Genomic DNA, 57,671 nt, shown 5'->3' with positions numbered 1-57,671 from the left:
CTCAAGGGCCTGATGGCCGCCGTTCCGCATTTCGACATGAAACCCGGCGAGCGGCTGAAAGCGCTGCGCGAGGTAACGGTCAATCTCGAGTCCCTCGTCGGCAAGAAGAAGCCGCTGCAGGCTGAGGCGCCGGGCACCCTGCTGTCCGTCGCCAATCTCTCGAAGACCTACAAGACGCGCAAGCGCAGTTTCTTCGGCAAGCACGAAGCCACCGTCCTGCGCGCCGTCGACGACGTCAGCTTCGACATCCGCCGCGGCGAATGTCTCGGCCTGGTGGGCGAATCCGGCTGCGGCAAGACGACGCTCAGCAAGATCCTGATGCGCGCGATCACGCCGGACAGCGGCGCGGTGGTGTTCAACGACGGCAAGGAGGTCGTCGACGTCCTCTCTGTCAAAGGCTCAGAACTGCAGGACATGCGGACCAAGATCCAGATGGTGTTCCAGGATCCGGTCTCCTCGCTCTCGCCGCGCATGACGGTGCGCAACATCCTGAGTGAACCGCTCGAAATCCATGACCGCGGCGACAGCGACGAGCGCAAGCGCAAGGTCGAAGGGCTGATGGCGGCCATCGGCCTCGACAAGCGTTATCTCAGCCGTTACCCGCACAGTTTTTCGGGCGGCCAGCGCCAGCGCATCGGTATTGCGCGGGCGCTCGCGCTCGGCCCGAAGCTCGTCATCCTCGACGAGCCGGTCTCGGCGCTCGACGTCTCGGTGCAGGCGCAGATCCTCAATCTGTTGAAGGACCTGCAGAAGGAGCTGGGGCTTACCTATCTGTTCATTTCGCACAATCTCGCGGTCGTCGACTATATGGCCGACCGCATCGCGGTGATGTGCAAGGGCCGTATTGTCGAAATCGCGCCGCGCGAGATCATCCTGCGCGATCCGGTGCACCCCTATACGAAATCGCTGCTCGCCGCCGTGCCCTTCCCCGATCTCGACCGGCCGCTCGATTTCAAGGCGCTCAGAGAAAACGGCGCCGCTGACAAGCAGAACTGGGGCGCGACCTTCACCGCCGAGCATGACGACGCTTCCGAACTTGCCTATGCCGACCTCGGCGACGGTCATCTGGTGCGCGCCCGCAAAGGCGCCGATGCCAAGGAGTTGCGCTGATGGTGACGCGTCGTACGTTTCTCGGCGGCCTCGTGGGTGCGGCGATCGCGCCCGCGGTGCTTCGCGCCGGACAGGCCGGCGAGCCGGAATTCCTCAAGGAGCGGCTGACATCAGGCAGCCTGCCGCCGATGGCCGAGCGCATTCCGCTGCGCCCGCGCATCGTCAATCTGAAGGAGATGGGGCTCGAACCGGGTGCCTATGGCGGCACGGTGCGCACCATCATCGGCAGCCAGCGCGACATCCGCTTCATGACGATCTACGGCTATGCCCGCCTGGTCGGCTACAACAAGCACCTGCAGTTCCAGCCGGACATCCTGGCCCGTTTCCAGTCCGAGGACGACACGGTCTTCACCTTCACGCTGCGCGAGGGCCATAAATGGTCCGACGGCCAGCCGTTCACCGCCGACGATTTCCGCTACTGGTGGGAAGACGTCATCCTGAACGACAAGCTGACGCCCGGCGGCGGCGCGCTGGAGCTTCGTCCGCACGGCAGCCTGCCGCGCTTCGAAATGCTCGATCCGCTGACCGTGCGCTACACCTGGGAAAAACCCAACCCGATGTTCCTGCCGACGCTGGCAGGCCCGCAGCCGCTCGTCATCTTCGGCCCCGGTCATTATCTCAAGCAGTTCCACAAGAAATTCCAGCCGGACCAGGCGAAGATGGACGAGCTGATGAAGACCTATCGCGTCAAAAAATGGCAGGATCTGCACATCAAGATGGCGCGTTCCTATCGTCCGGAAAATCCGAACCTGCCGACGCTCGATCCCTGGCGCAATACGACGCCACTGCCGTCCGAGCAGTTCGTCTTCGAGCGCAACCCGTTCTTCCACCGGGTCGACGAGACCGGCAGGCAGCTTCCCTATCTCGACCGTTTCATCCTCAACGTCTCCTCCTCGTCGATCATCGCCGCCAAGGCTGGTGCAGGCGAAGCCGACCTGCAGGTGACCGGCATCGATTTCAACGACTACACCTTCCTGAAGGAGGCAGAGAAGCGGTTCCCGGTGAAGGTCAATCTCTGGAAGCTCGCGCGCGGCTCGCGCATCACGCTGCTGCCGAACCTCAACTGCGCCGACGAGGCGTGGCGCGGCCTCTTCCGCGACGTGCGCCTGCGCCGCGCTTTGTCGCTGGCGATCGACCGGCACGAGGTCAACATGGTGGCCTTCTACGGCCTCGGCACGCCAAGCGCCGATACCGTCCTGCCCGACAGCCCGCTCTTCAAGCAGGAATATGCCGACGCCTTCGTGAAGTTCGATCCCGACGAGGCCAACCGCCTGCTCGACGAGCTCGGCTTGACCAAACGCGGCGACGACGGCATCCGGCTGCTGCCGGACGGGCGTCGCGCCGAGATCACCGTCGAGACTGCCGGCGAGAGCAATCTCGACACCGACGTGCTGGAACTGGTGCACGACCACTGGGCCAATATCGGCCTGGCGCTCTATACCCGTACCTCGCAGCGCGACGTCTTCCGCAACCGCGCCATGAGCGGTTCGATCATGATGTCGATCTGGTACGGCCTCGACAATGGCGTGCCGACGGCGGACATGTCGCCTGCAGGCCTTGCCCCGACACTCGACGATCAGCTGCAATGGCCGCTCTGGGGCATGCATTACCTTTCCGCCGGCCAGGAGGGGGTCGCACCTGACCTGCCGGAGGCAGCCGAACTGGTTGACCTGCTTGGCCAATGGGGCTCGACGGCGAAATTCGAGGAGCGTCAGGTGATCTGGCACAAGATGCTGTCGCTCTATACGCAGCAGGTTTTCTCGATCGGTCTCATCAACAGCACGCTGCAGCCCGTTCTTTGCGCCGCCAAACTGCAGAACCTGCCGGAGAAAGCGCTCTACGGCTTCGATCCCACCTCCTATCTCGGCGTCTATATGCCGGATGCATTCTGGTACAAGGAGGCCTGAGGCGTGCTCAGATACATTCTCTGGCGCATCGCCGCCATGGTGCCGACACTCTTCGTCATTTCGGCGCTGGTTTTCACCATCATCGAGCTGCCGCCCGGCGACTTCTTCGAGAGCCAGATCGCCGAGCTGCGTGCCTCCGGCGAGACCGCCAACCTCCAGGAAATCGAGGAGATGCGGCAGCAATACGGCTTCGACAAACCGGAGATCGTGCGCTATTTCTACTGGGTCGGCGGCATGTTGCACGGCGATTTCGGTTATTCCTTCGAATACCAGCTGCCGGTCTCCGACGTCGTCGGCGATCGTTTGTGGCTGACGATGCTCGTCTCCTTCACGACGATCCTGCTCACCTGGCTGATCGCCTTTCCGATCGGCATCTATTCGGCCACGCACCAGTACAGCTGGGGTGATTACGGGCTGACGTTCCTCGGCCTGCTCGGCATCGCCGTTCCGAACTTCATGCTGGCACTGATCCTGATGTATTTCGCCAATATCTGGTTCGGCATCTCGATCGGCCATCTGATGGACCAGCAATATATCTCGGCGCCGATGAGCTGGGAGAAGGCGCGGTCGATCCTCTCTCATCTATGGATCCCCGTGATCATCGTCGGCACGGCCGGCACGGCCGGCATGATCCGGCGGCTGCGCGCCAACCTGCTCGACGAGATGCAGAAGCAGTATGTCGTCACCGCCCGCGCCAAGGGCCTGCCGCCGCTGAAGGCGCTGATCAAATATCCGCTGCGCATGGCGCTCAACTTCTTCGTCGCCGATATCGGCTCGATCCTGCCGTCGATCATCTCGGGCGCCGAGATCGTCGCGATCGTGCTGTCGCTGGAGACGACGGGGCCGATGCTCATCAAGGCGCTGCAGAGCCAGGACATGTATCTCGCCGGCTCCTTCCTGATGTTCCTGGCCTTCCTCAACGTCATCGGCGTGCTGATCTCCGACATCGCACTCGGCTTTCTTGATCCCCGCATCCGTCTGCAAGGCAGGAGCACCAAATAATGTCGCCCCTTCCCGCACCCGGCGCGCCGCTTCCCCATTACGTCTCGACTGCTCCTTTCGATCCGCTTGCGACCGAATCGATGACGTCGGCGCAATCGCGCATCCATCTCGCCTCGCAGAAGCAGCTGATGTGGTGGAAGTTCAAGCAGCACAAGCTGGCCTTGATCTCCGGCATCTTTCTCGCCGCCGTCTACCTGATGATCGTGATCGTCGAGTTCCTGGCGCCCTACGGGCTGCACACGCGCAATGTCGATTTCATCCACGCGCCGCCGCAGCGCGTCCACTTCTTCGACAAGGGCAGCTTCGTCGGTCCCTTCGTCTACGGCCGCAGCATGACGCTCGATATCGACACGCTGCACCGCGTCTATACCGACAAGACGAACGACGTGCAGCCGATCCGTTTCTTCTGCCGCGGCGATGCCTATAAATTCTGGGGCGTTGCCGCCTCGAACTATCATCTCGTCTGCCCGGCAATCGGCGGTCAGATGTTCCTGCTCGGCACCGACCGGCTCGGCCGTGACGTCCTTTCGCGCATTCTTTACGGCGCGCGGATATCGCTGACGATCGGTCTGATCGGGATTTCGATCAGCTTCGTGCTCGGCATCGTCATCGGCGGCCTCGCCGGCTATCGCGGCGGCGTCTTCGATCTCATCGTCCAGCGGCTGATCGAAGTGCTGCAATCGCTGCCGAGCCTGCCGCTATGGATGGCGCTGGCTGCCATCATGCCGGTGACGTGGAGCCCGATCGTCATCTATTTCGGCATCACCGTCATCCTCGGCATCATCGACTGGACGGGGCTCGCGCGTGCCGTGCGGTCCAAACTCCTGGCGCTGCGCGAGGAGGATTATGTCCAGGCAGCGCAGCTGATGGGGGCCAGCACGCCGCGCATCATCGGCCGGCATCTGGTGCCGGGCTTCATGTCGCATCTCATTGCGTCGGCGACGATTTCAATTCCCGGCATGATCCTTGGAGAGACCGCGCTCTCCTTCCTCGGCCTCGGCCTTCGTCCGCCGATCACCAGCTGGGGCATTCTGCTGACCGAGGCAAAAAGCGTCAGCGTCATCGCCTTCTATCCATGGCTGCTCTATCCGATCATTCCTGTTGTTCTTGTCATTTTGGCGTTCAACTTTCTGGGAGACGGCTTGCGTGATGCGGCAGATCCCTACAAATAGCAGGAAACGCGGCGGCGCATCACGGCACCGCCCCCACCTCTTGGCCTCCGGACGGTGGGGTTACTAAGTATGTTGCTGACCCCAGAAGGGATGCCCATGTCCAGACGTCTCGAAGATGCGCGCATCCTCATGTACAGCCACGATACTTTCGGTCTCGGCCATCTGCGCCGTTGTCGCGCCATCGCCCATGCGCTGGTCGAGGATTATCGCGGCCTCAATATTCTGATCATTTCGGGTGCCACGATTGCCGGCGCCTTCGACTACCGTGCCCGTGTCGACTTCGTGAAGATCCCGAGCGTCATCAAGCTCCGCAACGGCGAATACACCTCGCTCGCCAGCCATATCGACCTGCACGAGACGCTGAAGATGCGCGAATCGAGCATTCGCCACACGGCCGAGACCTTCCAGCCCGATATCTTCATCGTCGACAAGGAACCGATGGGACTGAAAGGCGAGGTCGAGGATACGCTCGCCTATCTCAAGGCCCGCGGCACCGTCCTGGTGCTCGGCCTGCGCGAGATCATGGATGCGCCGCATCTGCTCGAGGCCGAGTGGAAGAGGAACAGCATCATGCAGAAGATCGACCAGTATTACGACAGCGTCTGGGTTTACGGTCCGCCGGATTTCTACGATCCGCTGATCGGCCTCGACGTGCCGGCCAGCCTGCGCCGGAAGATGGATTTCGTCGGCTTCCTGCAGCGCAGCGTCTCCAGGGGCAAGACCTCGATCAACGCCCGAAAGGACAATTACATCCTCGTCACCACAGGCGGCGGCGGCGACGGCTCCGATCTCGTCCATGACGTCATGAACGCCTACGAGGCCGATCCGACGCTGACGCAGAAGGCGCTCGTCGTGCTCGGCCCCTATATGCCGGCCGCCGAGCGCGCCAAGCTGGTGCAGAAGGGGGAAGCCATCCCCTATATCGAGGTGATCGAATTCGACAACCACATGGAAGAGCTGATCGACGGCGCGACCGGCGTCGTCGCCATGGGCGGTTATAACACCTATTGCGAGATCCTCTCCTTCGACAAGCCGGCCCTCATCGTGCCGCGTGTCAAGCCACGCGAGGAGCAACTGCTACGCGCCCAACGCGCGAGCGAACTCGGCCTCGTCGACATGCTGCTGCCGGAACAATCGGTCGATCCGACCATCATGGCCGAAGCGCTGAAGCGCCTGCCCTCCCGTCAGCCACCGTCGAAGAGCGGCGGCAATATGCGTCTCGAAGGACTGGACCATATCTCGCAGACCGTCGGTCGCTGGATCGACGGCCGCGGCAGCCACCTTTCCCTCGTCGGCGCGGAATAGGGCACAGCCTTGCCGCCACGCCGCAAGATCCTCGTCGTGCTGAAAGGCTATCCCCGCCTTTCGGAAACCTTCATCGCCCAGGAACTGCTCGGCCTCGAAAAGGCCGGCTTCGACCTCACGCTGATTTCGATGCGCCGGCCGACCGACAAGAAGCGCCATCCCGTGCATGACGAGATCCGGGCGCGCGTCGTCTATCTGCCGGAATATCTGCACGAAGAGCCGATCCGAGTGCTGAAGGGCCTCATCGCCGGCCTCTCCAAACCCGGCTTCAAGGCGCTGATGAAACGCTTCCTCGCCGACCTCAAGCGCGACGTCTCCCGCAACCGCTTCCGCCGCCTCGGACAGGCGCTAGTGCTGGGGCGCGAATGGCCGGACGAGGGCGAATGGCTGCATGCCCATTTCATCCACACGCCGGCTTCGGTGACGGAATATGCGAGCATCCTCACGGGCACGCCCTGGACCTGTTCGGCGCACGCCAAGGACATATGGACGTCTCCCGACTGGGAGCTGAACGAGAAACTCGGCAGCGCCCGCTGGACCGTCACCTGCACCAGGACAGGCTACGACCATATGCGCACGCTGACGTCACGCAAGGAGGCCGTGCACTTGAGTTACCACGGTCTCGATCTCGCCCGCTTCGGCCATTTTGCCGGCGAGCGTTCGGACCGGACCGGCAGCGACCCCGACGATCCGGCCTTCATCCTCAGCGTCGGCCGCGCCGTCGAGAAGAAGGGCTACGACGTGCTGCTGCGCGCGCTTGCGCTGTTGCCCGCCGACCTTCAATGGCGCATGGACCATATCGGCGGCGGCGAGGAGCTTGCGAAACTGAAGGCGATGGCCAACGAACTCGGCATCTCCGGCCGCATCGTCTGGAAGGGCGCCATGGCCCAGGAAGACGTGCTCGATCATTACCGCCGCGCCGACCTCTTCGCGCTCGCCTGCCGGATCGCTGCCAACGGCGACCGCGACGGCTTGCCGAACGTCCTGGTCGAGGCCTCCAGCCAGCGGCTCGTCTGCCTCTCGACCGAAGTATCCGGCGTACCGGAACTCCTGAAGAACGGTGAAAACGGCCTCGTCGTGCCGCCGGACGACCCGACGAAGCTCGCCGAGGCGCTGGAGGCGGCGATCCGCGACCCGGCGCTGCGCAAGCGGCTCGGCGATGCCGCCGAACACCAGGTGCGCCAATATTTCGACTATCACTCCAGCATCAGACAGCTCACCGGCCTGTTCGAGGCCGAATGGCAGAAGGCGTCATGACGGCACCGCGCATTTTCTTCTACGTCCAGCACTTGCTCGGCATCGGCCACATAGCCCGCGCCAGCCGCATCGCCAACGCGCTGGTCAGGGACGGTTTTGACGTCACTGTCGTGACCGGCGGCCTGCCGGTGCCGGGCTTTCCCGGCGAAGGCGTGAAGACCGTGGCCTTGCCGGCGGTCGTTGCCAGCAATGCCGGTTTCTCCGGTCTCGCCGATGCCGATGGCCGGCCGGCCGGCGAGGACTTCCTCCATGCCCGCCGCCAGCTGCTGCTCGATGCCTTTCATGCCGCAAGGCCCGATGTCGTCATCATCGAAGCCTTCCCGTTCGGCCGGCGACAGATGCGCTTCGAACTGCTGCCGCTGCTCGAGGCGATCGACAAGGCCGAGCCGCGGCCGAAACTTCTAAGTTCGGTGCGCGACATCCTGCAGCAAAACCGCAAGGCCGGCCGCGACGCGGAGACCGCCACACTGGTCAAGGATCATTTCGATGCCGTGCTCGTCCATGGCGATCCCGGTTTCGTCAGGCTTGAGGACACCTTCCCGCTGACAGCCGAGATCGCCGACAGGCTGCGTTATACCGGCCTCGTCGCAGCCCCGCCGGCGCCCGAACCGACCGAGACATTCGACATCATCGCATCGGCGGGCGGCGGCGCGGTCGGCGCCGCGCTGATCGGCGCGGCAAAAGAGGCGGCAGCGCTGCTACCGGACGATCTTCGCTGGCTGCTGGTCGCTGGCCCGAACCTGCCGGAGGCCGATTTCGCCGCGCTGTCTGAGGACGCGGCCCCGAATGTGACGCTGGTGCGCTTCCGCAAGGATTTTCCCTCGCTGCTGCGCGGCGCCAAGGTGTCGATCTCGCAGGCAGGTTACAACACGGTCGGCGACCTGCTGCGCACCGAATGCCGGGCGATCCTCATCCCTTTCGTCGCCGGTGGTGAGACCGAGCAGACGGTGCGCGCCGAACGGCTGCAGGCGCTCGGCCTCGCCGATATTCTGCCGGAAACCGGACTGACGGCGGGCCATGTGAAAGAGGCGGTGGAAAAGGCGCTCGCCGCACAGCCACGGGGGCCGGTCTCGCTCGACCTCGATGGGGCGGAGAAAACCGCCCTCATCATTCGCTCCATGATTGCCGAATCCCTCGCCTAATCCAAAATTCCTGTGGTATAAGCAATGTTCAGGCGAGAATCGGCACTTTTGAAGCCGGTCCTTTCGCCTTGTTTTCATTGCGATATCGGCGGTCCGGCTGCATGATCCTGTTCTTAAGATCCCTCCCCGTCCCGGCGCCCGGATCGCGCCCCCGGAATTTCCCAGCAAGCTGACGGTTAGCCATGGAAAAAAGCCTCGCCCGCTACATCTGGAAGAACACGCGGCTGCAGCAGCTGTGGATTCTGGCTGTCGTCGCCGCCTCGATGGTCCCCTACTTCTTGTCCTTCGACCTGCCGAAGCAGATCGTCAACGGACCGATCCAGGGTGACGGCTTCGAAGGTCCGGGCGCAACGCAGACTTTTATGCACATTGCCTACGACCTGCCGCTGATCGGCCATGTCGAATTCTTTCAAGGGTTGCAGCTCAACCGCTTCCAGATGCTGATGGCCCTCAGCCTGGTGTTTCTGGCGCTGGTGGTGCTGAACGGCCTCTTCAAGTTCTACATCAACACCTATAAAGGCCGGCTCGGCGAGCGCATGCTGCGCCGTATCCGCTTCGAGCTGATCGACCGGGTGCTGCGTTTTCCGCCCATTCACTTCAAGCGGGTGAAATCGGCCGAAATCGCCACCATGATCAAGGACGAGGTGGAGCCGATGGGCGGCTTCACCGGCGATGCCTTCGTCTCCCCTGCCCTTCTCGGCGGCCAGGCGATCACGGCTCTCGCCTTCATCATTGTGCAAAATTTCTGGCTCGGCATGATCGCCGCCGGCATCGTCGGCGTCCAGGCCATCGTCATTCCCCGCATGCGCAAGCGCCTGCTGGATCTCGGTCGCCAGCGGCAGCTAACGGCGCGCGAGCTCTCCGGTCGCGTCGGCGAAATCGTCGACGGCATCGGCACGATCCACGGCAACGACACATCAAACCTCGAACGCGCCGACATCGCCTCGCGACTCGGCCGGATCTTCTCGATCCGCTACGACCTTTACCAGTGGAAGTTCCTGGTGAAGTTCATCAACAATTTCCTCGCTCAGGTCACGCCTTTCCTGTTTTACGCGATCGGCGGCTACCTGGCGCTGCAGGGCCGGCTCGACATCGGCCAGCTCGTCGCCGTCATATCAGCCTACAAGGACCTGCCCGGTCCGCTGAAGGAACTGATCGACTGGGACCAGATGCGCCAGGACGTGCAGGTGAAGTACCAGCAGGTCTATGAGCAGTTCAATGTCGAGCCACTGATCGACAGCCGCATCCAGGAACTCGCGACCGCCCCGGTCGGCGCGCTGACGGGCGCGTTCGTCGTCACCAACCTGTCGCTCTCCGACGACAGCGGCGCCCGCCTTGTCGACCACGTCTCCGTCGAGATCAAGCCGAACGAGACGGTGGCGATCGTCGGGCCGAACGGCAGCGGCGCCGAAGCCTTCGCCGAAGCGCTCGGCCGCATGGTCTGGCCGGACTCCGGCCGCATCACCATCGACGGCCGCGATCTGCTGGACATGCCGGAATCGATCACCGGCCGGCGGATCTCCTATGCCTCGTCCGACACCTTCTTCTTTCACGGCACGCTCGCCAGCAATCTGCTCTACGGCCTGAAACATGCGCCGATGACCGATCCGGTTTACGACGAGCGGGAAGCGCTGGAGTATAAATGGCATTCCGCCGAGGCGGAGAAGGCCGGCAATCCGACGCTCGACCTCAATAGCGACTGGGTGGACTACAAGGCCGCCGGCGCCAGTGGGCCCGAGGACATTCTGAAAGCGATCCGCCCGGTGCTCGACGCCGTCCTGATCTCGCAGGACATCCTCGATCTGGCGCTGCGCTCGACCGTCAACACAGACGTGCACGTGGCGCTCGGCGACCACGTCGTGGCGCTACGCGCCTCGCTCAGGGACCGGCTGCGCGACGAGGGGCTCGACACGATCGTCGTGCCTTTCGATTTCGACGCCTATAACGCCCAGGCGACGGTTGGCGAGAACCTGCTCTTCGGCACGATGAAGCGGCCTTTGATGACCAACCGCAGGCTTGCTGCGCATCCCTATTTCCAGCAGCTATTCCGTGAGACCGGCCTCAGCACCGATCTCTACGACATGGGCCTCGAGATCGCCGAGAACGCGGTGGAACTCTTCCACGACCTGCCGCCGGACCATCCTTTCTTCCAGCAGCTGACCTTCATGACGGCGGACGACATTCCGACCTACCAGGCGCTGCTGCAGAAGCTGCAAAGCCGCCGCTTCGAGGACGCCACGCCTGAGGAGCGTTCGGCCATCATCCGGCTGAGTTTTGCCTATATCGAGCCGCGCCACCGCTTCGGCTTGCTGACGAACGAGCTCATGGACAAGATCGTCAGCGCCCGCAAGCAGTTCCACGAACATATTCCGGCCGATCTCGCCGAGCTGATCGAGCGCTACGACGCCGAGCGTTTCACGCCGTCGGCAAGCCTGATGGACAACGTGCTTTTCGGCCGTATCGCCTATCAGCAGGCCGACGCCTCCGACCGCCTCCGCGGCATCATGGGCGAACTCTTCGATGCGCTCGACCTTTATGACGACGTGCTGTCGATCGGCCTCGAATTCGACGTCGGCTCCGGCGGCAAACGGCTGACCATGGTGCAGCGGCAGAAGCTGAACCTGGCCCGCGCGCTATTGAAGCGCTCGGATTATTTCATCTTCAACCGGCCGCTGTCGGCGCTCGACCAGCGCGTTCAGGATCAGATCACCCGCAACATCATCGAGAACCTGCACGAGGAAGGCCATCGGCCGGCGATCATCTGGGTGCTCTCCAATGCCCGGCTGGCAGAGATGTTCGACCGGATCCTGCTCTTCGACCGCGGCGGATTGGCGGAAGCCGGAAACTATCCGGAACTTTCCGAGAAAAACGGGATGTTCAAGGAACTGTTATCGTAATATTCTATAGGGGCGGCGATGGTGGGTGTTCCCGATGGGAACGCCTCGGAGTTTGAAGATGCCTGGTCCTGTGGACCTGCGTCAGGGGATTGAAACGCTCATGCTGTTGAGAGACGAAGTCGAAATGTTGCGAAGGGTGCCGATCTTTTCAAGGATTGCGCCAGCAAAGCTCAAGCTTTTGGCGTTTACCTCCGACCGAATGACCTACAAGGCCGGACAGGACCTCTTCCATCAGGGCGATGTCGGTGATGCCGCCTATGTCATCCTTACGGGTACGGCCGATATCGTCGTCGCCTCACCGGCCGGCGAGATCAAGGTCGCAGATGTCGAACCCAATTCCATCGTCGGCGAAATCGCCATTCTCTGCGATGTCTCGCGCACGGCGACGGTGCGCGCCACCTCGCCGCTCGAGGTGCTGCGCATCAGCAAGGAACACTTCCTGAAGCTGCTCAGCGATTTTCCGGAGATGGCCGTGGAAATCATGCGAGTGCTGGCCGACCGTCTGAACCACACCACCGCGGAACTGACCGCGGCCCGGGCGGCCAAGCAGCCGCAAATGGCGCAATAGGATTCAGCTATAGGATTTGGGTGACCAAACGATCCTCACTTGCCCTCGTGCGTGAGCAAGGCAAGCAACTCGGCACGTTCTCGCACCATCTCTTCCTTAATGACTTCGTGCGGGATCCAGATGGCGTTGGGAGCATCGGCTTCCCGGATCGCTTCCCCAACCCGTTCGAGAAACCATCTCTCGTATGCCGCCGCCTCGTGGGTGCGCCGCAAAGCCTGGGCACTACCCGGTCTCACGTCTCTCCCAGGCATGGCTTCCTCGCAAAGTCCTATTCGCGTTGCTCCAGCGCCCTGCTGAAGGCGAGGGCCGCAAGTGTGCAGATGGCGCCGGACAGCAGGTAGTAGCCGACGAAGGTCAGGCCGAAGCGGCTGGAAAGGCTGAGTGCCACCAGCGGCGCAAAACCCGCGCCGATCAACCAGGCCAGATCCGAGGTGAAGGCCGCACCGGTATAACGGTAGCCGCGGCCGAAGCGGGACGAGATCGAGCCGGTCGCCTGGCCGAAGGAAAGACCAAGCACCCCGAAGCCGATGATGACGAAAGCGTCATGGCCGCTGTTGCCGGATGCGATCAGACTCGGCCCGATAAAGCTGAAGATAGCGATGATGACGGCGCAGATGGCAAGCTGGGCGCGCCGGCCGATACGGTCGGCGATCAGGCCCGAGGCGATGATCGTGAGGATGCCGACCGCGGCGCCGATCACCTGCACCACCATGAAGGCGCCGATCGGCTGGTTGCCGTAAAGGCTCATCCAGCCGAGCGGAAAGATGGTGACGAGGTGGAACATGGCAAAACTCGCGAGCGGCACGAAGGCGCCGATCAGGATGTCGCGGCCGTGGACGCGTAGCACGTCGAGGATGGGGGCTGCTTCCAGCTCATGCTGCTCAAGCAGCGTGCCGAACTCCTTCGTCATGACGAGCCGCAACCGCGCAAACAGCGCCACGACGTTGATCGCGAAGGCGACGAAGAATGGATAACGCCAACCCCAGGAGAGGAAATCCTCGCTGGAAAGATTGGCGACGAAATAACCGAAGAGGGTGCTGGCCAGCGCAAAGCCGATCGGCGCGCCGAGCTGCGGGATCATCGCATACCAGCCGCGGTGCCTGGCCGGCGCGTTGAGCGCGAGCAGCGAGGCAAGGCCGTCCCAGGCGCCGCCGAGCGCGAAGCCCTGGCCGAGACGAAAAAGCGCCAGCAATGCGATCGACCAGGCGCCGATCTCCTCGTAACCCGGCAGGAAGGCGATCGAGGCGGTGGAGCCGCCGAGCAGGAAGAGCGCGATCGTCAGCTTGGTGCCGCGGCCGTACAGCCGGTCGATCGTCATGAAGACCACGGAGCCGACCGGGCGGGCCAGGAAGGCCAGCGAGAAGATGGCGAAGGAATAGAGCGTGCCCGTCAGCCTGTCCGGCGCGAAGGGGAAGATCAGCTGTGGAAAGACCAGGACCGAAGCGAGGCCATAAACGAAGAAATCGAAGAATTCCGACATGCGGCCGATCACCACGCCGATGGCGATACTACCAGGCGAAACCGGTTTGTCGTCGTGAATGCGCCGCGCGTCGCGTTCCAGCGACGACGACGACGGTCCGTAATGCGATGTTGTAGCCATAAAACGCCTCCCTCGTTGAAGCGCTTTCGGCAAGGCGCCTCAGCCTGATCTTGATCAAACCTGCAGGCTTATCAAGTCCGTAAGACGCAAATAGTTCATCATCACGGCTCAAAATGAGGCTTGGGCAGAAAAAATAGCGTGATCCGACCGGCGATTTTTCCCGGGGACGCTGGCTTGGCCGGCTCTTGCGGATATATTGCAACAAAACATGCGCTGGCGAAAGAATCCTTCTTGATTTCATCAGGATTTCAAAGCTGTAGTGCACCATGATTTATGCCGCAATGCGGCATGCTTGCTGCACTGCGACCAAACACCTCATGTCGCTATCAGGTTCAGTGCGTTAGTCGCGGAACGAACGAAACAACAAGAGCTTAGAGACGTGCTAAAACTCGTGAAGTTTTCCCGCCTTCTATCCGTCTTGCCGCTGCTTTTCCTGGCAGGATGCAACATGGTGGTCATGGCGCCCTCCGGCGACATCGCCGTGCAACAGCGCGACCTCATCGTCATCTCGACGGTGCTGATGCTTTTGATCATCATACCGGTGATCTTCCTGACGCTGTTCTTCGCCTGGCGCTACCGCCGCTCCAATACGGCCGCCACTTACGCGCCGGAATGGCACCATTCGACCCGCCTCGAAATCGTGATCTGGGCAGCGCCGCTGGCGATCATCATCGCGCTTGGCGCCGTCACCTGGATTTCCACGCATAAGCTCGATCCCTACCGCCCGCTCGACCGCCTCGATGCGGAGCGCGCCATTCCGGCCGATACCAAGCCGCTGATCGTCGAGGTCGTGGCGCTCGACTGGAAGTGGCTGTTCTTCTACCCCGAACTCGGTATTGCCACGGTCAACGAACTCGCTGCCCCTGTGGACGTGCCGATCAATTTCAAGATCACCTCCTCTTCGGTGATGAACTCCTTCTACATCCCGGCCCTTGCCGGCCAGATCTATGCCATGCCGGGCATGGAGACGAAGCTGCACGCCGTCATCAACAGGCAAGGCGAATATGAGGGCTTCTCCGCCAACTACAGCGGAAGCGGCTTCTCGCATATGCGCTTCAAGTTCCACGGCCTCGACCAAGCGGGCTTTGACGCCTGGGTGGCGCAGGTCAAGCAGCAGGGCACGATGCTCAACCGCGACGCCTATCTGAAGCTCGAGAAGCCGAGCGAGAAGGAACCGGTGCGTTATTATGCCGGCGCCGATGCCGACCTTTACAATGCCATCCTCAACATGTGCGCCACGCCGGGCAAGATGTGCATGAACGAGATGATGCACATCGACATGATGGGCGGCGGCGGCAAGGAAAGTGCCGAGAACCGCGAGAAGCTGCAATACGACAACCGTCATGCCGACGAAGGCATCGTGGCGCCCGCCGCCACCGTGCCGGCGACCGGGGCTCCGGCACGCAGCGAACCTGCCGAGCGGACCGACGGCAACAGCATGCAGCACGACATGCCCGGCATGCCTAGCACGCCTGGAATGGACATGCAGCATGAGGGTCATTCGATGCCCGGCATGAGCAATGGCGCCGATCCGGCGCCGGCGCAGCTCAACAACAACAATTAACCTGGCGCTTTGCGTCGCAAGACATAATGAACGGGTTGTTCCATGTTTTCCAATCCTGACCTCCTGAAGTTCGTCTTCGGCCGGTTGACCCTCGATGCCATTCCCTATCACGAGCCGATCCTGGTCGTGACCTTCATCGGCGTCGTCATCGGCGCCATCGCGGTGCTCGGCATCATCACCTATTTCAAGTTCTGGGGTCCGCTCTGGCGGGACTGGATCTGCAGCGTCGATCACAAAAAAATCGGCATCATGTATGTGATCCTCGCCGTCATCATGCTGCTGCGCGGCTTCTCCGACGCGATCCTGATGCGCATCCAGCAGGCGATCGCCTTCAACGGTTCGGAGGGCTACCTGCCGCCGCACCATTACGACCAGGTCTTCACCGCCCACGGCGTCATCATGATCTTCTTCGTGGCGATGCCCTTCGTCACCGGTTTGATGAACTTCGTGGTGCCGCTGCAGATCGGCGCGCGCGACGTCTCCTTCCCCTTCCTGAACAACTTCTCTTTCTGGATGACCACCGCCGGCGCGATCATCATCATGCTGTCGCTGTTCATCGGCGAATTCGCCCAGACCGGCTGGCTGGCCTATCCGCCGCTGTCGGGTGCTGCTTATAGTCCGGGCGTCGGCGTCGATTATTATATCTGGGGCCTGCAAGTGGCCGGCGTGGGGACGACACTTTCGGGCATCAACCTGATCGCCACCATCGTCAAGATGCGTGCTCCAGGCATGACCTTCATGAAGATGCCAGTCTTCACCTGGACGGCGCTTTGCACCAACGTGCTGATCGTCGCCTCCTTCCCGATCCTGACGGCAACGCTGGCGCTTCTGTCGCTCGACCGCTACGCCGGCACGAACTTCTTTACCAACGACCTCGGCGGCAATCCGATGATGTACGTCAACCTCATCTGGATCTGGGGTCATCCGGAGGTCTACATCCTCGTGCTGCCGGCCTTCGGCATCTTCTCGGAAGTCGTCGCCACCTTCTCCGGCAAACGCCTGTTCGGCTATGCCTCCATGGTCTACGCGACCTGCGTGATCATGATTCTCTCCTACATCGTCTGGCTGCACCATTTCTTCACGATGGGCTCGGGCGCCAGCGTCAACTCCTTCTTCGGCATCACCACGATGATCATCTCCATCCCGACCGGGGCGAAGATGTTCAACTGGCTCTTCACCATGTATCGCGGCCGCATCCGCTATGAGGTGCCGATGCTCTGGACGGTCGGCTTCATGGTGACCTTCGTCATCGGCGGCATGACCGGCGTCATGCTGGCCGTGCCGCCGGCCGACTTCGTGCTGCACAATTCGCTGTTCCTCATCGCCCACTTCCACAACGTCATCATCGGCGGCGTACTCTTCGGCATGTTCGCCGGTGTGAACTACTGGTTCCCGAAGGCCTTCGGCTTCAAGCTCGATCCCTTCTGGGGCAAGATGAGCTTCTGGTTCTGGCAGATCGGCTTCTGGTTCGCCTTCATGCCGCTCTACGTGCTGGGCCTGATGGGCGTCACCCGCCGCATGAATCAGTTCGAGGATCCGTCGCTGCAGATCTGGTTCATCATCGCCGCCTTCGGCGTCGGCCTGATCGCGCTTGGCATTGTCGCCTTCCTGATCCAGATCGCCGTCAGCTTCATGAAACGCGAGGAATTGCGCGACGACAGCGGCGATCCCTGGGACGGCCGCACGCTGGAATGGTCGACCTCCTCGCCGCCACCGGACTACAACTTCGCCTTCACGCCCGTGGTGCACGACCATGACGGCTGGTACGACATGAAGAACCGCGGTTATGCGCGTCCGCTGGAAGGTTTCCGGCCGATCCATATGCCGAAGAACACCGGCACCGGCGCGATCCTGTCGGCCATCAGCGTCGCCCTCGCCTTCGGCCTGATCTGGTATATGTGGTGGCTGGTGGTCGTCTCCTTCGTCGCAATGCTCGTCGTCGCGATCGGCCATACCTTCAACTACAGACGCGACTTCCACATCACCGCCGAAGAGGTGACCGAAACGGAAGGCAAGCGCACTGCGCTGCTTGCCGAACAGGTGTAATTGCCCATGAGCGATCAAAATATCGACACGGCCGAAAAGCCTGAATTCTACCTGACGGAAGACCATCATCCCGAGAACAGCACCAATCTCGGCTTCTGGCTCTACCTGATGAGCGACTGCCTGATCTTCGCCGTGCTGTTTGCGACGCACGGCGTTCTCGGCCGCAATTATGCCGCCGGCCCGTCGCCCGCCGATCTCTTCGATCTGCCGATCGTTGCCCTCAACACCTCGATGCTGCTGTTTTCTTCGATCACCTACGGCTTCGCCATGCTGCAGATGGAGCGGAACGCCAAGGCGGAAACGCTGTTCTGGCTTGGGGTGACCGGCCTGTTCGGCGCAGCTTTCATCGGGCTCGAGCTCTACGAGTTCATTCACCTGATCCACGAAGGCGCCGGGCCGACGCGCAGCGCCTTCCTCTCCTCCTTCTTCACTCTGGTCGGCACGCACGGGCTGCACGTCACCTTCGGCATCATCTGGCTGATCACGCTGATGGTGCAGGTGTCGATGCACGGGCTGGTCGAGGCCAACCGCCGCCGCCTGATGTGCCTGTCGATGTTCTGGCACTTCCTCGACGTCGTCTGGATCGGCGTCTTTTCCTTCGTCTATCTGTTGGGAGTTCTCGGATGAGTTCGCAAGCACCTGCCCATGAGGATGCCCACGAGGCTCATCACGGCCACAGCCACGGCCATCAGGCCGGCCATGGCACATTCCGCAGCTACATGACGGGCTTCGTGCTCTCCATCATCCTGACCGCCATTCCCTTCTGGCTGGTCATGTCAGGCGTGTTCGAGAGCCCGGCGGTGACGGCGGTGCTGGTGATGGGCCTCGGAGCGATCCAGATCGTCGTCCATATGGTCTTCTTCCTGCACATGAATACCAGGAGCGAGGGCGGCTGGACGATCATGGCGCTGATTTTCACCCTCATCATCGTCGCCATCGCGCTCTCCGGTTCGCTCTGGGTCATGCATCATCTCAACACCAACATGATGCCGATGAGCCCCGAGATGATGAAGAACATGCCGTGACTATGACGAAGGGGCGGCGGCAGCGTCACCCGCAGGCTTCCTCGGAAAAATCCGATGGACGGCGTCATCGGGCAAAACGCGCAATCTTCGCCGTCTGCCTGATACTGCTTGCCGCGGCACTCGCGGCACTTGGCACCTGGCAGGTCGAGCGGCTGGCCTGGAAACGCGACCTCATCGCCCGCGTCGACCAGCGTGTGCATGCACCACCCGTGCCCGCCCCGGCACGCGCCGACTGGAACAAGGTCAATGCCACCGATGACGAATATCGGCGGGTGACCGCGGCCGGGATGCTGGCGAATGACAAGGAGACGTTGGTCTATGCCTCGACCGAGCTCGGACCGGGCTATTGGGTGATGACGCCGCTGATGCTGACCGATGGCACATCAATCCTCGTCAATCGCGGCTTCGTGCCGACCGACAGGCGCGACCCGGCCTCACGCCGCGAGGGCGAACCATCAGGCCCGGTCGAGATTACCGGGCTGATGCGGATGACGGAGCCGAGGGGATCGCTACTGCAATCCAATGACGTGGCCGCCGACCGCTGGTATTCGCGCGATGTCGCGGCGATCGCGCAAAAGCGCGGTGTCAGCGCGGTCGCGCCCTATTTCATCGACGCCGATGCCACGGCCAACCCGGGAGGCCTGCCTGTCGGCGGCCTGACGGTCATCGCTTTCCCCAACAACCATCTCGTCTACGCGATCACCTGGTACGGGCTGGCGGCGATGGTGCTGGGATTGCTGGTCTTCATTCTTCGTGGCGAGAGGGCCGCTATATAATGCAGCAGTAATCACCCTTAGGAGGCGATCCGACTGATCGCCTCGGCGAGCTGCGCTTGCGAAAAGGGCTTGCCGAGGCGTGGCAGATTGGCGATGCCGGCGCCTTCGGGGATTTCGGCGTAACCGGTTGCGAGGATGATCGGTATCTCGGGCCATTCCTTGCGGATCGCCTCCGCGAGCTGCGCGCCGGTCATGCGCGGCATGGCATGATCGCAAATCACCAGGTCCACCCGCTGCTCGCGCAGGATGTCGAGCGCTTCGGGACCCGCCATCGCCTCGAACACGGTATGGCCGAGATCCTCCAGCATAAGAGTCGTATTCATCAGCACCAGACCATCGTCATCGACGGCGACGATGCGCAACTGACGCGGCGCGTTTTCCTCGCGTTGCGGCAGGTCCGCAGCTGTCGCGGTCACCTGCTCGGCAATGACAATCGGGAACCACAATTCGGCCGTCGTGCCTTCGCCGAGGCTGCTCTTCAGGATGAGGCGGCCGCCGGACTGGGTCGCAAGGCCCTGCACCATGGAAAGCCCGAGGCCGGTGCCTTTGCCGACCCCTTTGGTGGTGAAGAACGGCGTGATTGCCTGCTCCACCGTCTTGGCATCCATGCCCTCGCCTTCGTCGATCACCGCAATGCGGACATAGCGGGCGGGCGGCAGCGGACTCTTGCCCGAGGGCACCGATTCTTCGGACGCGCGAAGCACGATCCGGCCGCCCGACGGCATCGCATCGCGGGCGTTGACGACGAGGTTCAGGATAGCCATCTCCAGCTGGTTCGGATCGGTCAGGATCGTCGGCAGCCTGACAGGGAAAGAGGTCTCGATCACGGTCAGCGGGCCGAGCGAACGGCTCAGCATATCCATCATGCCGCGGACCAGGCCGGAGACGTCGATCGGCTCCATGTGCAGTTCCTGCCGGCGGGAAAAGGCAAGCATACGCTGCGTCAACGCAGCACCCCGCTGGGCACCCTGCATGGCATTATCGACGAGCGAAGTCAGCGAGAGATCCTGCGGCATGCGTTTCTTCAGGATTTCGAGACTGCCGAGGACAGCCATCAGCAAATTGTTGAAATCATGGGCGATACCACCGGTCAATTGACCGATCGCCTCCATCTTCTGCGACTGGAAGAGCTCTTCGCGCGCCTGTTCCAGTGCCCGCTGGGTCTCCATCTTCTCGGTGATATCGCGGGTGATCTTCGCGAAACCGAGCACATCACCTTCCTCGTCGTGGATGGCGTCGATGACGATGCTTGCCCAGAAACGGGTGCCGTCCTTGCGGACGCGCCAGCCCTCCCTCTCGAACCGGCCCTCGGCGCGCGCGATGCCGAGCGCCGTCTCCGGCAGACCGGCTTCGCGGTCTTCGGGAGTATAGAAGGTCGAGAAATGCCGACCGATGATTTCTTGCGGCCGATAACCCTTGATCCGCTCGGCGCCGAAATTCCAACTGCTGACGTTGCCGTCGGGATCGAGCATGTAGATCGCATAATCCGAGACGCCCTGAACGAGCCGGCGGAACTGTTCCTCGCTTTGGCGGATCGTCTGTTCAGCTGCTCTGCGTTCGGTCAGGTCGCGCGTGATCTTAGCATACCCGATGAGCTCGCCGGAGGGACGACGGATAGGATCGATGATCACATGCGCCCAGAAGCGGCTTCCATCCTTGCGCTGGCGCCAGCCTTCTCCCTCGAACCGGCCGTGCTCCTCAGCCGTGGCGAGCGCACGCGCCGGCACTCCTGCGGCGCGGTCCTCTGGCAGATAGAAACGGGAAAAATGCTTGCCGAGAATTTCGGAAGGCGTGTAACCCTTGAAGCGCTGCGCGCCAGTATTCCAGCTTGTGATGATGCCTTCGGGGCTCAGCATATAGATAGCATAGTCGGTGATGGCATCGACCAGAAGGCGAAAGCGTCCCTCTTCGTCAAGAGACGTGTCATGTCGATTCAGCACTTCCATATGCGCCCCTTAACCACCAGCGCTTTATAACGCGGCAGGGGGCGGATGGTTCCGAAGCAGCCCGAATTTCAAACCGCCTTGACCTGCGGGTAGAACCGCTCCCCGACACGCTCGGCGGCGGCATAAGCCTGCGAGACGATCTCCGGCACGAGATCGATATCGGGCAGGCTGCCGAGACCGAGCGGGCCGACGGCAAAGAGCCCGGCGACCGTCGAACCATCCTCGAGGAAGGGCTCGCCGCGCGCATTGACCGCGAGCCCCAGCGAGAGCTCGTCCGGCATGGCGAGACCGGCGGAAAGCAGGCTCTGCATCAGCGGCGCTGAAAGATCCGGCGCCTGGCAGCGGCAATCGATGATGCGCTCGGCATGGATGACCTCTTCGGCAGTGGAACCGGCCGGTGTGAAGAACAGGCCGCTCAGCCCCCGGCGGCCGGCCAGGCCGCGGCGTAGCACCGTGCGGCCTTCGGCGAGCTCGCGTTTCAGACGCAGGTGCATGGCCTCCGGCAGGCGGTTGCGATGGCTGTCGTAGATTGCCCTGAGATGGCGGTTGAACTGATGTTTGTGGCGGGCCGGCAGCGCACGCCAAAGCGAGCGGGCATGTTTTCTGAGGCCGTTCATCACCGATTGCCAGCTTCGTCCCGCTTCCTCCGCCTCGCGACAGGCTTCACGGATGAAGCGCACGATCTCCGGCAGGCTCTGCGGCAGCGCTTCGGCCGGGAACACCGGATCGGCGGAATTCGGCGTATGGCTCTGCGGCAGGAAGCCGCGCCGGGAAATGATCGTGACCTGGCCGGCATAACCGGAATCGCGCAGCTGCAGCAACTGATCGACGACACGGATGCCGCTGCCAAGCAGCACCGCATGCGGCCGCGCGACGAGGCGCTGGGCCCTGACCGGCGAAGCGTCCTCACCGCCGGCATCCGGCGCCGTCAGGCCGTAGCCGGTGGCGAGGATGACGGTATCAAATAGCGGATTGGCGGGATTGGCGCTTTCGAGCAGGAAGCGGTTGCCATGGCTCCTGCGGATCGCCACAACAGGATCGTTGCAGACCTGCACGGTGATGTCCCTGCGCGCGGCGAGTGCCTCCGAAAAGCGCTGGTAGACATAATCGCTGAAGATTTCCTTCGGCACGAAGATCTGCCGGAACCCGGGAATAGCGGCCGGCACGGCGGCGCGGAAGACGGCATTGCTGCAGAGCCAGTCGTTGAAATCGTCATTGTCGCCGACCGAGACAGAAAGATCGCGCACACGGGTGTTGAGGATCGTCGAGGAGCGGGCCGAGGCCAGCGCCTGCCCGCCGCTGACCGACGAATTCGGATCGAACAGCTGGAGATGGAAGGGCGCGCGCACTGTCTTCATCAATGCGATGGCCGTCATCATCCCGGAAAAGCCGCGCCCGACGATCGCAATGCGCGGCACGGCTGATATCTGCGCCGCCGCATTGGCTCTGGCGGAAAAAAGTCCCTGAACCGTCATCGCAACTCCTTTGCGGCTTCATCCGCACCCTGGGTCGATCGAGGTTTCAACGCATAAAACAGTGGTTCACGCGTTGATGAGGTTCATGCGGCCATTCACAACACCTGCCGCGGCATCGGGCTCCGAACCAGCGGCCCCGCAACGAAACTAGGGGAGCAAGCACGCTCGTCCATAGTCTATCAAACTGGTAGTGTATGAAAGCGCTAAATGGCGCAGGTGGCAAGAGGTTTGTTGCCACTTATCTGCAAGATATTGAAATAAAACATAATTTAGACGTATTCCGTGGAAGCTCGGTCGACCTGTGCTCCCCGAGCCGGGAATTGAACTTAAACATGTCAGCTCGGCAGCGGCCTCAACTGCCCTCGCCCGGATATTGTTTTGCCTTCAGCAGGCCCGCCATATGCGCCGTGTTACGGGCCAGCATGTCGACGGCATTGGTCACGACCTTCGGCACCTTGTCGAGATCGACGAAATTGGTGGACCCCATTGCCTCGCCAACCCAATAGGCGACTGCATTGGCCGGAATGGTGAAACCGACGTCGTTCAGCGCTTGGAAGAGCTCGGCCGACACATGATGGGCGCCGTCCTCATTGCCGACGACGGCAACCGTCGCGACCTTGCCATAGGAGACCATGCGGCCCTCATCATCGGTCTCCTCGAGGAAGGCGTCCATGCGCTCCAGCGCCCGCTTGCAGACACTGGATGGCTGACCGAGCCAGATCGGCGTCGCCATCAGCAGGATATCGGCGGAGAGCACCTTGGCGCGAATATCAGGCCAGTCATCGCCGGCGCCTTCGTCGGAGGTGACGCCCGGCTTGACGTTGAAATCGGCGAGGCGAAGCACTTCGGTGACGACACCGTGAGCGGACATCACCTTGTCGATCAGACCGATCATCCGGTCGGTCGAGGACGCGTCCTTGGCGTCGCTGGTCTTCAGCGTGGCGTTGAGGGCGAGGGCTTTGAGCGGCATGGCTCTCTCCGATAGCGGTCGGCGGTTGGCGTTCGCCTGCTGCAACCCGTTCGCGCGCAGATTGTTCCCGCCCGGATGCGAGGCGACCTCACGTAAAAATAACCAACTGGTGAATTCTTTACTTGAACCCCCAAATGGAATCGGCAAAAGTGAAGATGCTATCAATCCCTTCATGGATTTGCCGTCTTTTCGGGCCAGCGTCCGACCACACATCTATTGGAAAAAATACCGTGAGCAGCGATGCGTTAACACGCGCGACGAAGCCTTCGGCTTCGATGGCGCTTGCAACTGCGGCAGGCTGGGGCCGAGGCCTCTTCACATTGGTGCGTATCACCATGATGGCCTTCCGCCACCCCTGGCAATCCGGCTTTGCGATCGGCGCCACGCTTGTCGCCTCGACCTTCCAGCTGATGATCCCGCGCCTTCTCGGCCACGCCGTCGACCACACGCAGATGGCGATGACCGGCGGTGCCGCGGGCCAGGCGGCACAGGACGCGCTTTTGACCACGGCGCTGCTGCTGCTTGGCGCCAGCGTGCTGCGCGGCCTCTTCACCATGGTCCAGAACTATTACAGCGAAGCCGTCGGCCATCACATCGGCTACGAATTGCGGCTGGCCTGCTACGAGAAGATCCAGCGACTTTCTTTCAGCTTTCATGACACCGTGCATTCCGGCGACCTGATCACCGTCGGCCTGCTCGATCTCGAAGGCGTGCGGATGTACTTTTCCACGGCACTCGTCCGGATGATCCTGCTGTCTATCCTGATCGGCATCGGCGCCTATATGCTGCTGTCGACCGATATCCTGCTCGGCCTGCTGGCGCTGAGCTTCGTACCCTTCGTCGGCTGGCGCTCGTCGGTGACGCAACTCAAGCTGCGCGCCACCTGGCTCGACCTGCAGGAACGGCTTTCGGTGCTGACCCGCATCATGGAGGAAAATCTCGGCGGCATCCGCGTCGTGCGCGCCTTTGCCGCCCACCAACACGAGATTTCGAAGTTCGAGGCCGCGTCGAAGAGCGCGCTCGCGCTCGCGCATCAGCGCGTCGGCATTCGCGTCACCAACACCAGCGCCATGACCCTCTCCTTCTTCGCGGCGATGGGCCTGGTGCTCTGGTTCGGCGGCGGCAAGGTGATGTCGGGCGAAATCACCGTCGGCACGCTGGCCTCGTTCCTGACCTTCATGACCATCCTGCAGATGCCGGTGCGCCAGCTCGGCCTGATGGTCAATGCCTTCGCCCGCGCCTCCACCTGCGGCTCGCGCCTCTTTGCCCTGCTCGACCTCGACGTCGCGATCAAGGATGCGCCGGATGCGAAGGAGCTGAACCTCACCGACGGCGTGCTGCGCTTCGAAAACGTCAGCTTCGCCTATCCGGGTTCCGAAAAGCGCACCGTTCTCGACGATGTCTCCTTCGAAGCCAGGCGTGGCCAGACGATCGGCATCGTCGGGCCTCCCGGCAGCGGCAAGTCGACCATCGCCCATCTTATTCCCCGCTTCTACGACGTCAGCGGCGGCAAGATCACCATCGATGGCCAGGACATCCGCAAGGCGACGCTGCAATCGCTGCGCCGGGCGGTTGCCGTCGTGCAGCAGGATTCCTTCCTGTTCACCACGACGATCGAAAACAACATCGCCTATGGCGACCCGTGGGCGAAGGAAGGCCGGATCGAACGCGCCAGCGAAAGCGCCCAGCTGCACAACTACGTGCTCGGCCTTCCGACAGGTTACGGCACCGTCGTCGGCGAGCGCGGCGTTTCGCTGTCGGGCGGCCAGCGGCAGCGTCTTTCGATCGCCCGCACGCTGATGCTGAAACCGGCGGTGATGGTATTCGACGATTCGACGGCGGCAATCGATGCTGCCACCGAGCAGCGCATTCGCGGCGCCATGCGCCGCTACGCCGCCGACCGCGTGACTCTCATCGTCGCTCACCGCCTGAGTTCGCTGATGCATGCCGACCAGATCCTGTTCGTCGAAGACGGCCGGATCGTCGAGCGCGGCACGCATGAGGCGCTGCTGTCGCTCGGCGGGCGCTACAAAGCACTTTACGAGCTACAGGTGCGGCCGGGCGACGAGGTCTTGAGCGCCTAGCGACGTACTCCCTCTTCTCCCCACCGGGGAGAAGTGCCGAGCAAAGCAAGGCGATGAGGGGGCGAGGAGCGATAGCGACGAGTGCCCTGAGCGGAAGCGATGGGCAAATAAGGGTGTGCCGTGCGGCCCCCTCATCCGCCCTTCGGGCACCTTCTCCCCGCTGGGGAGAAGAGAGGATAAGTACTGAATGTGCAGGCCACCGGAAGTGATGGCCGCGGGAGGAATGACATGGCCGAGGAACTGGAAACCGAGCGCCCCGACGTTCGCGAGGATGGACGCCGCCCGCCGCGGGCGGTGGTTGGTTCGCATCGCGTCGAGGAGGAGATGTTCGGCAAGGCCTTCGACGGCAACATCGTCAAGCGCATCTGGGTTTTCGTTCACCCCTATCGCCGCCAGGTCCTCTGGTCCGTCGTCGCAGTTTTGACCTTCACAATGATGCAGCTCACCATCCCGCTGATCATCCGCTATGCCATCGACCATGGCATGTCGCCGGGCGGCAATCATTCGGCGCTGGGCTGGTCGATCGTCGCCTTCACGATTGCCATCCTCATCAACTATGCGGCAAGCTACGCGCAGGAGACGCTGGTCGGCGGCGTGGCGGAAGATGTGCTCTTCGATATCCGCAAGGCGATGTTTTCGCATCTCCAACGCGTTTCGCTCTCCTTCATGGACAAGACCGAAGTCGGCCGGCTGATGTCCCGCCTGCAGGGCGACGTCAACTCGATGCAGGAATTCCTCGAAACCTCGGTGCTGTCAGTCGGCGACATCGTGCTGCTCTTCGGCATCATTTTCGTGATGCTCTATCTCGATTTCAAATTGGGACTATTGACGCTCTCGGTGCTGCCGGTGCTGTTCATCGTCAGGCTGTTCTGGCTGCCGCTGGCGCGCAAATCCTTCATGGCCGCGCACGAGACCAATTCGATTGCCGCTGGCGCCCTCGCCGAAGCGATCCACGGTGTGCGTGCGGTCCAAAGCATGGACAGGCAGGGCGTCAACTTCACGCTTTACGACGACAAGGCGCACGCCAACTTGCAGACGCATCTGACGGCGGCGCGCTATGCGCAGGTGATGGTGCCGATCGTCGATAGCCTGACCGGCGTGGCGATGGCGCTCGTCATCGTCGTCGGCGGCGCCCGCGTTCTCAATCAGGCGCTCGATGTCGGCGTGCTCGTCGCCTTCCTGTTCTACATTCAGCGCTTCTTCGACCCGATCCGTTCGCTGACCCTGCAATATTCGGTGATGCAGCGTGCCATGGCTTCCGGCCAGCGGCTGACCGAAGTGCTCGACGTGCCTGTCGACATCAAGGATGCGCCTGGTGCCACGGCGCTATCGCGCGACATGGACGGCTCGGTGGAATTCAAGGACGTCGTCTTCGGCTACAATCCGAAGCATCCGGTGCTGAAGCATGTCAGCTTCAAGGTCAATCCCGGCGAGACGGTGGCATTGGTCGGCCCGACAGGGTCCGGCAAGTCGAGCTGCATGTCGCTGATCCATCGCTTTTACGACGTGCAGCAGGGCCAGGTGCTGGTCGGCGGCGACGATGTGCGTCATCTGACGCAGGATTCGCTCGGAGCGCAGATTGCCATGGTGCTGCAGGAACCCTTCCTCTTTACCGGCACCGTTTTCGAAAACATCCGCTACCACAAGCTGGAGGCGACGCGCGAGCAGGTGATCGAGGCGGCAAAGGCCGTCGGCGCGCATGACTTCGTGATGCGCCTGCCCGATGGTTACGACAGCGTTCTCGGCGAGCGCGGCGGCAACCTTTCGCTCGGCCAGCGCCAGCTGTTGAGCTTTGCCCGCGCATTGGTGGCGGACGCAAAGATCCTCGTGCTCGACGAGGCGACGGCCAATATCGACAGCTATACCGAAATGCTGATCCAGAAGGCGCTGGTGAAGCTGCTCGAAAACCGCACCGGCCTCGTCATCGCCCATCGGCTTGCGACGATCCGCGAGGCGGACCGCATCATCGTGCTGCAGAACGGCGAAGTCATCGAAAGCGGCAACCACCGCCAGCTGATGAAGAACGGCAAACTCTATTCCAAGCTCTACAATCTGAACTACTCCTCCTTCGACGACATTCCCGAAGACGTGCTGGAAGAGACGACGGCAGCGGAATCGGCGACCTAGCGCATCGTGCTTTCCGACAATCGGAGCCGATTTTCGGAAAGCGCGATGCGAGGATTGAAAGTGTTAGAGCGTCTTTTGTGCTGTCGTAAAGACGCACGGCGCTCTCGTTTAGGGCGTGCATTAATGCCTGTCGCAAAGTTTGAACGAACCAACGCGTTGCTGCCGCATTTCTCTCTTATCTGGGGCGAGTGCCACTGAGGAGAATGTTATGAAACGAGTTATTAGCAGCCTGTTGATCGCGACGGCCCTTGTTGGATCGGCTATTCAGCCTGCTGCCGCACGCGATCACCGCCATCACGACAATACTGGCCGAATCATCGCCGGCGGCGTTGCCGCAGGCGTCGTCGGCGGCCTGATCGGCGGCGCAATCGCCAATGGCGGCCCTCGCTACGTCGAAGAGCCTCGTTATGTCGACGGCCCTCGCTATGTCGAACCCGCGCCGAGATGCTGGTATGAGGACCGCGATGTCCGCAACCGCTATGACGGCGGCTATCATGCCGAAACTGTACGCGTCTGCGAATAACGGGTTCAGAACCCGTCACCGGGAGCCGAACTCTCGAGCGGCGTGACCTGATCATTCGTCGTCGCCGCTCGTATTCGTCCCCTCAGCCGAGGTTCGTCCGCAGCCCGGCACGTTCTGCAATGAACATTGGCTGCGTTTGAGCGCCATGTCAGCTTATTCCGCGGTTATTCCCCTTTTCGAAAAAATCTGGTGCCATGCGATCGCTTGTCATCCGGCTGTCAGAGACGATCAATAGCTGAAAGCCGATGAATGATGGTCCAATGAACGGCGCCAAGGCGCCGAAGAAAGAACGCATGCGGTTCGTCAGCGCCGAACAGGTAGCGCAACTGGCGGGCGTTTCGCGCTCCGCGGTCTCACGCACCTTCACGCCGGGTGCCAGCGTCGCTCCGACGACGCGCGAAAAGGTACTGCGGGCAGCGCAAGAGCTCGGCTACCACGTCAACGACCTGGCGCGCGGCGTGCTTGCCAATCAAAGCCGCCTCGTCGGCATCGTCGCGACCCGGCCGGAAGTGGGTTTTCGCGCGCATCTGGCGGCAGCACTTGCCAAAGCCCTGATCAAACGCGGCAGCATCCCGATCCTCATCAACACCGGCCAGACGGAAGACGAGCTGCTCGCCGCACAGAAGATGCTGATCGGCCACCGCGCCGAGGCGATCATCATTCTGTCCGGCTCGCCGCCGGCGAGTTTCTTCGAACTCGCACAGCGAAACGGCCAGCCGCTCGTCGTGATCGGCCGATCGGAACCCGACGCCGACCATGTGCGCGCCGGCAACTCCGAAGCCTCCCGCAAGGCGGCGACGGCCTTTTACGAAAGCGGCAGACGGAGGCTTGCGGTCGTCGGCTCCAACACGGGAACGCCTGCTATCATCGAGCGCGAGAGCGCTTTTCTGTCGACCGCCGAGTCGCTCGGCACATCCGTCGTCATCGGACGCGGCGGCGATTCGGACTATGACGGCGGTGTTGCCGCCGCGCGCGCACTCTTTTCGGAGACAATAAAGCCCGACGCCGTTTTCTGCGCCAACGACCAGATCGCCTTCGGACTGATGGATGTCGTGCGCCTGGAAGCGCGGCTGCGCATCCCCGAGGACGTCGCCGTCATCGGCTTCGACGACGTGCCGGAATCCTCCTGGCTGAGCTACAGGCTCACCACCTTCCGCCAGGACCCGCTGACCATGGCGCTGCGTGCCGTCAAATTGATGGAGCGGCGGCTTGAAAATCCCGATGCGCCTCCGGGTTACGAACGCGTCATTCCGGAACTCGTCATCCGCCAGAGCTTCAGACCCTGACCTTTCCGCGCGGCTTTTCGCGGGCGCCATCCTGTGGCAAGAAGGGGCATGACGCTTTATTTGCCGCATGTCGTTGTCCCAAAACCGCTGCACACTTTTGGGCGACATGCATTGGGGAGGAAGATCGCCTGAGATGAAGGGAATTCGCCAGCTCGCCGAGCATCTCGACATTTCGATCGGGACCGTATCCCGTGCGCTGAACGGCAAGCCCGACGTCAACGACGAAACGCGCCGTCGCGTGCTCGCCGCCGCCGAAGAGCTCGGTTACGTCGCCAACCAGTCGGGCCGCAGCCTTCGCCAGGGCATGACCAACGTCATCGGGCTGATGCTCGAGGTGAGCCGCGAGACGGTCGAAAACAGCGACGACTTCTTCCTTGGCGTCACCGACGGGCTGCAGAGCGTCTTTTCCCGTCACAAGCTCGATCTCGTCATGCTACCCTGCCCCGATGACGAGGACCCACACGAATATCTGAAGCGCATGGTGGCGCGCCGCCTTGTCGACGCGCTGATCATCTCTGCGACACGGCGCACCGACCGGCGCATAGAGCTTCTGGAAAAGGCCCGCATCCCCTTCGTGACGCTCGGCCGCAGCGCGTCGGGCGGCAGTTACACCTGGATGGATCTCGATTTCGAGGGCGTGGCGACGCGCGGCGTCGACCGGCTCGTCGCCAAAGGCCACCGGCGGATCGCGGTGGCTGCACCCTCCTCCGACATCAATCTCGGCTACCTCTTCCTCGACGCCTACCGCCAGGCGCTGCAACGGCATGATATCCCCTTCGACCCGGCCCTCGTCATCCGGGTCAAGTCGAGCGAACAGGGCGGCTATCAGGCCGGCCACGAATTGCTGATGATCAAGCAGCGGCCGACGGCGATCATCCTGATCCATGAACTGATGGCGATCGGGCTTTACCGACGGCTTGCCGAGGCCGGCGTCGCGCCCGGCCGTGACCTCGCCGTCGTCGGTTTCCGCGAGGAGCCGCGCACGCTTTTCCTGCAGCCGACGCTGACGTCCTTCCGCATGTCGCTGCGCGACCTCGGCGCCCAGCTCGGCGAAACCCTGCTCGCCACCATGCCGACCTATGCCGATCACTATCCGCAGGGCGCCCGCAACAGGATCTGGCCGCTGGAACTCGTTCCCGGCGAAAGCGACGCTTTCACGCTGACGGCCTGAAGCCCACCGCGCAGATATGTTTCGCGGCTTGTATCAGACCCGGCTTGGAGCAGCCTGCTCCCTGCTCGACAGCCGATGCGTGACGAAGAAGACCAGCAGGGCTCCGGCCGCCAGGCAGGCGGCCAGGAAGAACATCGGCGCGATCGTGCTGCCGCTCGCTTCCTTGATCCAGGGCACGACGTTCTGGGCGACGAAACCGCCGAGATTTCCGACCGAATTGATGGCGGCAAGGCCGGCTGCAGCTCCCGCGCCCTTGAGGAAACGTGAGGGCAGGCTCCAGAACACCGGCTGGGGCGCAAAGATCCCGGCAGCGGCAACGCAGAGGAAGGCGAATTGCAAAGTGTGGTTCGGGATCAGCGCCGAGAGCAGCAGGCAGCCAGCGCCGATGAAAGCCGGAATGACGATATAGGGCGTCTTCGATTGCGCCTTGTCGGCCATGGCGGGAACGACATAGAGCGCGATCGCGACCAGCACCCAGGGGATGATGTTGAGGAAGCCGTTCACCGTGTTGCTGACGCCGAAAGCCTTGACGATGGTCGGCAGCCAATAGCTCAGCCCATAGGCCGAAAGCGGAAAGGCGACATAGCAGAGCGCCATCAGCAGAACGCGCGGATCGATGAGGGCCTTGAAGCCGTTTCCAGCATTCTCGCCCATGCCGGCATTTTCGGAAGTGAGCCTGCGTTCGAGCCAGTCCTTCTCCTCGCTGCTCAGAAAGCTTGCACTTTCAGGCCGGCCGGGAAGGTAGAAGAAGGTGACGATGCCGGCGATCACAGCCGGAACACCGGTCGCCAGGAACACCCACTCCCAGCCGGCAAAGCCGTAAAGACCGTCGAGATCGAGCAGTACGCCGCCGAGCGGCGCACCGACGGCATTGGCGATGGCACTGAAGATCATGAACAGTCCCACCATCCTGCCGCGATAGGCCGAGGGAAACCACAGCGTCAGCAGATAGAGGACGCCGGGAAAGAAGCCGGCTTCGCAGACACCGAGCAGGAAGCGCAGGATATAGAACATCGTCGCGTTCTGCGTGAAGGCGAGCGCGATGGTGACGATGCCCCAGGAGACCAGAATGCGGGCGAACCAGACACGGGCGCCGAGCCTGTCGAGGAAGAGGTTGCTCGGCACCTCGAAAAGAAAATAGCCGATGAAGAAGAGCGAAGCGCCGAGGCCGTAGGCATATTCGCTCATTCCGAGGGCATCGACCATCTGCAGCTTGGCGAAACTGACGTTCTGCCGGTCGATATAGGCGATGAGATAAAGGATGCCGAGAAATGGCATCAGCTTCCAGGTGATTTTCGAGATCAGCCGCTTCTCGTCGACCATAAGTATCCTCCGATATGACCATGCTTCGCCACGGCGTAGATAGAGCGGTCAACCGATAATCAACCGCGCATTGCATTTTCTCAGGCGCGGCGACCGGATCATATGGCCGCACCCGGACACCGGGTGCGGCCTGTCTTTAGATCATTCAGCAGCGGCAACAGCCGCGCGACGGCCGATCGTCGCCTGGGTCAGCGCGAAGGCTGAGAAGGCGCAGAGCGCGATGCCGGCGGCCATCGGAACGGCTGTACCGTCGAAGAAGACGCTCGATACGACCATGGCGACGGCGGCGATTGCGAAGTGCAGCGTGCCCATCAGCGACGAGGCCGTGCCGGCGATCTCGCCGTGATCCTCAAGGGCAAGCACCGCGCTCGTCGGGATGACGAGGCCGAGGAAGCCGTAGCCGATGAACAGGAAGGTCGCCAGGACAGGCAGCTGATTGAATCCAGAAGCCATCACCACCGCCATCACGACCATCGCAAGCGCATAAGCGCTGACCGCAATCCGCATGACGCGCACCAGGCCGAAACGCTCGCCGAGCCAGCCCGTGGCCTGCGATACCGCGAAGAAGGACACGGCATTGATCGAGAAGGCGAAGCTGTATTGCGTCGGCGTCAGCCCGTAATGCTGGATCAGCACGAAGGGCGAATTGGCGAGATAGACGAGGAAGCTCGAAATGCCGAGGCCGCCGATGAAGGTCAGCGTCAGGAAGTTGCGGTCGGCAAGCAGCAGGCGGTAGGCCGCCATGGCGCTCTTCAGACCGCTGCCGCTGCGTTCGGTCGCCGAACGGGTTTCGTCAAGCTGTGTCGCAAGCAGGACGAGGCCGATGAAGGCGGCGATCGTCACGGCCCAGAATACGCCGCGCCAGCCGTAAAACTCGATGACGGCGCTGCCCGTCAACGGCGCCAGGATCGGCGAGATCGAAAAGACCAGCATTAGCAGCGACATCAGGCGGGCGGCCTGGACGCCGGTATGCATGTCGCGGACGATGGCGCGCGGAATGACCATGCCGGCGGCACCGCCGATACCCTGAACGAAACGGAAAGCGATCAGCGTTTCGATATCGGTCGCCAGCGCGCAGCCGATCGAGGCGACGGCGAAGAGGCCGATGCCGAGATAGAGCGGTAGCTTGCGGCCCCACATATCCGACAGCGGACCATAGACCAGCTGGGCGAGCGCAAAGGAGATGAAGAAGGCGAGAAGAGTGAGCTGGGTGACGTTGTTATCGGCATGCAGGTCCTGGCCGATGGACGGCAGCGCAGGCAGATACATATCGATGGCAAAAGGCCCGATGGCCGACAGAAGGCCGAGAATGAGGGCAATGCGAAAGAAAGGAGCCGTCATAATGGTGTTCTTTCATAAAAGCGCAGCGGAGGTACCGGATCGTCGCTCCGCCACATTGCTCTTAGAGCGCCGTGCGTCCTCTCGGACGCACAAAGGACGCTCTAACTCTTTGAATTTACGCATCGTGCTTTCCGAAAATCGGAACCGATTTTCGGGCCGATGCGCTAGGGTTCAATGATGATCGTTCGCGCGAAGACGAAGTTGGGAGCTCATATCTCCAGCGACGGAACCAAGACTGTCAACAAATTTGGACACAGATGTAAAATTAGACGCCATTGTCTAAAACGTCAAGACGTCTTATCTTCGCTGTCATGAAAGAACGCATGACACCGGCAGCCCGGATGACGGGGCATACGCAGCGCGGACAATGCGCCAAGCGCATGTCGATCCTCGATGCCGCGGCCGACGTATTCTGCCGCCAGGGTTTTGCCGGCGCCAGCATCGACGAGATCGCCGCCGTCGCCTGCGTCTCCCGCCAGACGATCTACAATCACTATCGCGAGAAGGAAACGCTGTTCGTCGCCGTCGTCGAAGACGTCATGAACCGCGCCAACGCCATGCTGTTCTCGGTGCTGTCGACCTTTCCTGAACGTGCCGACGATCTGGAGGACGAGCTGACGGCCTTCGCCGTGCGCCTCAACAAGAACTGCATCTGCAACCACGACGGAAAATTCCTGCGCAAGCTGGTGCAGACCGAGGGCGAGCGATATCCGCACCTCTTTGAAAGCTGGCGCCAGCAGGGGCCAGGCAAGCTGATCACCGCACTGTCAGCACTTTTCGCGCGGCTTGCCCACAGGCAAGCGCTTATCATCGACGATTTCGACGTCGCCGCCCGGCAGTTCGTGGCACTCGGCAATGCCGACCTGCAGATGATGATCTTTCTCGGCGCCACACCCACCGATGAAGAACTGGAAAAGGCAGCGCGCAACGCGGTTCGCACTTTTCTCAAGGCCTATGGCAGGCCAGGGGCGGAAACGACCGGCCATCCGCCGCAACTCGCAACCATATCAGGCTGATCGGGCCCTTCCGGTCAAGCCCTCCGATCAGGCAAAGACCGTCATTTGTGCGGGCACGACCGCGAACATGCCGACGCGGCGCGCGGCAAGATATTTCACCAGCTGTTCGACAACCGACGGCATGACCGGCTTCTGAACCACGCCGACCGCGCCCTTGACGCCATCGGCGACCACTTCGGGATTGCCGGTCATGAAGACGACGGCAATGCCGTGCTCCTGCGCCAGCCGTCGGCCGATCTCAGGCCCGGTCGGGCCGTCGGCGAGATTGACGTCGACGAAGGCGATATCGGCAAGCGGCGCCAGCCGCAGCGCCTGTTCGCGATCATGCGCAAGGCCCGCAACCTGCATGCCCATGCCTTCCACCGTCGCCTCGAGATCGAGCGCGATCAGGAATTCATCTTCGACGATCAATACTCTCTGTTTCATGAGATCATCTCGTTGCCAGCGCCGCACGACATTGGTGGCCATGATACGTCCCCTTGGTTACGCCTGTACTTCTAAAGAGGGATCCGCTCCGGCAGCTTATCCCACACGAAACTCACGGTGGTAACGGGCGACTCAACGATATGTTCCGTGGTGGAACGCGATTTCCTGTATTTAAGATATTGTTAACGTTGATATATTCTTAAGAATAAGGGAGCGAAGAAAAAAGGCGGCATCGGAGCGTGCTCCGTCTCAAGCATGCGCCTTCTGGATGAGGGCGCGATAAGACGATATAGCCATTCCGTGAGCTCAAGGACGAGGATCATTGTTGAGAAACAAATTTATCATTTTGGCCGCCGTGGTCGTCAGCTTGTTCGTTTATACTAAATTGATGGCCAAGATCGGCTCAGGCTCGCCGCCTCCAGCTGCGCCGCTAGAGCAGCGGGCTGACCTCATTCGTGTTTATAAAGCCGAACGTCGCATGGTCCTTCTCAGAGGCGATGCTCCCCTCTCTACATATCGGATTTCTCTTGGGACGGCTGCCGATGAGGGTCCCAAGCAACGGGAAGGTGACGAGAAAACACCTGAAGGACGTTATGAAATAGACTGGCGAAATCCTCAGTCCATGGCGCATCTGAGCCTGCACATCTCATATCCAAGCCCCGATGATCGGCGCGACGCTGAAGCAGGTGGCTTTCCTCCCGGCGGCAATATCATGATCCACGGGCTTCCCAACGGATGGGGCCTAGTCGGAAACGCCCATCAACTGTGGGATTGGACGGACGGGTGTATCGCAGTCACCAACGCGGAAATGCGCGATATTTGGGCCCGCGTCCCCAACCATACACCCATAGAAATTGTGCCCTGAACTATCGCTCTAAGCTGTCGGCTTCATCAGCTCTTGGTCTTCAGCACGAGCGCCGGTTTGCCGCGGTAGTCAGTGGGAAACAGCGACTTCAGGTTCTCTATTTTCGGCAGGTCGTTGTAGACGATATAGGGATAGGTCGGATTGAGCGTCAGGAAATCCTGATGATAGGCTTCGGCCGGATAAAAGCCTGTGGCTTCGGACACTTTGGTGACGATCGGCTGCGGGAAGACATGCGCATTGTCGAGTTGGCTGATATAGCTCTCGGCGACCTTGCGCTGCTCGGGATCGGCAACGAACAACGCCGAACGGTACTGCGTTCCCTGGTCCGGGCCCTGAAAATTCAACTGCGTCGGGTTGTGCGCCACCGAGAAGAAGATCTGCAGCAACTTGCCGTAGCTCACCTGTTTCGGATCGAACGTCACCTGGACGGATTCGGCGTGACCCGTAGAGCCGGTGCTGACGGTTTCGTACTGCGCCGTTTTGGCGTCGCCGCCGGCATAACCGGAGACGGCGCTCTCAACGCCCTTGACGTGCTGGAAGACGCCCTGGACGCCCCAGAAACAACCTCCGGCGAAAATAGCCGTCTCGGTGCCTGAGCTGGAGGCCTCGTCAATGGCTGGCGGCGGGATGACGACGGCATCCTCGGCCGCGTCCGCGACACACACGCCGAGCGAGAATAGAGTGGCAGCAAGGAGCGCGGCAAGGCTCCTGCGGTGGGAAGACGTGGACATGGCGCTACCTCCTGCGATGGCCCAAATCCTTGCTCATCCTTGCAAAAGTCGCAAATCACAAGGCGGTCACTCACGCCGATGTGACAGCCAGACGAAAGCGCCTGTGCGAACATGAAACAGCGCTCAACTTGAGTTGACAATCTCGCGAGGAGTTAGGAGAGTGCCGCCGGTCAGAGCCAGCATTTCCGGGGGGAACCTATGTCCGTGCGCTCGTTCTTCGCTTTCGCGACAATCGCATTTTCCACGATCGCCATCAGCTTTCCCGCCGCCGCGGCGGACACCAAGCGCGACATCCAGACGATCAAGGACGCCGATTTCTTCGGCTTCGATCTTCGCACCGAGCAGAACGTCTCGCTCGATCAGTGCAAGACATCCTGCATCGGCGACAAGAGCTGCAAGGCCTTCACCTACAATCCCAAGGTGAAATGGTGCTTCCTGAAATCCGATTTCAAGACGATGAACGCTTTCCCCGGCGCCATCGCCGGCAAGATCGTCGAAACGGCCGCCCAGCAGGAGCGAGATATCGGCGCTGCGCCGCGCCTGACCTTTCTCACGAACGATCTCATCCAGCAGGCCCACGACTTCAAGGATAATCTGACCCTGGCCGACGACCAGCAGGGCCAGGGCGCCGACAGCCTGACGGCCAATGCCCGCATCGACCTCACTGCCAACAATCTGGCCGACGCGCTGAAGTCCTTCCATGGCGCACTGTCGATCACGCCTGACGACGCCGATCTCTGGCTCGAAACCGCCCGCGCCGCAGCTTCGCTCGGCAGCGCCGAAAGCAACACGACCGGCCAGGCCGTGCTCGACGCGCTGAACGGCTACGAGCTGACGCGCACCACCGCCAAACGCGCCGAGGCGCTGGCCGTGCTCGCCACTGCGCTGGAGCGGAATGCCAACTACCGCCCGGCGCTCGACGCCTACAAGGCCAGCCTGGCGCTCGTCGGCGCCAAGGATGTGCAGGCGGCCTACCTGCAGCTGAAATCAACGCAGGGCTTCCGCGTCACCGAACACACTGTCGATGCCGACAGCGCCACGCCTCGTGCCTGCGTCACCTTCTCCGAGGCGCTCGTCAAGACCACCGATTACACACCCTTTGTGACGTTGAACGGCGAAGCACCAAAGGCACTCGAAACCAAGGACAAGCAGATCTGCGTCGAAGGGCTGACGCATGGCCAGACCTATAAGATCGCCCTGCGGACCGGCCTGCCGTCGGCTGTCGACGAGGTGCTGGAAGCACCTGTCAGCGTCGACGTCTACATCAAGGACCGCAGCCAGATTGTGCGTTTCACTGGTGACAGCTTCGTGCTGCCCTCGACGGCGCGCCGCGGCATCCCGATCGTTTCGGTCAATATGACCTCGGCCAACCTCAAACTCTACCGCATCGGCGATCGTGCCATCGCGCCGCTGCTGACCAATTCGCAGTTCCTGTCCCAGCTCGACGGCTACAGCGCCCAGAACATCCAGGATCAGAACGGCGAACTCGTCTGGCAGGGCTCGATCGACATCGCCAACGAACTCAACAAGGACATCGTCACCAGCTTCCCGGTCGACGAGGCGCTGCCCGAGCGCAAGCCCGGCATTTACGTGATGACCGCAACGGCGGCAAACGGCCCCGCGCAGGAGTGGGATTCGCAGGCGACGCAATGGTTCCTGGTCTCCGATATCGGCGTCACCACCTATGCCGGCACCGACGGGCTCAACGTCTTCACCCGCTCGCTCGCCTCGGCCAAGCCGATCGCAGGCGTCGAGCTGCAGCTGCTCGCCAAGAACAACGAAGTGCTCGGCACTGCCACCACCGACGCGGACGGCCGCGCCACCTTCACCGCCGGCCTGATCCGTGGCACGGCGGCGCTGACGCCGGCCGTCATCACCGCCAAAAACGGCACGTCGGACTACGTCTTCCTCGACATGACGCGCGCCGGCTTCGACCTTTCCGACCGCGGCGTCACGGGCCGCGCAGCACCCGGCGCAATCGACGTGCTGACCTACACCGAACGCGGCATCTACCGCGCCGGCGAGACGGTGCATGCGCAGGCACTTGCCCGCGACACCGACGGCAACGCCATCGAGAACCTGCCGCTCACCTTCATCTTCAGCCGTCCCGATGGTGTCGAAGACCGGCGGATCGTCAGCCAGACCAGCAATCTCGGCGGCTACTCCATCGATTTCCCGACCCAGGAAAACGCCATGCGTGGCACCTGGACGATGAACATCTATACCGATCCCAAGGGCAGCGCGATCGCCACCAAGAGTTTCCTCGTCGACGATTTCGTCCCCGATCGCACCGACATGGAGATCAAGACCGAGGCCAAGGAAGTTGGTCCGGACACACCGGCGACGATCACCGTTTCGGGCAAATATCTCTACGGCGCCCCGGCCGCCGGCCTGACGCTGGAAGGCGACGTCGTCGTCAAGCCGACGCGTGAGAGTGCGGCCTACAAGGGCTTCCTCTTCGGCCTTGCCGACGAGGAGGCGAGCGAGGATTCGCGCCTGCCGATCGACGGCCTGCCGGAACTCGACGAGAACGGCGAAGCCTCGACGGATCTCACCATCAGCGAGCTGCCGGCCACGACACAACTGCTGAACGCCACCGTCTATATGCGCATGCAGGAAGCCGGCGGCCGCGCCATCGAGCGCACTCTGACCATTCCGGTGAAGAACGAGCGGGCGTCGATCGGTATCAAGCCGGAATTTTCCGACGATCTGCCGGAGAACTCGATCGCCAACTTCACGGTGATCGGCGTGAATGCCGATGGACAGAAGCAGGAGGCGAAGGGCCTGCGCTGGAAATTCTACAGCCTCAACCGGCAATACCAATGGTATCGCGAGGGAACGGCCTGGAAATACGAGCCGGTCTACACCGCCGAGCAGGTCTCCAACGGCAGCGTCGACGCGACGATGGACGGCGGCAAGATCTCCGTGCCGGTGACCTGGGGCCGCTATCGCCTCGAAGTGGAAAGCCCCGATGCCGACGGCCCGACCTCCAGCGTCGAATTCGACGCCGGCTGGTTCGTGAGTTCGACCTCGACCGAAACGCCCGACGGGCTTGAGATCGCCCTCGACAAGGACAGCTACAAGATCGGCGAAACGGCCAAGCTGAAAGTCACCTCGCGCTATGGCGGCGAGCTGATGGTGACATCAGGAACCGAAAAGCTGGTTGCCGTACAGAACGCCACGATCGGCGAGACTGGCGGCGAGGTCGACATCCCCGTCACTGCTGATTGGGGTGCCGGTGCTTATGTGACCGCCACGCTCTTCCGCCCCGGCGACGCCCAGGACAGCCATATGCCGATGCGCTCGATCGGCATCAAGTGGCTGAAGGTCGATCCCGAACAGCGCGCGCTGCAGGTGACGCTCGACACGCCCGAAAAGATGCTGCCGCGCGGACCACTGAACATTGGCCTGCAGGTGGCGGGCGCCGGCGCCAACGAGGACGCCTATGTGACGGTTGCTGCCGTCGATGTCGGCATTCTCAACCTGACGCGCTACGAACCACCGAACCCGGAGGACTGGTATTTCGGCCAGCGCCAGCTCGGCCTCGAAATCCGCGACCTCTATGGCCGCCTGATCGACGGCTCGCTGGGTGCGACCGGCAAGCTCCGGACCGGCGGCGATGGCGGTGCCGTGGCACTGCAGGCAAGCCCGCCGACGCAGAAGCTCGTCGCCTTCTTCTCCGGGCCGGTGAAGCTCGACGCCGAAGGCAAGGCCAATGTCTCCTTCGACATTCCGCAGTTCAACGGCACGGCGCGCGTCATGGCGGTCGCCTGGTCGAAGATGGGTGTCGGCCACGGCGTCAAGGATGTCATCATCCGCGATCCCGTTGTGGTGACCGCAAGCCTGCCGAAGTTCCTCTCCCCCGGCGACAAGGCCAATCTGCGGCTCGACATCGCCAATACCGATGCGCCGGCCGGCGACTACAAGCTGCAACTGACCGGAAATGATGCGGTCGGCATCGAAGAAGCGTCCGCCTCGGAGACGATCCGCCTCGAGGCCGGCGCGAAATCCGAGCTGACGCTTTCGCTCATCGGCAAGCAGCCGGGCGCCGGCAGCGTCTCGATCAACCTTTCCGACGCGTCCGGCCTCTCGCTCGACCAGACGGTCGACGTGCCGGTGCGCCCGGCCTCGTTGCCGATTACCGAACGGCGGGTGCTGGCGCTGAAGCCAGGGGCAAAGCTCACCGTCGACAAGAACCTGCTCGCCGACAGCGTGTTGCCCGGCGCCTCGATCAGCGTCAACGTCACCCGGTCGGCCGCCTTCGATATTCCAGCCCTGCTGATGACGCTCGACCGCTATCCCTTCGGCTGCGCCGAGCAGACCACCAGCCGGGCGCTGCCGCTGCTCTACCTCGCCGAGGTGGCGAAGCAGGCGGGCATGGAAAACGATGATGACGTGAAGAAGCGCGTGCAGGATGCAATCTACCGCGTGCTCTCCTATCAGGCCTCCGCCGGCAGCTTCGGTCTCTGGGGACCGGATTCGGGCGATGTCTGGCTCGATTCCTATGTCACCGATTTCCTGACGCGGGCCCGCGAAATGAAATACGACGTGCCGGAAAGGGCTTTCGTGCAGGCGCTCGAAAACCTGCAGAATACGTTGTCCTACACCACCGACATCAAGGGCCAGGGCGACCAGATCGCCTATGCCATCTACGTCCTTGCGCGCAACAAGAAGGCTGCGATCAGCGATCTGCGCTACTATGCCGATACGATGATCAATGACTTCCCGACGCCGCTCGCCAAGGCGCATATCGCCGCCGCACTGGCGCTCTATGGTGATGCGCAGCGTTCGAAGAATATCTTCCTCGACGCGCTGCAGATGTCGGAGCAATCGATGGTGTCGCGCGTGAACCTGTCGCGCACCGACTATGGCACGATCCTGCGCGATGGTGCGGCGATCCTGGCGCTCGCTGCCGAAAGCCGGCCGGTACCGCCTGTCATCCCGGAACTCGCCAAGGCGGTCGGCAAGGAATGGGGGCGCAGCAAATATAAGAGCACGCAGGAAGAAACCTGGATGCTGCTTGCTGCGCGCGCCATCCAGGGCGGTGACGACGGCCTGAAGGTCGATGTCAATGGGGCCGAACACACCGGTGCCTATATGGCACGCATGACCGGCGATGCCCTGGCTGACCATCCGCTGACGCTGACCAACCAAACCAACGACACGGTTTCGGCTGTGGTCACCACCGTTGCCGCCCCCACTGTGCCATTGCCGGCCGGCGGCGACGGCTTCATCATCGAGCGGACCTATTACACGCTCGACGGCGAAGAAGCGAATGTCAGCGAGGCGAAGCAGAACGAACGCTACGTCGTGGTCATCCATGTGCGCGAAACCAATGACTGGCCGTCGCGCATCGTCATCACCGACCTTCTGCCCGCCGGCTTCGAGATCGACAATCCGAATCTCGTCGACAGCGCCCAGATGACGAATTTCGACTGGATCGGCGAGATCTCCGCTGCCCATACCGAATTCCGCTACGATCGCTTCGTCGCCGCCTTCAACCGCGCAGCAGGCGATGAGCGCGAATTCAACGTCGCCTATGTCGTGCGCGCCGTCACTCCCGGCACCTATGACCATCCGGCCGCAAACGTCGAGGACATGTACCGGCCGGAGCTTTCGGCCCGCACGGCAACCGGCAAGATGGAGGTCGTGACGGCGCAATAATGAGGCGGTGGCACAAGTTTGCGATCGGGTCCGCAGCCGGCATCGTTCTTGCCGGTGCGGCTCTCTTTGCGCTCGATGCCGCCGACAAGGCCTTTCCGCCGCCGCTGGACAGGGCAAATGCCGTCTCCGCCGAGGTGCTGGATGCCGACGGGCAATTGTTGCGCGCCTTTGCGACGTCGGAAGGACGCTGGCGGCTGAAGACGGCGGCCTCCGACGTCGACCCGCAATTCCTGCGCATGCTGATCGCCTATGAGGACCAGCGTTTCTACGACCACGGCGGCGTCGACCCCTGGGCGCTCGGGCGCGCTGCCGTGCAACTGATTAGCAACGGGCGCATCGTCTCCGGCGCCTCGACGCTGTCGATGCAGGTGGCGCGGCTGATCGAGCCGCGCGAAGGGCGCTCGCTTTCGGCAAAACTCCTGCAATTGGTGCGCGCCATGCAGATCGAGCGGCGGCTGTCGAAGCAACAGATTCTCGACCTCTATCTCACACACGCGCCCTATGGCGGCAATCTGGAAGGCGTGCGCGCCGCAAGCCTTGCCTATTTCGGCAAGGAACCGCGGCGCCTGACGATCGCCGAGGCAGCGTTGCTCGTCGCCCTGCCGCAATTGCCGGAACGGCGCCGGCCGGACCGCAACCTCAAGGCCGCCGAGACCGCGCGCAAGCGCGTGCTCGACCGCGTCGCGGTCGCTAGAGCCGTTGGCGACGGCGAAGCGGAGCGGGCTGAAGGCGTCGCAGTTCCTGCGCGGCGCATGCAATTGCCCGCACTTGCCGCCCATGTCGCCGAATCAGCACTTCGCAAGGAGCCGACGGTTCTCAAGTATCAGACAACGCTGAAGAAACAGGTGCAGCAAGGGCTGGAAGCGGTTGCGCGGGCAGCGGCATTCAAGCTCGGGCCGAAGCTCTCGCTTGCCATGGTGATGGCGGATGCTCAGACGGGCGCGATCGTCGGCGAGGTCGGCTCGGCCGATTATTTCGATGCCAGCCGCTCCGGCTGGATCGACATGACGCGCGTCAACCGCTCGCCGGGCTCGACGTTGAAGCCCTTCATCTACGGGTTGGCCTTTGAGCAGGGCCTGGTGTCCCAGGAGACGATCATCGAAGACCGGCCCGCCGATTTCTTCGGTTATCGGCCGCGCAATTTCGACATGAGCTACCAGGGCGACGTCACCGTACGCGAGGCACTGCAGCTTTCGCTGAACGTGCCGGCCGTAAAGCTGCTCGATGCCGTCGGGCCGTCGCGGCTGATGGTCCGCTTTCGCCGCGCCGAGGTACGCCCGGTCCTTCCGCCGAACGAGACGCCGGGGCTAGCGATCGGGCTTGGCGGCGTCGGCATCACCCTGAAGGATCTGGTGCAGCTCTATACGGCGCTCGCCAATCGCGGTCAGCCGGTTAGGCTCGGCGACGGCGTCACCGGTGCACCGGCCAAGCTCGACGGCGAACCGCTGCTGGAACCGGTCGCGGTCTGGAACATCGCCGATATTCTCTCCGGGGTCATTCCGCCCGCCGGCGCGCCGCAGCGCGGCATCGCCTACAAGACCGGCACGAGCTATGGCTATCGCGACGCCTGGTCGGTCGGCTATGACGGACGCTATGTGCTCGGCGTCTGGGTCGGACGGCCCGACAATAGCGCCGTGCCGGGATTGACGGGTTATGGCACCGCCGCGCCGATCCTGTTCGAGGGGTTCGCCAAATCCGGCATTGCGACGACGCCGCTGCCCCGCCCGCCTGCAGGCGCCGTGCGCATCGCCCAGTCCGAGCTGCCGATCAGCCAGCGGCGTTTCGCCCTCAATGCCAGTGGCCTGCTCGCTTCCGGCCGCGAGGCCGCGCCGCAGATCATCTATCCCCCCGAAGGCGCGCATGTCGATCTCGGCGCTGGGCAAGGCAACCTGTCACCGCTGATGCTGAAGCTGCAGGGCGGTCGCGCGCCTTTCCGCTGGCTTGCCAACGGCAAGCCGCTGCCCGACCTCTCCCGCCGGCGCATCCAGCAATGGCTGCCCGATGGTGGCGGCTACTCGAAACTGACCGTCATCGACTCGGCCGGACGCGCCGCAAGCGTCGGCGTTTTCATCGACTAAAGCATCGTTCTTTGCGCGTCTGAAAGGAGCCGCCGCGCTGTAAGGGAACAAAAACCCGGCTGCAACCGTTCGGGAGGGTCTCTTTCCAACATCAGCGGCCCCATGACACTTCCGACAGCCACCTACCGGATACAATTCCGCAACGGCATGACCTTCGATCGCGCCTGCGACCTCGTCCCCTATCTCAAGACGCTCGGCATCAGCCACCTCTACGCCTCTCCGATCTTCACAGCCGTCAGCGGCTCGACCCACGGCTATGACGTTACCGACGCCAACGACATCGACCCGGCGCTCGGCGGCCGGGCGGGATTTGAACGGCTGACGGAAAGTCTTGCCGCCGTGGGCATGGGGCTGATCCTCGACATCGTCCCGAACCACATGGCAGCCTCGCCGGAAAACGGCTGGTGGCGCGACGTGCTGATATTTGGCCGGCAAAGCGCCTATTTCAGCCACTTCGACATTGACTGGAGCGAACCGCTGACCCTGCCGCAGCTCGGCCAGGATTTCGAGGGAGCACTGGCCAACGGCGAACTGCGCATCACGCTCGACCAAACGCACGGCAATTTCGCCTTCGGTTATTTCGAGACGCTGTTGCCGCTGAACCCTACGAGTTACGGAGCGATCGCAAATCGGCTCGACGATCCGGTTGCCACCAGAATGGCGGAGGCTGCGGCCGTCACCTCGGGCGAGAATTTCAACCGCGCGATGCGTGACATCCTCTTCGAAGGTGGCGATCGGGCAGCCCTCCGGCAAAAACTCGATGACGTCTCGGCCGATCGCGATTTCGTAAGAAGCCTGCATGAGGGTCAGCATTGGCGGCTGACCCATTGGAAGCAGGCGGCACGATATCTGAGCTATCGCCGCTTTTTCGAGGTGACCGGACTGGTCGGCATCCGAGTCGAAGATCCAACCGTGTTCGAGGAGATGCACCGGCTGGTGATCGAGCTGGTGCGCCATGGCAAGGTGCAGGGCCTGCGCATCGACCATGTCGACGGGCTCGCCGAGCCTAAGGCCTATCTCGACAGGTTGCGGGAGGCGGTGGGGCCGGACACCTATATCGTCGTCGAAAAGATCCTCGGGGCCAGCGAGGTCCTGCCGGAGCGCTGGCCGGTTGCCGGCACCACGGGATACGAATTCATCGCCGCGCTGAGCGAGCTGTTCATCGACGGTGGCGGTCTGCGCATATTGGACGATGCCTATCGCAGCGTCGCCGGTGAGACGGCTGATCTCGAGGAGGGCCGGCGGATTGCCAAGCGACTGATGGTCGAACGCAATTTCGCCGGCGAGACCGACAGGCTGGTGTCGATCGCGGCAGGCATATTTCCCGAGCTAACAAGAGACGAGATCGCCACCGCGCTCAGCGAGTTGTTGATCGCCTTTCCCGTCTACCGCACCTATGGCGACGGCGGCCCGCTTTCCTGGCAGGATTCAGCGGTCCTTGCCGCGACCGCCTCGCAAGCCATGGCGCGGCTCGACGATCGGCGTGCATGCGACCATGTGCTGAAGCTTCTCGAAGGCAAGGTCGAAGGTGACGCGGCCCACGAGTTCCGTATCCGCTTCCAGCAGTTGAGCGGGCCGGTGATGGCGAAGGCGACGGAAGATACGTTGTTCTACCGCTATAACAGGCTGCTTGCCGCAAACGAAGTCGGCGGTGAACCGGGCAAGGCGCCTGGCGGCCCGGAGGAATTCCACCGCCGCATGGCAGAGCGAGCGCGGCTGCAGCCGCATGGGCTTTCGGCAAGCGCGACCCACGACACCAAACGCGGCGAGGATGCGCGTGCAAGGCTCTACGCACTGAGCGAAGGCGCGGATGTTTTTGCACAGGCGGTCGAGCGTTGGCGCGACATGAACCGGCCGTGGCTGAAGGATCTGCCGGAGGGTGCCGCGCCGGAATCAAATGTCGAATGGATGCTCTATCAGGCGCTGGCCGGCATCTGGCCGGAAGATTTCGACAGAGGACGGACGGAAGAGCTCCGCGAACGCTTCGCCGATTACGCGGTCAAGGCCGTGCGCGAGGCGAAACTGCGCAGCGACTGGACGGAACAGGATGCCGCTTACGAGGAAGCGGTCACGACCTATGCCGCGGCGCTGGTTTCGCCTGATAATGACGTCTTCCTTGAGGATTTCGAAAGGGTGCTGCAGCCTTTCATCGCGGCGGGTTACCTCAACAGCCTGTCGCAAACCCTGCTCAAGCTGACGGCCCCCGGCATTCCCGATATCTACCAGGGTGCGGAGGGCTTCGATTTCAGCCTCGTCGATCCCGACAACCGCCGGCCGGTCGATCATGAGCGGCTGAAGGCATGGCTTGATGAAGCCGGGCCGATCGCCAAGCTGCAGGCGGCGGCGTTGAAGCAGCGCATCGTCGGGATCGGCTTGCAGCTGCGCCAACGGCACGCGGACCTCTTTGCCAGAGGCGACTATCTGCCGCTGAAGGTGACGGGCAACCGGCGCGACCATGTGCTTGCTTTTGCCCGGGTGCATAAGAGTGATTTCGCCATCATCACGGCGCCGCGGCTGATGTTCGGCTGGCTCGATCCAGGCGTGCTCTTTGCCGGTCCGGAATTCTGGGAGGATACGGCGATCGCCGTCCCCTCCCCGCTTCACGGACTGAAGGCCGATCTGGTGACCGGAAAGATGATCGAGCCCGGTGGCAGCATTTCGGTCGCCGCCCTGCTCGGGAGCCAGCCCGTTGGGCTGATCACCCCGATCTGAGGATCAGCCGTCGCAAAAATCTCGTCCATGAAAATAGTGCTTGACCTTCCGGTCACTGGAAGGTTGATAAGCCTATCCAAGTGCCCCCTCCGGGCACAGGAGATAGTCATGGATATCAAGCACGAACACGATCACCATCACAGCCACGCCGATGGCGACGATCATTGCCATTGCGGCCATGAACCCGAGAAGGCTGCAAGCGTCATGACCCGTGATCCTGTCTGCGGCATGACCGTCGATCCCCAGGCTGGCAAACCTTCGCTCGATCATGACGGCCGCACCTATCATTTCTGCTCCGAGGGCTGCCGGACGAAGTTTGCGGCAGCACCTGAGGATTACCTCACCGCGAAGGATCCCGTCTGCGGCATGACCGTCGATCGCTCCACAGCGAAACATTTCCTAAAGCGCGAAGGTGAGAAATTCTATTTCTGCTCCGCCGCCTGCCAAGCGAAGTTCGAAGCCGACCCCGCAGCCTATCGCGACGGCAAGTGCCCGCCGGCAAAGCCGGCACCCAAGGGCACGCTCTATACCTGCCCGATGCATCCCGAAGTCGTCAGCGACAGTCCCGGCGACTGCCCGAAATGCGGCATGGCACTGGAGCCGATGGGCATTCCGCCTGCTGACGAAGGTCCGAACCAGGAACTCGTCGATTTCGTCAGGCGGCTCTCAGTCAGCGCCATCCTTGCTGTGCCGTTGCTGGCGCTGAGCATGGGGCCGATGTTCGGCCTGCCGCTTCGCGAAACGATCGGCGGGCCGCAGGCGACCTACATCGAACTGCTGCTGGCAACGCCGGTGGTGCTCTGGGCGGCCCTGCCCTTCTTCCGCCGCGCATGGGCGTCTGTCGTCAACCGCAGCCCGAATATGTGGACGCTGATCGGTCTCGGTGTCGGTACCGCCTATGTCTACAGCGTCGTCGCCACGCTTGTACCAGGCATCTTCCCGATGAGCTTCCATGGCCACGTCGCGGCCGTGCCCGTCTATTTCGAGGCCGCGGCCGTTATCGTCGCGCTCGTCTTTGTCGGCCAGGTGCTGGAATTGAAAGCGCGCGAACGCACCGGCTCGGCAATCCGCGCTTTGCTCGACCTTGCGCCGAAGACGGCGCGGCGCATCGATGCCGGCGGCAGCGAAAATGATGTGCCGGTGGACGATATCCAGACCGGTGACCGGCTGCGCGTTCGCCCTGGCGAGCGGGTGCCGGTGGATGGCTCCGTCCTCGAAGGCCAGTCGACCGTCGACGAATCGATGATATCAGGTGAGCCCTTGCCTCTGGAGAAGTCGAAGGGCGACCCGCTGACCGGCGGCACGATCAACAAGAACGGCACCTTCGTCATGACCGCAGAGAAGGTCGGCGCAGACACGGTGCTGTCGCGTATCGTCGACATGGTCGCCAAGGCGCAACGCTCGCGGGCGCCGATCCAGGGCGCGGTCGACCGGGTGTCGGCTATCTTCGTGCCGACGGTGGTCGCCGCCGCCGTCCTCGCCTTCCTCGTCTGGGCCGCGATCGGTCCGGAGCCGCGCATGGCGAATGGTCTGCTTGCCGCCGTTGCCGTTCTGATCATCGCCTGCCCTTGTGCGCTCGGCCTTGCGACGCCGATGTCGATCATGATCGCCACGGGGCGCGGGGCGCAGGAAGGTGTGCTGATCAAGGACGCCGAAGCGCTGGAGCGCTTTTCCAAGGTCGACACGCTGATCGTCGACAAGACCGGCACGCTGACCGAAGGCAAGCCGAAGCTTACCGACGTCGTCGCCTTCGGTGACGTCGGGGAAGACCGACTGCTGTCGCTGGCGGCAAGCCTGGAGCGCGGGTCGGAACATCCGCTAGCCGAAGCGATCGTTTCCGGCGCCGAGGAGCGCGGCGTCTCCTTCGTCGAGGTCACCGGTTTCGAGGCAAAGACCGGCAAGGGCGTTCAGGGCCGTGCCGGCGGCACGACGGTAGCGCTCGGCAATGCGGCGATGCTTACCGATCTCGGCATCGATCCAGCGGTCCTTGCCGAGAAGACCGAAGCCCTGCGCGGCGACGGCAAGACGGTGATGTTCGTGGTGTTCGACGGTGCACTTGCCGGTCTCGTCGCCGTTGCCGACCGCATCAAGCCGACAACGGCAGCCGCCATCAAGGCACTGCACGACAGCGGTCTGAAGATCATCATGGCGACAGGCGACAACGAGCGCACGGCACGTGCGGTCGCAAAAAGCCTCGGCATAGACGAGGTGCGCGCCGATGTGCTTCCGGAAGGCAAGAAGGCGCTGATCGACGAGTTGCGGGCCAAGGGCGCCATCATCGCCATGGCCGGCGACGGCGTCAACGATGCGCCGGCGCTCGCCGCCGCCGATGTCGGCATCGCCATGGGGACCGGCGCCGACGTCGCGATGGAAAGCGCCGGTATCACATTGGTGAAGGGCGATCTGAACGGCATCGTCAGGGCGCGGCGGCTGGCGGAAGCGACGATGCGAAACATCCGCCAGAATCTCGGCTTCGCCTTCGGCTATAATGCGCTCGGCGTGCCGATCGCGGCCGGCGTGCTCTATCCGATCTTCGGGCTGCTGCTTTCGCCGATGATCGCCGCGGCGGCAATGAGCCTGTCGTCCGTTTCGGTCATTGCCAATGCGCTGAGACTGCGCTTTGCAAAACTATAGGAGATGGCGATGAATATCGGCGAAGCATCGGAACGGTCCGGCCTGCCTTCGAAGACCATCCGCTACTACGAGGATATCGGCCTCATCCGCCCCGAAAGGGGCGGAAACGGCTATCGCGACTATGCCGCAACCGACGTCCACAAGCTGCGCTTCCTGCAGCGTTCGCGCGGCCTCGGCTTTTCCGTCGAGGAATGCCGGCAATTGCTGGCGCTCTATGAGGACAAGAGCCGGGCGAGTGCCGACGTCAAGGATATCGCTCAGACAAAGCTTACCGAGATCGACCGCAAGATCCGCGAGCTGACGGAGCTGCGCCGGACGCTGGAGCACCTCGTGCATGCCTGCCACGGCAACGACAGGCCGGACTGTCCGATCCTCGAAGAGCTTTCGGACGGCGGCTGACCATTTCAGGCGACCTGCATCAGGAAAGCTGTGGCATGTTCTGGTTGGCTGCCGGCGAGGGTTGAGCCCGCTCGTCGGGTTCCTCGTCTTCGCCGTCGTCCAGCGCTCCGTCATCCAGCCGATGCTTGATCGCCAGCGCATAGATCACGTCGAGAATATTGCGGTCTCTGAGATGAGGATCCATCAGGGCGAGAAGCGAGGCCCGGACGATCTTCTTGCTGGTGGCCTTCGGACAACGCGCCTTGACGAAATCGTAGAGCGCCTGATCCGTCAGCCCTTCCATGGCGCCGTCCACGAGAGCTTCGTAGACCCGCTTCTTTTCCTTCATTCTTTATTTTCCCCTGCAAATCAGCGGCGTCATGATCTGTCATGTAATTGTCATAAACAATCGCGGATTTGAGGCGCCCTTCGCTAGGGAAGGATATTTGATGTTTATCAGCGACGGTCGTCGGCCCGTATGATTTTTTTACGTCCGCCGGGAATAAAACCCGCCTGACTTGCGTATACTCAAGCATGGAACGCAAAGAACGCCCCTTCGACGTCATCGGACAGCTTGCAGCGCTGAGGCGCTACGCTCGCTCGCTGGTGCGCAATTCGGACGAGGCGGAGGATCTGGTGCATGATGCGCTGGTGCGCGCCTTCGAGAAGCGAAAGAGCTTCCGCAGCGGCGGCAACCTGCGCACCTGGCTGCTCTCCATTCTGCACAATGCCCATATCGATCGTCTTCGCCGGAACCGATCGCTGACGCGCCGCCACGATGAAGCGGCTGTCGAAGCCGAGCAGTCGCTGCCGGCCGGCCAGGAACATGCCGTCCGCCTGCAGCAGGTGCGCGACGCTTTCTTCGACCTGCCGGAGGAACAGCGCGAGGCGCTGCATCTCGTCGCGATCGAAGACCTTTCCTACCAGGAAGCCGCCCAGGCGCTCGGCATTCCAGTGGGGACGCTGATGTCGCGCATCTCCCGCGCGCGCGCTCAACTGCGCGAATTCGAGGAGAAGACGCCGCGGGTTTCGCATCTGAGAATCATCGGAGGGAACGGCAATGAAAGCAATTGATCCGATCCTCGATGCCGATCTTAACGCCTATGTCGATGGCGAGCTCGATGTCGCCCGTCGCATCCAGGTGGAATCCTATCTTTCCGAGAATCCGGCGATTGCCGCCAAGGTCATGGCCGACCTCAGCGTTAGGGGCGAACTGCGTCTGGCGCTGGCCGGCGAAAGTGCCTTTGGCCGCCCCGAGACCCGCGATGCCGCCCGCCGGCTGGAACGTGGCCTTTCCTATGGCCGCATCTTCCATTCCATGCAGCGCGTTGCCGCCGTCGGCATTCTGATCGCCGCCGGCTGGGTGGGGCACAATTCGTTCGGCGCCTTCTCGGCGACTGAGGTGGTGGCATCGGTTCCGGCACCCGCCTACGTCGAGGATGCCGTCCGCGCCTATCAGACCGCGGCCCTGCGCCAATCGATGCCTCCGCAGACGCCGGCCAGCTATAGCGCTGACGATATTCGCGCCGCCACCGCGATCGTGATGCCCGAGCTGCCTAGGGATTGGAAGGTCGCCGACGTGCAGATCTTCCCGTCCGAATTCGGCCCCAGCGTCGAGATGGCGATCGAACAATCGGATGGAAAGCGACTTTCGCTTTTCGCCGTCCGTCCGGGCGCCTTCGAGGTCAAGCCGGTCAGTCATCTCAAGCTGGAAAAAGCAGAAGCCGCCTACTGGCAGATCGGCGAGGTCGCTTATGCGCTGATCGCCGACGATAGCGGTCTCAATCTCGACCAGGCGGCCGAACGGCTCGCCCGCTCGCTCTATTAATTCAAACCGAGGAGATCAGCATGAACCCGATCAATCCCCGCTACGGTGCCGTCGCCGGCTCCCAAGCCCTCTTCGACGAAGGCCTGCGCCAGCATATGCTGCGCGTCTACAACTATATGGCTCTCGGCCTCGTCATCACAGGCCTCGTCGCCTTTGTCGTCGGCTCGACGCCGGCACTCTATGTCCCGATCTTCGGCTCGCCGCTGAAGTGGGTGGTGATGCTCGCGCCGCTCGCCTTCGTCTTCTTCTTCTCGTTCAAGATCCAGACGATGTCGGCCAGCACCGCCCAGATCACCTTCTGGGCCTTCTGCGCCGTGATGGGCCTGTCCCTCGCTTCCGTCTTCCTGGTCTTCACCGGGGCGAGCATCGCGCGGACCTTCTTCATCACCGCCACGATGTTCGGCGCCACCAGCCTCTACGGCTATGCGACGAAGCGTGATCTCTCGCGCATGGGCTCGTTCCTGATGATGGGCCTCTTCGGCGTCATCATCGCCTCGGTCGTCAACATCTTCCTGGGTTCGAGCGCGCTGCAGTTTGCGATCTCGGTGATCGGCATCGTCGTCTTCGTCGGTCTCACCGCTTACGACACGCAGAACATCAAGGAACAGTATTCGGAAAACTTTGATCAGGAATCGAACCAGAAGCTCGCCGTCTTCGGTGCGCTCTCGCTCTACCTGAACTTCGTCAACATCTTCCAGCTTCTGCTCAACTTCACCGGCGAGCGGGAATAGGACTGCGCTTCTGGGGGCAAAGGAAGCGCAAGAGCGCCTGGTTTGCAGTCTGTGACAGGATGGCGGACTGGGTGCTCACCTAAACGAGACGGCCGGGTCAACGCCCGGCCGTTTTCGTTTCAGATGATACCCCAGGCGCGATAGCGACCCCGGCCGGTGATTTCACGAATGCCGATCTCGTTGACGAGGTTCAGCGCGCCGCGCGGCGTGATGCGCAGGTGACGGGCAATCATCGCCGCCGAGACCATTGGCCGCGACAGGATGAAATCGGCAAGTTCCGGCAGGCTGCTGTTCGAACGGCGGCCGCGAAAGCGCAGCTCCATCTGCGTACGTGCCAAGGACAAGCGGTCGAGTTCCTTGAGGCCGGCCACGGCACCCAGATGCATCGCCTCCAGAAAGGCTTGCAGCCGCGTGGTCCGATCGCGCGCCCGACGACGCTCATGGCGCACCAGCTTCAGCCCGCCGTAGAAAGAAAACAGATGTGAGGCGACCTTGCCGCGGGCGCGTAGATGGCTTGCGATCAGAAGGCCGCCGAGCCAGTGCTGACGCCGCAACGGCTCGATCCTTTCCCAGGCTTCGAAGAGGATGACGGCGCCAAGAACCGGCGGCAAGCTATCGGCCAATGGCTGGACGCTTCGCCACTCCGCAAGCCGCTGTTCCTCGTCCCACTCGTCGTCACCGAGCAAGCCGAGAGGATCTTCGTTGCGCCTTGCCGGGGTAACGGCGGCCGTCTCGCTTGCCGGCGTTTTCCCGGTATGGATATCGAGCAGCTTCTGCGAGCGGGCAAGAAGCGCATCGATCTCAGCCATCTCGGCAGCGAGCGGCCCCTCCTCATCCTCGCCCTCTTCGTCGGTCTCGAGTGGAGCGGCGACGCTCTTTGCTTCCTGCGCTTTCCCCTCCCCTTCCCCGCCGGTCGCGGTCAGCGTCGCAAGCCCCGAGACACCGAGTGCCCAGGCGGGTTCGCCCGTCCAGATCCGCCGACGTGCCCGCAGCACGGAATGGGCGATCGTCAGTTCGTGGGTGGGAGCGCGGCTATCCATATGCGCGTCATGCAAAACGAGATCCTCGACATGTACGAGTTCGCCGGCCACCCAGAGCGCACCGGCGGCGTCGAAGAAATGGCTGCGTTCGGCAAATCCCTCGCCGACCGGCGAGCGCAACACCCGCTCGTCCAGCCGCGCCACTGCATCCTCCGCCGCGGTAAGGGCTGGAAGCAGGGTTTGAAGCATCGTGCCGTCAATATCGTAGCGCATTGTTAAGCTTTACGGTTTTCCACAACTGGAAGCAAAACACGTGTTTCCTTCCGCCATGTATGACATGGTTAACAGCGTATTTCAACAAAACTAGGGAAATGGAAGCCGTTAAGATGACTGATCGACCGGCCGCATATGCTTCTACCCGTCGCAGCTGGCGCGAAACTTTTTCATAGCCGCTCATCCGGTTTTCCTCGCCACCGGACCATTTGCCCGCATCAGCGCCATCAGCATCGGTCCGAGCGAGAATTCGCCACGCTCCGCTCGCCGCGTCAGGTCACGCAGATAGCCGCCGGCCGAGTTGATATGTCCACCCCTTTCCAGAATGCAGGCGATCACCGTGGCGGCGTTTTCCGGCCCCATGACATCGCAAGCCAGCTGATAGGCGCTGGGGCTGACGCCAAGAGTGGAGCGGACGATGACGGCCGCGGCCATCAAATCGCGCCAGCTGCCAATGCCGCCGCCCGGTCCGTAAGCGATGATCTCAGGGCAGGCCTGCAGCACCATGGCAAGGGGGAAGGATTTCGGCGGCTCCCGCCAATGCCGCGGTTCTTCCTCCGGCTTTGCGCCCTGCTTCGGTTCGAAGCTTGGTTCAAGTTCAGATTTAGGGTGTGGGTTTGAATTATGTATGTGCCGACCGTTTTGGTTATCATTGGCGTCTGTTTTTTCCGTTTTCGACTTCGATTCCAGCGTCTTGACAATCAATTCCCGGAAAGCATCGAGATCGGCCAGCAGGCTTTCCATCTCGGCGGCCGACGGGCGGCGCGGCAGGCTTGCGGAAAGCAGATTGAAATGCTTCTGCATCTCGATCCATTCGCCGGCAACTTCCTCTTCCAGCGCGATCTCGATGAGCTTGGTGATGTCACGCCGGCAAAGTGTCAGGCGCTCCCTCAGGCGCTTCCATTCGAGCTTGGCGGCCATCACCTGAGCCGCCTGCGCCTCGATCTCGTGGGCGCGCGCAAGCAATGGCGCCAAGCTGAAGCCAAAGGCCTCTCCCAGCCCGCCCTCGCCGTTGCGGCGGGCAAAACGTTTCCCGTTCGGGCTATCCCGGCGGATGATCAGGCCGGCTTCCACCAACATTGCCAGGTTCCGCCGCAGCGTCGTGCCGGCCATGCCGTGCGTGCGAAGCGACAGCTGCTCGTTCGACGGAAAGACGACGAAGCCGTTGGCCTCGGCAATCTCGTTCTTCGGGTAGAAGGTCAACAGCGCGTTGAGAACAGCGAGGGCACGGTCGGATACACCGACCATGTCCTTTGCTTCGCAGAGCGCGCGAAAAATCTTCCACTTGTCGACCGATGCGTCCGGATCGACCTTGCTGGCACTTTCCTGGCTTGCCAGCATGCCAAGCGTCATCGACCGCCGCCCAAAGGGCGTCGATACATATTGAGGCTCCATGTCCCTCACCTTTGCTCAAGGCAAAAGAAAGCTACCACCCAAAAGGATGCCGAAGACGCTTGACAGTGATTCGAGGAAGTGCGATTCTCAGATTGTCCAGATATGAGAAAGGCTTCCGCGGCGGCAACGTTCGGAGGCTTTTTTCTTTTGCGGTCTACTCTCCTGCTTGCAATTTGCCGGCCCGATAGGCTTCGTAAAGCTCATCGAGACGGCGTGAAATGTAAGCGCCGAAATCCGGCGCATCGCCGGTCTTCAACGCGATCGTGAAGGAATTGCCGGCGCTTTTGATTCGGCCGGCAATCTTGCCGCCGCTTTTCGGCTTCCAGTCATATTCCGTGGTTTCGGGCTTCGCCTCTTTCTTGGCGAGCTCGGCAACCAAAAGCTCGAAACGGCGGTCGCTCTCTTCCGCCAAGAAACTTCCCGAAGCAATGAGCTTTGCAAGCCGCGCGGCCGTCATCCCATTCCAGTCTTGGGCAAGCGCCATCCACCTGCGTCGCCCAATGCCAGGCGCGGCTCCGACCGACCTGACAATTTCGGCGGGGAGGGCTTTTGCGACCGATATCAGCTTCGATAGCTCCGTCTTATCTGTCGACAGCGCTTTCATGATAACGGGACGCTCAAAACCCTTAAGCTCGAGATTGAGGGCAAAGACCGCGCGCTCGATATAAGAAAGGTTCCGACGCGCCGAATTCTCAATGCCCTGCGCGATGACGACATCGGTATCGTCAAGCTTACGGACGATCGCCTGCACCTTGAGCCCGAGCAGCTTGACAGCCTGCAGGCGGCGATGGCCATAGGCGATCTGGTACCGCTCCTCATTATTGGGATGGCGGCGAACGAGGATCGGCACTTCCTGGCCGTTCTCAGCAATCGACTGCACCAGCTCGTCTTCCGTATCGAGCGGCTGGTCGGCAAGGCGGTCGCGGACGAAGGAGGAATCGATCAGATCAGGATCGAGTTCGACGATGCGTTCGCCGGAGAGCAAGGCCTCCTGCATCGCCCTGCTCTCTTCCTCCATGCGGCCAAGGGTCAACGCCATCGTCCGAACCGGCCCGGCCGATCCGCGCGAAGATGGCTCCTCGTAGTTGGCCGCGGCCAACTCCTGCGCCGTATCGTCGAATAGACCTTTCAGGCGATCGCGTCTGCTCATGCTCGACCCCAGGCTTTGTGAATACTGGCGAGAACCTCGCCGTTGGCGGCATTGACCGATTCCAGCGCGCGGTCATAGGTCGAGCGGCGCACCTGCCCCTTCTCGATCTCGTAGAGCGTCTGCTTGGTCAGCCCGACATCCGCGATCGCCGTCGATTTAAGAATGGTCGCCGTCAACACGTCGTCACTGAAAAGGCTGCGCAGCAGCGCGACGATCTGCGACTGCGGCGCATCGAAGGGTTCGTGACGCGTGACGACATATTTGATGAAGTCATGCTGCAGGTCTCCGCCGGCCTTGCGCACGACGGAAAGCAGATCCGAAGTCATCAGCAGGAACTGCGACATGGAAGCGACGTCGACCATCTGCGGATGGATGGTGATGAGCAGCGATGTCGCGGCACAAACCGCGCCAAGCGTGAGGTAACCGAGCTGCGGCGGGCAGTCGATCACCACGATGTCGTAATCGGCCTCGACCTCGGCAATGGCGATGCCGACCCGACGGAAGAACAGCTCGCCAGGTCGCTGCCGGTCGTTCAATGCCCGTGGCGTCTCATGCTCGAACTCCATCAGTTCGAGATTGCCTGGCACCAGATCCAAACCATCGAAATAGGTCTTGCGGACGATCTCCTTCAGCGGCTTGCGGTCCGCATCATAGCGAATTGCGCCATAGAGCGTATCGCCTTCGGAAAGATCGAATTCGGGCTGGACGCCGAGCATCGAAGAGAGGGAAGCCTGCGGATCGAGATCGATCGCAAGCACCCGGTAACCCGCCAGCGCCAGGTACTGCGCCAGATAGAGCGTCGTCGTGGTTTTGGCCGAGCCGCCCTTGAAATTGGTGACCGCAACCGTCTGCAGCTTTTCGCCAGGGCGACGCCATGGCTGATAGGAAAGCGCGTCCTTCGGCTTGAGCTTCGCCATATATTGGCGCAATTCATTGATCTGGCCGAGCGTATAGGAACGCCGACCATTCTGGGCAAGATCCGGCTGCGGTCCCTTCCCATCCAGTGAAAGCTGGCGAAGATAGCCGTCCGAGACGCCGATCATCTGGGCCGCCTCGCCGGAGGAGAATGTTCGTAGCGTCTTTTGCGAGAGCGGCGGAAACAACTTGTCGCGGAGGAGCTTCAGTTGCCGAGAAAGCTGGTTGGCATGCCGCTCGATCCGTACATCTGTCGTCGATACGCTAATGTTGTCCAA

44 protein-coding genes (1 of these 44 running past the window's edge) are annotated in these 57,671 nt (G+C 62.3%); 29 read left to right on the top strand and 15 right to left on the bottom strand.

Annotation, left to right across the window (positions count from 1 at the left end; genetic code table 11):
• The 9 genes from RLCC275e_RS28345 to RLCC275e_RS28305 all read left to right on the top strand — a co-directional run.
• Window positions 1-1,110, top strand: the 3' portion of a protein-coding gene (locus RLCC275e_RS28345) for an ABC transporter ATP-binding protein (protein ID WP_033183787.1). 780 nt of this gene lie to the left of the window's left edge; the window shows 1,110 of its 1,890 coding nt (coding positions 781-1,890); its start codon lies beyond the left edge, outside the window; the stop codon is at window positions 1,108-1,110.
• Window positions 1,110-3,017 (top strand): ABC transporter substrate-binding protein, encoded by a 1,908-nt coding sequence (locus RLCC275e_RS28340; RefSeq protein ID WP_033183788.1) that lies wholly within the window; start codon window positions 1,110-1,112, stop codon window positions 3,015-3,017. Before RLCC275e_RS28345 ends, RLCC275e_RS28340 begins: the two co-directional genes overlap by 1 nt.
• 3 nt (window positions 3,018-3,020) lie before the next feature.
• Entirely contained in the window at window positions 3,021-4,019 is a 999-nt protein-coding gene (locus tag RLCC275e_RS28335; protein WP_033183789.1) for an ABC transporter permease, read from the top strand.
• Window positions 4,019-5,191 (top strand): ABC transporter permease, encoded by a 1,173-nt coding sequence (locus RLCC275e_RS28330; RefSeq protein ID WP_033183790.1) that lies wholly within the window; start codon window positions 4,019-4,021, stop codon window positions 5,189-5,191. The genes RLCC275e_RS28335 and RLCC275e_RS28330 overlap by 1 nt, the downstream gene beginning before the upstream one ends.
• A gap of 96 nt (window positions 5,192-5,287) precedes the next feature.
• Window positions 5,288-6,496 carry a glycosyltransferase family protein gene (locus tag RLCC275e_RS28325; protein WP_033183791.1) on the top strand — a complete coding sequence of 403 codons (1,209 nt, stop codon included), beginning with the start codon at window positions 5,288-5,290 and terminating at the stop codon, window positions 6,494-6,496.
• A 9-nt stretch (window positions 6,497-6,505) separates the two neighbouring features.
• On the top strand, window positions 6,506-7,753 hold the full coding sequence (locus RLCC275e_RS28320; protein WP_033183792.1) for a glycosyltransferase family 4 protein: 1,248 nt from the start codon (window positions 6,506-6,508) through the stop codon (window positions 7,751-7,753).
• Window positions 7,750-8,895 carry a glycosyltransferase family protein gene (locus RLCC275e_RS28315; RefSeq protein ID WP_033183897.1) on the top strand — a complete coding sequence of 382 codons (1,146 nt, stop codon included), beginning with the start codon at window positions 7,750-7,752 and terminating at the stop codon, window positions 8,893-8,895. Before RLCC275e_RS28320 ends, RLCC275e_RS28315 begins: the two co-directional genes overlap by 4 nt.
• Before the next feature lie 182 nt (window positions 8,896-9,077).
• Window positions 9,078-11,792, top strand: a complete 2,715-nt coding sequence (locus RLCC275e_RS28310; protein WP_033183793.1) for an ABC transporter transmembrane domain-containing protein — start codon at window positions 9,078-9,080, stop codon at window positions 11,790-11,792.
• A 100-nt stretch (window positions 11,793-11,892) separates the two neighbouring features.
• The gene (locus RLCC275e_RS28305) at window positions 11,893-12,360 is read left to right on the top strand and encodes a cyclic nucleotide-binding domain-containing protein (protein ID WP_012763550.1); all 468 of its coding nucleotides are present in this window, start codon (window positions 11,893-11,895) and stop codon (window positions 12,358-12,360) included.
• Window positions 12,361-12,395: 35 nt separating this feature from the next.
• Here RLCC275e_RS28305 and RLCC275e_RS28300 read toward each other — a convergent pair whose 3' ends face one another.
• From RLCC275e_RS28300 to RLCC275e_RS28290, 3 genes are read right to left on the bottom strand one after another with little or no spacing between them, the layout of a single operon-like run.
• Window positions 12,396-12,611 (bottom strand): hypothetical protein, encoded by a 216-nt coding sequence (locus RLCC275e_RS28300; RefSeq protein WP_406657473.1) that lies wholly within the window; start codon window positions 12,609-12,611, stop codon window positions 12,396-12,398.
• A 17-nt stretch (window positions 12,612-12,628) separates the two neighbouring features.
• Window positions 12,629-13,960, bottom strand: coding sequence for an MFS transporter (locus tag RLCC275e_RS28295; protein ID WP_033183794.1), 1,332 nt, complete (start codon window positions 13,958-13,960; stop codon window positions 12,629-12,631).
• On the bottom strand, window positions 13,869-14,228 hold the full coding sequence (locus tag RLCC275e_RS28290) for a hypothetical protein (protein WP_130708069.1): 360 nt from the start codon (window positions 14,226-14,228) through the stop codon (window positions 13,869-13,871). The genes RLCC275e_RS28295 and RLCC275e_RS28290 overlap by 92 nt, the downstream gene beginning before the upstream one ends.
• Window positions 14,229-14,339: 111 nt before the next feature.
• Between RLCC275e_RS28290 and cyoA the strand changes: the two genes are divergently transcribed.
• The 5 genes from cyoA to RLCC275e_RS28265 are packed head-to-tail and all read left to right on the top strand — an operon-like array spanning window position 14,340 to window position 19,371.
• Window positions 14,340-15,524: a ubiquinol oxidase subunit II gene (gene cyoA / locus RLCC275e_RS28285; RefSeq protein WP_082229846.1), complete on the top strand. Its 1,185-nt coding sequence runs from the start codon at window positions 14,340-14,342 to the stop codon at window positions 15,522-15,524.
• Window positions 15,525-15,566: 42 nt separating this feature from the next.
• Window positions 15,567-17,570 (top strand): cytochrome o ubiquinol oxidase subunit I, encoded by a 2,004-nt coding sequence (gene cyoB / locus RLCC275e_RS28280; RefSeq protein ID WP_033183796.1) that lies wholly within the window; start codon window positions 15,567-15,569, stop codon window positions 17,568-17,570.
• Between the two features lie 6 nt (window positions 17,571-17,576).
• Entirely contained in the window at window positions 17,577-18,197 is a 621-nt protein-coding gene (cyoC, locus tag RLCC275e_RS28275; protein WP_033183797.1) for a cytochrome o ubiquinol oxidase subunit III, read from the top strand.
• Window positions 18,194-18,595 carry a cytochrome o ubiquinol oxidase subunit IV gene (gene cyoD / locus RLCC275e_RS28270; protein WP_012763555.1) on the top strand — a complete coding sequence of 134 codons (402 nt, stop codon included), beginning with the start codon at window positions 18,194-18,196 and terminating at the stop codon, window positions 18,593-18,595. Before cyoC ends, cyoD begins: the two co-directional genes overlap by 4 nt.
• Window positions 18,592-19,371: an SURF1 family protein gene (locus tag RLCC275e_RS28265; protein WP_033183798.1), complete on the top strand. Its 780-nt coding sequence runs from the start codon at window positions 18,592-18,594 to the stop codon at window positions 19,369-19,371. The genes cyoD and RLCC275e_RS28265 overlap by 4 nt, the downstream gene beginning before the upstream one ends.
• Window positions 19,372-19,388: 17 nt before the next feature.
• Here RLCC275e_RS28265 and RLCC275e_RS28260 read toward each other — a convergent pair whose 3' ends face one another.
• From RLCC275e_RS28260 to RLCC275e_RS28250, 3 genes are all read right to left on the bottom strand, one after another.
• Window positions 19,389-21,317, bottom strand: coding sequence for a hybrid sensor histidine kinase/response regulator (locus RLCC275e_RS28260; protein WP_033183799.1), 1,929 nt, complete (start codon window positions 21,315-21,317; stop codon window positions 19,389-19,391).
• A 68-nt stretch (window positions 21,318-21,385) separates the two neighbouring features.
• A complete protein-coding gene (locus RLCC275e_RS28255; protein WP_033183800.1) occupies window positions 21,386-22,792 on the bottom strand; it encodes an FAD/NAD(P)-binding protein in 1,407 nt (468 codons plus the stop codon).
• Window positions 22,793-23,144: 352 nt separating this feature from the next.
• Window positions 23,145-23,762: a flavodoxin family protein gene (locus tag RLCC275e_RS28250; protein WP_033183801.1), complete on the bottom strand. Its 618-nt coding sequence runs from the start codon at window positions 23,760-23,762 to the stop codon at window positions 23,145-23,147.
• Between the two features lie 122 nt (window positions 23,763-23,884).
• On the opposite strand from RLCC275e_RS28250, the gene RLCC275e_RS28245 reads away from it, so the two are divergent.
• The 5 genes from RLCC275e_RS28245 to RLCC275e_RS28225 all read left to right on the top strand — a co-directional run bounded on the left by RLCC275e_RS28245 (window position 23,885) and on the right by RLCC275e_RS28225 (window position 30,953).
• Window positions 23,885-25,846 (top strand): ABC transporter ATP-binding protein, encoded by a 1,962-nt coding sequence (locus RLCC275e_RS28245; protein ID WP_171816981.1) that lies wholly within the window; start codon window positions 23,885-23,887, stop codon window positions 25,844-25,846.
• Between the two features lie 228 nt (window positions 25,847-26,074).
• Entirely contained in the window at window positions 26,075-27,973 is a 1,899-nt protein-coding gene (locus RLCC275e_RS28240; protein WP_033183803.1) for an ABC transporter ATP-binding protein, read from the top strand.
• Between the two features lie 208 nt (window positions 27,974-28,181).
• A complete protein-coding gene (locus RLCC275e_RS28235) occupies window positions 28,182-28,496 on the top strand; it encodes a hypothetical protein (RefSeq protein WP_033183804.1) in 315 nt (104 codons plus the stop codon).
• Between the two features lie 245 nt (window positions 28,497-28,741).
• Window positions 28,742-29,782: a LacI family DNA-binding transcriptional regulator gene (locus tag RLCC275e_RS28230; protein ID WP_033183805.1), complete on the top strand. Its 1,041-nt coding sequence runs from the start codon at window positions 28,742-28,744 to the stop codon at window positions 29,780-29,782.
• A 133-nt stretch (window positions 29,783-29,915) separates the two neighbouring features.
• Window positions 29,916-30,953, top strand: a complete 1,038-nt coding sequence (locus RLCC275e_RS28225; protein WP_033183806.1) for a LacI family DNA-binding transcriptional regulator — start codon at window positions 29,916-29,918, stop codon at window positions 30,951-30,953.
• Between the two features lie 33 nt (window positions 30,954-30,986).
• On the opposite strand, the gene RLCC275e_RS28220 is transcribed toward RLCC275e_RS28225, so the two are convergent.
• The gene (locus tag RLCC275e_RS28220) at window positions 30,987-32,276 is read right to left on the bottom strand and encodes an MFS transporter (RefSeq protein WP_033183807.1); all 1,290 of its coding nucleotides are present in this window, start codon (window positions 32,274-32,276) and stop codon (window positions 30,987-30,989) included.
• A 141-nt stretch (window positions 32,277-32,417) separates the two neighbouring features.
• A complete protein-coding gene (locus RLCC275e_RS28215; protein WP_033183808.1) occupies window positions 32,418-33,617 on the bottom strand; it encodes a multidrug effflux MFS transporter in 1,200 nt (399 codons plus the stop codon).
• Between the two features lie 275 nt (window positions 33,618-33,892).
• Between RLCC275e_RS28215 and RLCC275e_RS28210 the strand changes: the two genes are divergently transcribed.
• The gene (locus RLCC275e_RS28210) at window positions 33,893-34,633 is read left to right on the top strand and encodes a TetR/AcrR family transcriptional regulator (protein WP_033183809.1); all 741 of its coding nucleotides are present in this window, start codon (window positions 33,893-33,895) and stop codon (window positions 34,631-34,633) included.
• Between the two features lie 27 nt (window positions 34,634-34,660).
• Here RLCC275e_RS28210 and RLCC275e_RS28205 read toward each other — a convergent pair whose 3' ends face one another.
• Window positions 34,661-35,101, bottom strand: coding sequence for a response regulator (locus RLCC275e_RS28205; RefSeq protein ID WP_033183810.1), 441 nt, complete (start codon window positions 35,099-35,101; stop codon window positions 34,661-34,663).
• 283 nt (window positions 35,102-35,384) lie between these two features.
• Here RLCC275e_RS28205 and RLCC275e_RS28200 point away from each other — a divergent pair, with 283 nt between their 5' ends.
• Window positions 35,385-35,924, top strand: coding sequence for a L,D-transpeptidase family protein (locus RLCC275e_RS28200; RefSeq protein ID WP_033183899.1), 540 nt, complete (start codon window positions 35,385-35,387; stop codon window positions 35,922-35,924).
• Window positions 35,925-35,950: 26 nt separating this feature from the next.
• Here the strand turns inward: RLCC275e_RS28200 and msrA are convergent, their stop codons facing one another.
• Entirely contained in the window at window positions 35,951-36,655 is a 705-nt protein-coding gene (gene msrA, locus RLCC275e_RS28195; protein ID WP_033183811.1) for a peptide-methionine (S)-S-oxide reductase MsrA, read from the bottom strand.
• 198 nt (window positions 36,656-36,853) lie between these two features.
• On the opposite strand from msrA, the gene RLCC275e_RS28190 reads away from it, so the two are divergent.
• The 5 genes from RLCC275e_RS28190 to cueR all read left to right on the top strand — a co-directional run bounded on the left by RLCC275e_RS28190 (window position 36,854) and on the right by cueR (window position 50,142).
• On the top strand, window positions 36,854-42,319 hold the full coding sequence (locus tag RLCC275e_RS28190) for an alpha-2-macroglobulin family protein (RefSeq protein WP_033183812.1): 5,466 nt from the start codon (window positions 36,854-36,856) through the stop codon (window positions 42,317-42,319).
• A complete protein-coding gene (gene pbpC, locus RLCC275e_RS28185; RefSeq protein ID WP_033183813.1) occupies window positions 42,319-44,397 on the top strand; it encodes a penicillin-binding protein 1C in 2,079 nt (692 codons plus the stop codon). The genes RLCC275e_RS28190 and pbpC overlap by 1 nt, the downstream gene beginning before the upstream one ends.
• 102 nt (window positions 44,398-44,499) lie before the next feature.
• On the top strand, window positions 44,500-47,109 hold the full coding sequence (treY, locus tag RLCC275e_RS28180) for a malto-oligosyltrehalose synthase (protein WP_033183814.1): 2,610 nt from the start codon (window positions 44,500-44,502) through the stop codon (window positions 47,107-47,109).
• 108 nt (window positions 47,110-47,217) lie between these two features.
• On the top strand, window positions 47,218-49,743 hold the full coding sequence (locus tag RLCC275e_RS28175; protein ID WP_130708066.1) for a heavy metal translocating P-type ATPase: 2,526 nt from the start codon (window positions 47,218-47,220) through the stop codon (window positions 49,741-49,743).
• A gap of 9 nt (window positions 49,744-49,752) precedes the next feature.
• Window positions 49,753-50,142 (top strand): Cu(I)-responsive transcriptional regulator, encoded by a 390-nt coding sequence (gene cueR, locus RLCC275e_RS28170; protein WP_033183815.1) that lies wholly within the window; start codon window positions 49,753-49,755, stop codon window positions 50,140-50,142.
• A gap of 19 nt (window positions 50,143-50,161) precedes the next feature.
• Here cueR and RLCC275e_RS28165 read toward each other — a convergent pair whose 3' ends face one another.
• Window positions 50,162-50,470 carry a hypothetical protein gene (locus RLCC275e_RS28165; RefSeq protein ID WP_033183816.1) on the bottom strand — a complete coding sequence of 103 codons (309 nt, stop codon included), beginning with the start codon at window positions 50,468-50,470 and terminating at the stop codon, window positions 50,162-50,164.
• A gap of 185 nt (window positions 50,471-50,655) precedes the next feature.
• Between RLCC275e_RS28165 and RLCC275e_RS28160 the strand changes: the two genes are divergently transcribed.
• From RLCC275e_RS28160 to RLCC275e_RS28150, 3 genes are read left to right on the top strand one after another with little or no spacing between them, the layout of a single operon-like run.
• Complete coding sequence (locus tag RLCC275e_RS28160) at window positions 50,656-51,195, top strand: sigma-70 family RNA polymerase sigma factor (RefSeq protein ID WP_018246226.1); 540 nt, start codon at window positions 50,656-50,658, stop codon at window positions 51,193-51,195.
• On the top strand, window positions 51,182-51,949 hold the full coding sequence (locus tag RLCC275e_RS28155) for an anti-sigma factor family protein (protein WP_033183817.1): 768 nt from the start codon (window positions 51,182-51,184) through the stop codon (window positions 51,947-51,949). Before RLCC275e_RS28160 ends, RLCC275e_RS28155 begins: the two co-directional genes overlap by 14 nt.
• A gap of 20 nt (window positions 51,950-51,969) precedes the next feature.
• Window positions 51,970-52,680 (top strand): Bax inhibitor-1/YccA family protein, encoded by a 711-nt coding sequence (locus RLCC275e_RS28150; protein ID WP_033183818.1) that lies wholly within the window; start codon window positions 51,970-51,972, stop codon window positions 52,678-52,680.
• Between the two features lie 119 nt (window positions 52,681-52,799).
• Here RLCC275e_RS28150 and RLCC275e_RS28145 read toward each other — a convergent pair whose 3' ends face one another.
• From RLCC275e_RS28145 to repA, 4 genes are all read right to left on the bottom strand, one after another.
• A complete protein-coding gene (locus RLCC275e_RS28145) occupies window positions 52,800-53,933 on the bottom strand; it encodes an RHE_PE00001 family protein (protein ID WP_033183819.1) in 1,134 nt (377 codons plus the stop codon).
• A gap of 180 nt (window positions 53,934-54,113) precedes the next feature.
• Entirely contained in the window at window positions 54,114-55,328 is a 1,215-nt protein-coding gene (repC, locus tag RLCC275e_RS28140; protein WP_033183820.1) for a plasmid replication protein RepC, read from the bottom strand.
• Window positions 55,329-55,482: 154 nt separating this feature from the next.
• Window positions 55,483-56,478 (bottom strand): plasmid partitioning protein RepB, encoded by a 996-nt coding sequence (repB, locus tag RLCC275e_RS28135; RefSeq protein ID WP_033183821.1) that lies wholly within the window; start codon window positions 56,476-56,478, stop codon window positions 55,483-55,485.
• The gene (gene repA / locus RLCC275e_RS28130; RefSeq protein WP_033183822.1) at window positions 56,475-57,671 is read right to left on the bottom strand and encodes a plasmid partitioning protein RepA; all 1,197 of its coding nucleotides are present in this window, start codon (window positions 57,669-57,671) and stop codon (window positions 56,475-56,477) included. The genes repB and repA overlap by 4 nt, the downstream gene beginning before the upstream one ends.

The sequence above is a fragment of the Rhizobium brockwellii genome (genome assembly GCF_000769405.2).
Classification (GTDB): Bacteria; Pseudomonadota; Alphaproteobacteria; order Rhizobiales; family Rhizobiaceae; genus Rhizobium; species Rhizobium brockwellii.
Note: the sequence above shows the minus strand (reverse complement) of the source record. Positions and strands in the feature narration are given on the sequence as shown.

Excerpts from the sequence above, each read along its gene's own strand:
- RLCC275e_RS28340 (WP_033183788.1), top strand. The coding sequence starts at position 1,110 with ATGGTGACGCGTCGTACGTTTCTCGGCGGCCTCGTGGGTGCGGCGATC.
- RLCC275e_RS28330 (WP_033183790.1), top strand. The coding sequence starts at position 4,019 with ATGTCGCCCCTTCCCGCACCCGGCGCGCCGCTTCCCCATTACGTCTCG.
- RLCC275e_RS28325 (WP_033183791.1), top strand. The coding sequence starts at position 5,288 with ATGTCCAGACGTCTCGAAGATGCGCGCATCCTCATGTACAGCCACGAT.
- RLCC275e_RS28315 (WP_033183897.1), top strand. The coding sequence starts at position 7,750 with ATGACGGCACCGCGCATTTTCTTCTACGTCCAGCACTTGCTCGGCATC.
- RLCC275e_RS28310 (WP_033183793.1), top strand. The coding sequence starts at position 9,078 with ATGGAAAAAAGCCTCGCCCGCTACATCTGGAAGAACACGCGGCTGCAG.
- RLCC275e_RS28305 (WP_012763550.1), top strand. The coding sequence starts at position 11,893 with ATGCTGTTGAGAGACGAAGTCGAAATGTTGCGAAGGGTGCCGATCTTT.
- RLCC275e_RS28300 (WP_406657473.1), bottom strand. The coding sequence starts at position 12,611 with ATGCCTGGGAGAGACGTGAGACCGGGTAGTGCCCAGGCTTTGCGGCGC.
- RLCC275e_RS28295 (WP_033183794.1), bottom strand. The coding sequence starts at position 13,960 with ATGGCTACAACATCGCATTACGGACCGTCGTCGTCGTCGCTGGAACGC.
- RLCC275e_RS28290 (WP_130708069.1), bottom strand. The coding sequence starts at position 14,228 with ATGGTGCACTACAGCTTTGAAATCCTGATGAAATCAAGAAGGATTCTT.
- cyoB (WP_033183796.1), top strand. The coding sequence starts at position 15,567 with ATGTTTTCCAATCCTGACCTCCTGAAGTTCGTCTTCGGCCGGTTGACC.
- cyoC (WP_033183797.1), top strand. The coding sequence starts at position 17,577 with ATGAGCGATCAAAATATCGACACGGCCGAAAAGCCTGAATTCTACCTG.
- cyoD (WP_012763555.1), top strand. The coding sequence starts at position 18,194 with ATGAGTTCGCAAGCACCTGCCCATGAGGATGCCCACGAGGCTCATCAC.
- RLCC275e_RS28260 (WP_033183799.1), bottom strand. The coding sequence starts at position 21,317 with ATGGAAGTGCTGAATCGACATGACACGTCTCTTGACGAAGAGGGACGC.
- RLCC275e_RS28255 (WP_033183800.1), bottom strand. The coding sequence starts at position 22,792 with ATGACGGTTCAGGGACTTTTTTCCGCCAGAGCCAATGCGGCGGCGCAG.
- RLCC275e_RS28250 (WP_033183801.1), bottom strand. The coding sequence starts at position 23,762 with ATGCCGCTCAAAGCCCTCGCCCTCAACGCCACGCTGAAGACCAGCGAC.
- RLCC275e_RS28240 (WP_033183803.1), top strand. The coding sequence starts at position 26,075 with ATGGCCGAGGAACTGGAAACCGAGCGCCCCGACGTTCGCGAGGATGGA.
- RLCC275e_RS28235 (WP_033183804.1), top strand. The coding sequence starts at position 28,182 with ATGAAACGAGTTATTAGCAGCCTGTTGATCGCGACGGCCCTTGTTGGA.
- RLCC275e_RS28230 (WP_033183805.1), top strand. The coding sequence starts at position 28,742 with ATGAATGATGGTCCAATGAACGGCGCCAAGGCGCCGAAGAAAGAACGC.
- RLCC275e_RS28225 (WP_033183806.1), top strand. The coding sequence starts at position 29,916 with ATGAAGGGAATTCGCCAGCTCGCCGAGCATCTCGACATTTCGATCGGG.
- RLCC275e_RS28220 (WP_033183807.1), bottom strand. The coding sequence starts at position 32,276 with ATGGTCGACGAGAAGCGGCTGATCTCGAAAATCACCTGGAAGCTGATG.
- RLCC275e_RS28215 (WP_033183808.1), bottom strand. The coding sequence starts at position 33,617 with ATGACGGCTCCTTTCTTTCGCATTGCCCTCATTCTCGGCCTTCTGTCG.
- RLCC275e_RS28205 (WP_033183810.1), bottom strand. The coding sequence starts at position 35,101 with ATGGCCACCAATGTCGTGCGGCGCTGGCAACGAGATGATCTCATGAAA.
- msrA (WP_033183811.1), bottom strand. The coding sequence starts at position 36,655 with ATGTCCACGTCTTCCCACCGCAGGAGCCTTGCCGCGCTCCTTGCTGCC.
- RLCC275e_RS28190 (WP_033183812.1), top strand. The coding sequence starts at position 36,854 with ATGTCCGTGCGCTCGTTCTTCGCTTTCGCGACAATCGCATTTTCCACG.
- pbpC (WP_033183813.1), top strand. The coding sequence starts at position 42,319 with ATGAGGCGGTGGCACAAGTTTGCGATCGGGTCCGCAGCCGGCATCGTT.
- treY (WP_033183814.1), top strand. The coding sequence starts at position 44,500 with ATGACACTTCCGACAGCCACCTACCGGATACAATTCCGCAACGGCATG.
- RLCC275e_RS28175 (WP_130708066.1), top strand. The coding sequence starts at position 47,218 with ATGGATATCAAGCACGAACACGATCACCATCACAGCCACGCCGATGGC.
- cueR (WP_033183815.1), top strand. The coding sequence starts at position 49,753 with ATGAATATCGGCGAAGCATCGGAACGGTCCGGCCTGCCTTCGAAGACC.
- RLCC275e_RS28165 (WP_033183816.1), bottom strand. The coding sequence starts at position 50,470 with ATGAAGGAAAAGAAGCGGGTCTACGAAGCTCTCGTGGACGGCGCCATG.
- RLCC275e_RS28160 (WP_018246226.1), top strand. The coding sequence starts at position 50,656 with ATGGAACGCAAAGAACGCCCCTTCGACGTCATCGGACAGCTTGCAGCG.
- RLCC275e_RS28155 (WP_033183817.1), top strand. The coding sequence starts at position 51,182 with ATGAAAGCAATTGATCCGATCCTCGATGCCGATCTTAACGCCTATGTC.
- RLCC275e_RS28150 (WP_033183818.1), top strand. The coding sequence starts at position 51,970 with ATGAACCCGATCAATCCCCGCTACGGTGCCGTCGCCGGCTCCCAAGCC.
- RLCC275e_RS28145 (WP_033183819.1), bottom strand. The coding sequence starts at position 53,933 with ATGCGCTACGATATTGACGGCACGATGCTTCAAACCCTGCTTCCAGCC.
- repC (WP_033183820.1), bottom strand. The coding sequence starts at position 55,328 with ATGGAGCCTCAATATGTATCGACGCCCTTTGGGCGGCGGTCGATGACG.
- repB (WP_033183821.1), bottom strand. The coding sequence starts at position 56,478 with ATGAGCAGACGCGATCGCCTGAAAGGTCTATTCGACGATACGGCGCAG.